Annotated in this window: 55 protein-coding genes; 25 read left to right on the forward strand and 30 right to left on the reverse strand. The window is 61.5% G+C overall.

Annotation, left to right across the window (positions count from 1 at the left end; translation table 11 throughout):
• The 6 genes from LAN64_03795 to LAN64_03820 form a co-directional block, all read right to left on the reverse strand.
• Positions 1-2,505 (reverse strand): type II and III secretion system protein, encoded by a 2,505-nt coding sequence (locus LAN64_03795; protein MBZ5566954.1) that lies wholly within the window; start codon positions 2,503-2,505, stop codon positions 1-3.
• A gap of 81 nt (positions 2,506-2,586) precedes the next feature.
• On the reverse strand, positions 2,587-3,351 hold the full coding sequence (locus tag LAN64_03800; protein ID MBZ5566955.1) for a response regulator transcription factor: 765 nt from the start codon (positions 3,349-3,351) through the stop codon (positions 2,587-2,589).
• A gap of 857 nt (positions 3,352-4,208) precedes the next feature.
• Positions 4,209-5,555 (reverse strand): dihydroorotase, encoded by a 1,347-nt coding sequence (locus LAN64_03805; GenBank protein ID MBZ5566956.1) that lies wholly within the window; start codon positions 5,553-5,555, stop codon positions 4,209-4,211.
• A gap of 212 nt (positions 5,556-5,767) precedes the next feature.
• Positions 5,768-6,712, reverse strand: coding sequence for an aspartate carbamoyltransferase catalytic subunit (locus LAN64_03810; GenBank protein ID MBZ5566957.1), 945 nt, complete (start codon positions 6,710-6,712; stop codon positions 5,768-5,770).
• A complete protein-coding gene (gene pyrR, locus LAN64_03815) occupies positions 6,712-7,233 on the reverse strand; it encodes a bifunctional pyr operon transcriptional regulator/uracil phosphoribosyltransferase PyrR (GenBank protein MBZ5566958.1) in 522 nt (173 codons plus the stop codon). Before pyrR ends, LAN64_03810 begins: the two co-directional genes overlap by 1 nt.
• Positions 7,234-7,480: 247 nt before the next feature.
• Positions 7,481-8,077, reverse strand: a complete 597-nt coding sequence (locus LAN64_03820; GenBank protein ID MBZ5566959.1) for a hypothetical protein — start codon at positions 8,075-8,077, stop codon at positions 7,481-7,483.
• Positions 8,078-8,416: 339 nt separating this feature from the next.
• Between LAN64_03820 and LAN64_03825 the strand changes: the two genes are divergently transcribed.
• Positions 8,417-9,535: a TRAM domain-containing protein gene (locus LAN64_03825; GenBank protein MBZ5566960.1), complete on the forward strand. Its 1,119-nt coding sequence runs from the start codon at positions 8,417-8,419 to the stop codon at positions 9,533-9,535.
• A gap of 171 nt (positions 9,536-9,706) precedes the next feature.
• On the opposite strand, the gene LAN64_03830 is transcribed toward LAN64_03825, so the two are convergent.
• The 3 genes from LAN64_03830 to LAN64_03840 form a co-directional block, all read right to left on the reverse strand.
• The gene (locus LAN64_03830; GenBank protein MBZ5566961.1) at positions 9,707-10,072 is read right to left on the reverse strand and encodes a hypothetical protein; all 366 of its coding nucleotides are present in this window, start codon (positions 10,070-10,072) and stop codon (positions 9,707-9,709) included.
• Positions 10,073-10,091: 19 nt separating this feature from the next.
• Entirely contained in the window at positions 10,092-12,044 is a 1,953-nt protein-coding gene (locus LAN64_03835) for an HD domain-containing protein (GenBank protein ID MBZ5566962.1), read from the reverse strand.
• 182 nt (positions 12,045-12,226) lie between these two features.
• Complete coding sequence (locus LAN64_03840; GenBank protein MBZ5566963.1) at positions 12,227-12,733, reverse strand: prepilin-type N-terminal cleavage/methylation domain-containing protein; 507 nt, start codon at positions 12,731-12,733, stop codon at positions 12,227-12,229.
• A gap of 380 nt (positions 12,734-13,113) precedes the next feature.
• On the opposite strand from LAN64_03840, the gene ispD reads away from it, so the two are divergent.
• Both ispD and ispF read left to right on the forward strand, forming a co-directional pair.
• On the forward strand, positions 13,114-13,836 hold the full coding sequence (ispD, locus tag LAN64_03845) for a 2-C-methyl-D-erythritol 4-phosphate cytidylyltransferase (protein MBZ5566964.1): 723 nt from the start codon (positions 13,114-13,116) through the stop codon (positions 13,834-13,836).
• Positions 13,837-13,907: 71 nt separating this feature from the next.
• A complete protein-coding gene (gene ispF / locus LAN64_03850) occupies positions 13,908-14,486 on the forward strand; it encodes a 2-C-methyl-D-erythritol 2,4-cyclodiphosphate synthase (protein ID MBZ5566965.1) in 579 nt (192 codons plus the stop codon).
• Between the two features lie 57 nt (positions 14,487-14,543).
• On the opposite strand, the gene LAN64_03855 is transcribed toward ispF, so the two are convergent.
• The 9 genes from LAN64_03855 to LAN64_03895 all read right to left on the reverse strand — a co-directional run bounded on the left by LAN64_03855 (position 14,544) and on the right by LAN64_03895 (position 25,821).
• Positions 14,544-17,927: a diguanylate cyclase gene (locus LAN64_03855; protein ID MBZ5566966.1), complete on the reverse strand. Its 3,384-nt coding sequence runs from the start codon at positions 17,925-17,927 to the stop codon at positions 14,544-14,546.
• A gap of 286 nt (positions 17,928-18,213) precedes the next feature.
• On the reverse strand, positions 18,214-19,941 hold the full coding sequence (locus LAN64_03860) for a glutamine--tRNA ligase/YqeY domain fusion protein (GenBank protein MBZ5566967.1): 1,728 nt from the start codon (positions 19,939-19,941) through the stop codon (positions 18,214-18,216).
• A gap of 15 nt (positions 19,942-19,956) precedes the next feature.
• On the reverse strand, positions 19,957-20,847 hold the full coding sequence (locus LAN64_03865) for a hypothetical protein (GenBank protein MBZ5566968.1): 891 nt from the start codon (positions 20,845-20,847) through the stop codon (positions 19,957-19,959).
• Entirely contained in the window at positions 20,844-21,779 is a 936-nt protein-coding gene (locus tag LAN64_03870; GenBank protein MBZ5566969.1) for a site-specific DNA-methyltransferase, read from the reverse strand. Before LAN64_03870 ends, LAN64_03865 begins: the two co-directional genes overlap by 4 nt.
• A gap of 182 nt (positions 21,780-21,961) precedes the next feature.
• Positions 21,962-22,033 carry a hypothetical protein gene (locus LAN64_03875; protein ID MBZ5566970.1) on the reverse strand — a complete coding sequence of 24 codons (72 nt, stop codon included), beginning with the start codon at positions 22,031-22,033 and terminating at the stop codon, positions 21,962-21,964.
• 272 nt (positions 22,034-22,305) lie between these two features.
• Positions 22,306-22,521: a hypothetical protein gene (locus LAN64_03880; GenBank protein MBZ5566971.1), complete on the reverse strand. Its 216-nt coding sequence runs from the start codon at positions 22,519-22,521 to the stop codon at positions 22,306-22,308.
• Positions 22,496-22,942 carry an IS200/IS605 family transposase gene (tnpA, locus tag LAN64_03885; protein MBZ5566972.1) on the reverse strand — a complete coding sequence of 149 codons (447 nt, stop codon included), beginning with the start codon at positions 22,940-22,942 and terminating at the stop codon, positions 22,496-22,498. Before tnpA ends, LAN64_03880 begins: the two co-directional genes overlap by 26 nt.
• A 111-nt stretch (positions 22,943-23,053) precedes the next feature.
• Positions 23,054-24,574: a glutamate--tRNA ligase gene (gene gltX, locus LAN64_03890; GenBank protein MBZ5566973.1), complete on the reverse strand. Its 1,521-nt coding sequence runs from the start codon at positions 24,572-24,574 to the stop codon at positions 23,054-23,056.
• Between the two features lie 125 nt (positions 24,575-24,699).
• Positions 24,700-25,821, reverse strand: coding sequence for an aldo/keto reductase (locus LAN64_03895; GenBank protein ID MBZ5566974.1), 1,122 nt, complete (start codon positions 25,819-25,821; stop codon positions 24,700-24,702).
• Positions 25,822-25,959: 138 nt separating this feature from the next.
• Here LAN64_03895 and LAN64_03900 point away from each other — a divergent pair, with 138 nt between their 5' ends.
• From LAN64_03900 to plsX, 5 genes are all read left to right on the forward strand, one after another.
• On the forward strand, positions 25,960-26,181 hold the full coding sequence (locus tag LAN64_03900) for a YtxH domain-containing protein (GenBank protein ID MBZ5566975.1): 222 nt from the start codon (positions 25,960-25,962) through the stop codon (positions 26,179-26,181).
• 173 nt (positions 26,182-26,354) lie between these two features.
• The gene (locus tag LAN64_03905) at positions 26,355-26,837 is read left to right on the forward strand and encodes a type II secretion system GspH family protein (protein MBZ5566976.1); all 483 of its coding nucleotides are present in this window, start codon (positions 26,355-26,357) and stop codon (positions 26,835-26,837) included.
• A gap of 365 nt (positions 26,838-27,202) precedes the next feature.
• Positions 27,203-27,754, forward strand: coding sequence for a DUF177 domain-containing protein (locus LAN64_03910; protein ID MBZ5566977.1), 552 nt, complete (start codon positions 27,203-27,205; stop codon positions 27,752-27,754).
• Positions 27,755-27,837: 83 nt separating this feature from the next.
• Positions 27,838-28,023: a 50S ribosomal protein L32 gene (gene rpmF / locus LAN64_03915; GenBank protein ID MBZ5566978.1), complete on the forward strand. Its 186-nt coding sequence runs from the start codon at positions 27,838-27,840 to the stop codon at positions 28,021-28,023.
• A gap of 57 nt (positions 28,024-28,080) precedes the next feature.
• Positions 28,081-29,112, forward strand: a complete 1,032-nt coding sequence (gene plsX / locus LAN64_03920) for a phosphate acyltransferase PlsX (GenBank protein ID MBZ5566979.1) — start codon at positions 28,081-28,083, stop codon at positions 29,110-29,112.
• Positions 29,113-29,146: 34 nt separating this feature from the next.
• Here the strand turns inward: plsX and LAN64_03925 are convergent, their stop codons facing one another.
• The 3 genes from LAN64_03925 to LAN64_03935 all read right to left on the reverse strand — a co-directional run bounded on the left by LAN64_03925 (position 29,147) and on the right by LAN64_03935 (position 32,830).
• Positions 29,147-29,977 (reverse strand): polysaccharide deacetylase family protein, encoded by an 831-nt coding sequence (locus tag LAN64_03925; GenBank protein ID MBZ5566980.1) that lies wholly within the window; start codon positions 29,975-29,977, stop codon positions 29,147-29,149.
• A gap of 199 nt (positions 29,978-30,176) precedes the next feature.
• On the reverse strand, positions 30,177-31,496 hold the full coding sequence (locus LAN64_03930; protein ID MBZ5566981.1) for an amidohydrolase family protein: 1,320 nt from the start codon (positions 31,494-31,496) through the stop codon (positions 30,177-30,179).
• The gene (locus tag LAN64_03935) at positions 31,496-32,830 is read right to left on the reverse strand and encodes an amidohydrolase (GenBank protein ID MBZ5566982.1); all 1,335 of its coding nucleotides are present in this window, start codon (positions 32,828-32,830) and stop codon (positions 31,496-31,498) included. Before LAN64_03935 ends, LAN64_03930 begins: the two co-directional genes overlap by 1 nt.
• A 320-nt stretch (positions 32,831-33,150) precedes the next feature.
• Between LAN64_03935 and dtd the strand changes: the two genes are divergently transcribed.
• Positions 33,151-33,600 (forward strand): D-tyrosyl-tRNA(Tyr) deacylase, encoded by a 450-nt coding sequence (gene dtd, locus LAN64_03940; GenBank protein ID MBZ5566983.1) that lies wholly within the window; start codon positions 33,151-33,153, stop codon positions 33,598-33,600.
• A 169-nt stretch (positions 33,601-33,769) separates the two neighbouring features.
• Here the strand turns inward: dtd and folP are convergent, their stop codons facing one another.
• A complete protein-coding gene (folP, locus tag LAN64_03945) occupies positions 33,770-34,576 on the reverse strand; it encodes a dihydropteroate synthase (protein MBZ5566984.1) in 807 nt (268 codons plus the stop codon).
• A 237-nt stretch (positions 34,577-34,813) separates the two neighbouring features.
• Between folP and dacB the strand changes: the two genes are divergently transcribed.
• Positions 34,814-36,370: a D-alanyl-D-alanine carboxypeptidase/D-alanyl-D-alanine-endopeptidase gene (gene dacB, locus LAN64_03950; protein MBZ5566985.1), complete on the forward strand. Its 1,557-nt coding sequence runs from the start codon at positions 34,814-34,816 to the stop codon at positions 36,368-36,370.
• Between the two features lie 194 nt (positions 36,371-36,564).
• Here the strand turns inward: dacB and LAN64_03955 are convergent, their stop codons facing one another.
• The 3 genes from LAN64_03955 to LAN64_03965 form a co-directional block, all read right to left on the reverse strand.
• On the reverse strand, positions 36,565-36,936 hold the full coding sequence (locus LAN64_03955; protein MBZ5566986.1) for a hypothetical protein: 372 nt from the start codon (positions 36,934-36,936) through the stop codon (positions 36,565-36,567).
• An 80-nt stretch (positions 36,937-37,016) separates the two neighbouring features.
• Entirely contained in the window at positions 37,017-37,820 is an 804-nt protein-coding gene (locus LAN64_03960) for a DUF3891 family protein (protein ID MBZ5566987.1), read from the reverse strand.
• Position 37,821: 1 nt separating this feature from the next.
• Positions 37,822-38,250 (reverse strand): DUF488 family protein, encoded by a 429-nt coding sequence (locus LAN64_03965; protein ID MBZ5566988.1) that lies wholly within the window; start codon positions 38,248-38,250, stop codon positions 37,822-37,824.
• A 75-nt stretch (positions 38,251-38,325) separates the two neighbouring features.
• Between LAN64_03965 and LAN64_03970 the strand changes: the two genes are divergently transcribed.
• The 15 genes from LAN64_03970 to galE all read left to right on the forward strand — a co-directional run bounded on the left by LAN64_03970 (position 38,326) and on the right by galE (position 49,855).
• Positions 38,326-38,682: a cytochrome c gene (locus LAN64_03970; GenBank protein MBZ5566989.1), complete on the forward strand. Its 357-nt coding sequence runs from the start codon at positions 38,326-38,328 to the stop codon at positions 38,680-38,682.
• A 189-nt stretch (positions 38,683-38,871) separates the two neighbouring features.
• The gene (locus LAN64_03975) at positions 38,872-39,072 is read left to right on the forward strand and encodes a cold shock domain-containing protein (protein ID MBZ5566990.1); all 201 of its coding nucleotides are present in this window, start codon (positions 38,872-38,874) and stop codon (positions 39,070-39,072) included.
• 129 nt (positions 39,073-39,201) lie between these two features.
• Positions 39,202-40,104 (forward strand): lipoyl synthase, encoded by a 903-nt coding sequence (lipA, locus tag LAN64_03980; protein MBZ5566991.1) that lies wholly within the window; start codon positions 39,202-39,204, stop codon positions 40,102-40,104.
• A gap of 68 nt (positions 40,105-40,172) precedes the next feature.
• A complete protein-coding gene (locus tag LAN64_03985) occupies positions 40,173-41,114 on the forward strand; it encodes a site-specific DNA-methyltransferase (protein MBZ5566992.1) in 942 nt (313 codons plus the stop codon).
• A 125-nt stretch (positions 41,115-41,239) separates the two neighbouring features.
• Positions 41,240-41,827 carry a hypothetical protein gene (locus tag LAN64_03990; GenBank protein ID MBZ5566993.1) on the forward strand — a complete coding sequence of 196 codons (588 nt, stop codon included), beginning with the start codon at positions 41,240-41,242 and terminating at the stop codon, positions 41,825-41,827.
• A gap of 11 nt (positions 41,828-41,838) precedes the next feature.
• Positions 41,839-42,918, forward strand: a complete 1,080-nt coding sequence (locus tag LAN64_03995) for a DUF262 domain-containing protein (GenBank protein ID MBZ5566994.1) — start codon at positions 41,839-41,841, stop codon at positions 42,916-42,918.
• A gap of 11 nt (positions 42,919-42,929) precedes the next feature.
• A complete protein-coding gene (locus tag LAN64_04000) occupies positions 42,930-44,081 on the forward strand; it encodes an HD domain-containing protein (GenBank protein MBZ5566995.1) in 1,152 nt (383 codons plus the stop codon).
• Positions 44,078-44,443 (forward strand): BlaI/MecI/CopY family transcriptional regulator, encoded by a 366-nt coding sequence (locus LAN64_04005; GenBank protein MBZ5566996.1) that lies wholly within the window; start codon positions 44,078-44,080, stop codon positions 44,441-44,443. The genes LAN64_04000 and LAN64_04005 overlap by 4 nt, the downstream gene beginning before the upstream one ends.
• A gap of 337 nt (positions 44,444-44,780) precedes the next feature.
• Entirely contained in the window at positions 44,781-45,341 is a 561-nt protein-coding gene (locus LAN64_04010) for a hypothetical protein (protein MBZ5566997.1), read from the forward strand.
• A 96-nt stretch (positions 45,342-45,437) separates the two neighbouring features.
• Entirely contained in the window at positions 45,438-46,136 is a 699-nt protein-coding gene (locus LAN64_04015; protein MBZ5566998.1) for a haloacid dehalogenase type II, read from the forward strand.
• 50 nt (positions 46,137-46,186) lie between these two features.
• Positions 46,187-46,351, forward strand: a complete 165-nt coding sequence (locus LAN64_04020) for a Trm112 family protein (GenBank protein MBZ5566999.1) — start codon at positions 46,187-46,189, stop codon at positions 46,349-46,351.
• A 287-nt stretch (positions 46,352-46,638) separates the two neighbouring features.
• Positions 46,639-46,869, forward strand: coding sequence for a hypothetical protein (locus LAN64_04025; protein MBZ5567000.1), 231 nt, complete (start codon positions 46,639-46,641; stop codon positions 46,867-46,869).
• Between the two features lie 327 nt (positions 46,870-47,196).
• Positions 47,197-48,174: an EXORDIUM family protein gene (locus LAN64_04030; protein ID MBZ5567001.1), complete on the forward strand. Its 978-nt coding sequence runs from the start codon at positions 47,197-47,199 to the stop codon at positions 48,172-48,174.
• Positions 48,175-48,262: 88 nt separating this feature from the next.
• Positions 48,263-48,772: a nuclear transport factor 2 family protein gene (locus LAN64_04035; GenBank protein ID MBZ5567002.1), complete on the forward strand. Its 510-nt coding sequence runs from the start codon at positions 48,263-48,265 to the stop codon at positions 48,770-48,772.
• A 93-nt stretch (positions 48,773-48,865) separates the two neighbouring features.
• Entirely contained in the window at positions 48,866-49,855 is a 990-nt protein-coding gene (gene galE, locus LAN64_04040; protein ID MBZ5567003.1) for a UDP-glucose 4-epimerase GalE, read from the forward strand.
• Positions 49,856-49,961: 106 nt separating this feature from the next.
• On the opposite strand, the gene LAN64_04045 is transcribed toward galE, so the two are convergent.
• Genes LAN64_04045 through LAN64_04065 form a run of 5 tightly spaced genes read right to left on the reverse strand, consistent with a single transcriptional unit; the run spans position 49,962 to position 56,871 of the window.
• Complete coding sequence (locus LAN64_04045) at positions 49,962-51,341, reverse strand: pyridoxal-phosphate dependent enzyme (protein MBZ5567004.1); 1,380 nt, start codon at positions 51,339-51,341, stop codon at positions 49,962-49,964.
• On the reverse strand, positions 51,341-52,669 hold the full coding sequence (ssnA, locus tag LAN64_04050) for a putative aminohydrolase SsnA (protein MBZ5567005.1): 1,329 nt from the start codon (positions 52,667-52,669) through the stop codon (positions 51,341-51,343). Before ssnA ends, LAN64_04045 begins: the two co-directional genes overlap by 1 nt.
• Complete coding sequence (gene arcC, locus LAN64_04055; GenBank protein MBZ5567006.1) at positions 52,666-53,643, reverse strand: carbamate kinase; 978 nt, start codon at positions 53,641-53,643, stop codon at positions 52,666-52,668. Before arcC ends, ssnA begins: the two co-directional genes overlap by 4 nt.
• A complete protein-coding gene (locus LAN64_04060) occupies positions 53,640-54,707 on the reverse strand; it encodes an ornithine carbamoyltransferase (protein ID MBZ5567007.1) in 1,068 nt (355 codons plus the stop codon). Before LAN64_04060 ends, arcC begins: the two co-directional genes overlap by 4 nt.
• Entirely contained in the window at positions 54,652-56,871 is a 2,220-nt protein-coding gene (locus tag LAN64_04065; protein MBZ5567008.1) for a 4Fe-4S dicluster domain-containing protein, read from the reverse strand. Before LAN64_04065 ends, LAN64_04060 begins: the two co-directional genes overlap by 56 nt.
• Between the last annotated feature and the right edge of the window lie 4 nt (positions 56,872-56,875).

Raw genomic sequence — 56,875 nt, forward strand, 5'->3', positions numbered from 1 at the left:
CTAGCGCGGCACGGCGCCTCGGTTTCCGGCCGCCGGCTTGGCGGCCGTCGACCGTGCGGGCTTCATCCCGACTGCAGGTTGCGCGCTCGAGTTGTCCACAGGCGCGGCGCTCTGATGTTTATCCTGATCCGATACGGAAGGTGGCGTGGAAGGGTTGTTCCTTTCCTCGTTCTTGGGGGGCTCATTGCTGGTGACGGTAACCAGCAGGTCGCCGCCCGTCGCCGAGGCCGCCTGCATGCCTGGATCCAACACCGAAGCTCCCGCGATGTCCATCACGGACTCCCCCACCGACTTGGCCGACAAGGTAACCACGAATACAGTCCCCGAACCAGACACGCCGCCCGAGTTAGGCGGGCGTGTGCCCGTGATCTGCAACGTGCCTTTCGCCGTGTCCGCACGATACACGAGTGCGACCGGCTGCCGATCCTGATTGAGGAATCCGCCGTTGGCAACGTCGACGACCTGCAAAAGTTGAGGGTCGTAGTTGATCTGCAGCGGGATCGAAAACACGTTCTGCGCCCCGCTGATGCTGACGTACACCTTGAAGGTGCCGCCTACAGGCTGTGAAATGGTAGTGGGCTCAAAGCTCAGGGTCGTATTGCCGGCCGACACCGCGGCCGGCGCCGCGGGGGTGGCCGCGTGATTCTGGATCGCGCTCGCGGGCAGTTTTGCGCCTGGCGGCGCGCCCGCCTCCGGTGCCGGCCTTGGTTGTGTTGCCCCAACCTTTCCCGACTGCGTCGACGACGGTTGTGGCGGCTGCCCCGGAGCCGGTTGTTGGGGCGCGGAAGGGGCTGGCGTGGCGGGCCGCGTCGCGGGCTTGGGCGGATTGCTGAAACGCAACTCGACCGTGCCGGGCGTGCCGACATCGATGGCGCGCAAGTTACGCGCCGTCACGTCCTGCGCGCGCATGATGTGCGGAGTAATCGCAAACACAATTTCGCGCTCGGTATGATTGGTGTTGTTCTGGCCGAAGAGATAGCGCAGGAGAGGAATCTTGGAAAGCCACGGATAGCCCGAGAAAGCATCGGATACCGAGTCTTCCAAAATCCCGCCCAGCAGATTCACTTCGCCTTCGCGCAGGCGGGTCTCATGTTCGATACGCCGCTGGCCGATGACAGGCTGCGTAACGCCGCCGATATTCTGTGTTCCCGTTACGGACGAAACTTCCACCGCAATCTTCAGAGTCACATCCTGCCGCGAATGGATACGCGGGGTGATATCGATGTTGACTCCGACGTCCAGGTACTGGAATTGGGTGTTCACCAGCGCGTTGATGCCGCCACCGCCGACGCCCGGCGAGAACGAGCCGGTTGCGACGGGCACGCGATCGCCGATCTTCATGGTTGCTTTTTGGTTATCCAGCACCCGCATCTGCGGGTTCTGAATGATCTTGGTGTTGCTGTCGCTCATCAGCGCCGTGAAGGAGGCGCCCGGAATGGATACCAAGAAATCGGCCGAGTTCAGATTTCCCAGGCCTTGCAGGGTCAGGGGGGTCTTCCCGATCGACGCGCTGGCGGTTGTGGGGGGAGTCGTCCCCAGGGTGCGCAAGCGATCGCGCGTGACCTCCAGAATCGCAACATCGATCATGACTTCGCCTTTGGCTTTGTCGATGTCCGACAGCAACTTTTGGGCGAGCACCAATTGGTCCGGGGTAGCGCGGACGAGCAACGCGTTTTGCGCCTGGATAGGAAGCACGCGGGTAACGTCGAGAATGGAACGGAGGGCGTTGGCGGCCTCCGTCAAGTCCGCCGGCGTACTCACGTTGGACAGATAAAACGTCTTCATCACGCTTTGTTCGACTTCTTTGTGCTTCGCCGCCGATTCGGCCGCGACATAGATGGTGTTCGCCGTGACGGGACGCCAGAATGTCTTGGAGGCCAGTGCCACGATTTCCAGCGCATCGTTCAGCGCCACGCCGTTCAACTCAATGGTGATTTTCCGCGGCGTGTACTCGGGATCGAAAATGACATTGATGCCTACCAGGCTGCCGATGGTCTTGTAGATGGCTTTGGTGTTTTCCGTCATCCGCAAGGTGATGGGAGTATTGGCGACGGGCTGCAACTGCACCGGCCCCTCGGCACGGTCGGCCAAGTCCGCCAGGGGGTCCTCCGGAGAGACGACCTGGCCTTGCGCCGCTGCGGCTTTAATCATTTCTCGAGTACGCCGGACCTCTTGCTTCGCCATCGCACTCGAGGTGTCGATTTCCGCGGCGCGGACAAACTCGGCAAGTGCCAGCGACAAGTTGCCCGCCTCCAGCAGCAGCTCACCCTTGTGGACATGCTCGGCGGCGGCGCGGAAACGCAGGCGCGTATAAGCAGCCAGGTATCTTGGGTCCCTGGGCTTGAGCTGGTAGGCGCGCTCGTAGGCTTCGTAGGCCGCATCAGTCCGATCGCGGGTTTCGGCTTCGATGCCCGCTTTATACGCACTATGTGCCTTGTCAGCAAGCGCCGGCGTGGTGAGGGCCAAGATCAGCAGCAACGCCGAAACAGCTCGCACCCGTCTCATCGTCCCGGACTGGCGAAAGGAAGAAAGGTTTTGTGGTGGGGTTGTATTTCGACTGCAGAAGTTTCCCATGACTCCTTTGCCCTAGTTACCATACTGGGGATTTCTCGAATCTCGCGGGCGACGGACGGTCGCGCCTCCGAAATCGACATTCAACGCCTTGCGATAGCTTGGCGGTCTCGATTCAACCGGAGGCGCTGGAGCCTCAATCCTGGTGGCGGTGCACTGCTCGCACCAGACAGGGGCGCCCGGTGGTTGCGTGCAGCCGTGGTTAATCGCATACAGAACAAGTTCCGCACGGTTGGAGACTCCCAGCTTGTCAAAGGTGCGAAAAATGTAATTCTTGACGGTATGCTCGCTGAGCGTCAGGTGCGACGCGATCTCCTTATTGGTCATGCCCTCGGAGACGCAGCGGACCACATCCAACTCGCGCTTGGAAAGCAAGGAGCGACCTTGACTGTCCACGATGGTTTCCGGCACCCAGCGACGCGAGAAGACCTCGAGCAGGAATCCCAACTGGGCGCTGTTGGCCCAGATCTGCCCCCCGTGCACGGCATGGATGCATTTGCGCAGGGCATCGAGGCCATCATCCCGGCAGATGACCCCGCGAGCACCAGCCCGGAAAGCATTCACCACCAAATCGTGGGTGGAGGCCTCGAGCAGCATAACAGCGTGGATATTGGCTCCACGAAGCTGCTTGCGCCAGAGCAGATCAAAGTCTGCGCGAGCGTTTCCGTTGGCGCGCACGCCGATAACCACGACGTTTGGCTTGAACTCGGAAACGTGCGTAGCGATCTCGGCAGGAGCCGCAAGCACTCCCACAGCGGTGAAACGATTGTCTTGGCGCAAGGCCTCCAGTATTAACTGAGTGCCCATACGCGTACTGTCGGCAACCAAAACACGAATTGCCGCCCCGTTGGCAAATCCACTCCCCATGCAATCACCTGCCTGAGAAAAAATTGCAAAGTATTTGTGATCGGCGGAGCCCCCGGCGAGTGCCGTTTCCCGCCCGGACAGGCTGTTGGAAGCGGCTCTTGGATCAATGGTCCCCCACTCCAACCGCTACCGTCATGAAACCTTCGGTGCCCTACACCCTGTTATGAGTCCCCCACACTTACCCTTACCCCAATTCCCTATTGTGGGATGAGTTGAGCAAGTCTTGTGCCAATTCTCCAGCGACCAGTGCGCCAAGTTGCGCTTCTCGGGCAGCGTCATCCTTCGCCTCGCGGGCTTGGCGAGGAAGCCGGCTGCGTCGCTCATCCCTTTAAAATACACCAATGATCCCGAGTATGGGATTAACGTTCGGGCCATGAATGGCGACTGAGATACTTCACTTTTTCCACAGAATGAAGCAGCAGATGCTCAAGAACGTCTTCCAATATGTGCGAACTTTTGCACATCCGAGGGAAAACCAGTTCCATCTTTGAAGCCTTTGAAACCGGTTGGATCATCACTTTAACGCCAGTAGTATGAGCCAATCATTAACTCTTCAAGTAGGGTGCTACGAAGTGTTGCCATCGCAGGTTTCGAAGACCGGGGGGGACGGTACGGCGAAAATACGAAGCAGCACGACAATAGATTTTCTGTCGACTAGGCCGGATTCAGAAATTCTGCGGGTGTCGTCTCATGTACCTCAATGGCTAACGCCGGAATCATTTGCGCAGGCGAGGGCGCGTCATGGCCACAAACGGAGCCGCTGCTTCGCGCTACTTGCTTCTATACACAAAATTGCCGCTCACGATGGTGGCCATCACTTTGCCGGTGAAGGTCCAGCCGTCGAAGGGGGTGTTGCGCGATTTAGAGAGGGACTGGGAGGCGTTGTAGGTCCAGCGCATCTTGGGATCAAAGATAACGACGTCGGCGTGTGCTCCGGGGGCGAGGGTGCCGCGGCCGCGCAGGTTCATGATGCGTGCCGGATTGGCGGAGAGCAGTTCGATGAGGCGCCGCAGAGGAATATTTTTCTCGCGATGCAGGCGCGTGATGGTCAATGCCAGCGCGGTTTCCAGCCCGATGATGCCAAAGGGAGCGCGGTCGAACTCGACCTGCTTTTCATGCTCGGCGTGGGGGGCGTGGTCGGTGGCGATGGCGTCCATGGTGCCGTCCGCCAGGGCGGCGAGCAGAGCCTCGCGGTCGGCGGCGGAGCGCAGCGGCGGGTTCATCTTGTAATTGGGGTCGTACTCACCGACGTTCTCATCGAGCAGCGTGAAATGGTGCGGCGTGACCTCGCAGGTGACGTGGACGCGGTCGCGCTTGCCGCGGCGCACGGCTTTGAGGGCAGCGGCGGTGGAGAGATGCGCGACGTGCAGATGTCCCTGGGTGGCGCGCGCCAGCTCGATATCTCGCTCCACGATACGTGATTCGGCTTCGACGGGCATGCCGCGCAGGCCGAGCCGGAAGGCCGTGGGGCCGTCGTTCATGCTGGCGCCCGCAGTCATGCGCGTGTCCTCGGCGTGTTGAATGATCGGGATCTTAAGGCGCGCGCCCAGGCTCAGCGCCTCGCGCATGAGCTTGTCGTCGAGGATGGGACGGCCATCGTCGGAGAAAGCGACGGCGCCGGCGCGCTGCAGAGCGTAGAAGTCGGAGAGTTGTTCGCCGTTGCTGCCGATGGTGGCGGCGGCGATGGGGAAAACGTTGACCACCGCGCCGCGCGCCGCCTGCTGCATCCAGGCGACGGTCTCGACCGAATCGTTGACCGGCGAGGTGTTGGGCATCGGGCAGACGGAGGTAAATCCGCCCGCGGCGGCGGCGGCGGCGCCGCTGGCGATGGATTCCTTGTGCGACTGGCCGGGTTCGCGCAGGTGAACGTGGAGGTCAATGAAACCGGGCGCGACGATGAGGCCGCGGGCATCGAGCGTCTCGGCGGCGTGGCCGATGAGCTCGGAGCGCGGGGCGAGTTCGGCGACGCTGCCATCGCGGAGAAGGAGGTCAAGTTCGGCGTCGGTGTTGGTCGCCGGGTCAATAATGCGTCCGCCGCGGATGAGCAGGGAGTTGGGCAGAGCCTTCTCGCCTGGTGAGGGTTCGCGGCGTGCCGCGGGTTGTGAGTTCTTGGCCATCAGTGCGGAGGTTTCACGTTTCGCGTTTCAAGTTTTGCATTGTTCTGCTGTCATCGGCGGCGATTCGCGAACGAGCAGAGGTCCTTCGACTCGGACGCGCAAAAGCGGCGCGTTCTCGTTCAGGATGACATCCATCAAAATTGCATGCCAATAACGTCCTTCTAAACTCCGAACTCCGAATCCCGGACTCCGAAAACCGGGAACCGAAAACCTCATACCCTGATCTCCAGCGCCCTTGCCAAGATCGCCATGCGCACAGGGACGCCGTTGGCCACCTGCTGCAGCACCACCGACTGCCGGGCATCGGCGAGTTCGCCGGTCAGTTCCATGCCGCGAATGATGGGACCAGGGTGCATGAGGATGGCGTCTCTCTTGGCGAATTTGAGGCGCTCCGGCGTCACTTGATATTGCGCGATGTACTGTTCCACGCCGATCTGCCTTCCTGCCAGACGTTCCTTCTGAATGCGCAAAACCATGACCACGTCGGCGCCGCGGAGGGCCTCACCGACATTGCGCGTTACCTGCACGCCGGGCGCAAGCGTGGCGGCGGAGTCGGGCGCGAGTTCGGGTGGACCGCAAAGCATGACTTTGGCGCCGAAGCGGCTGAGCAGGTAGACCTCGGAACGCGCGACGCGGCTGTGGTAGATGTCGCCGACGATGGCCACGCGCAGCCCGTGCAAAGTTTTCTTGTGTTGCAGGATGGTGAAAGCGTCGAGCAGCGCCTGCGAGGGGTGCTCGTGCATGCCGTCGCCGGCATTGATGACCGGAACGTCCACATGGCGGGCGAGCATGTGCGGCGCGCCCGAAGACGGATGGCGAATGATCATGACCTGCGCTCCGAGGGCGCGGATGGTCAGGCCGGTGTCCACCAGGGACTCGCCTTTTTCGACACTGGACGCGGTGGGATGCACGATGGTGGTGGTTGCGCCCAGGACCTTGGCGGCGAATTCGAAGGAAATCCGGGTGCGCGTAGAAGCCTCGTAAAAGAGCAGGGCGACGCGTTTTTCCTTGAACAGGGGACGGGGGCGGGCACGCTGAAAACGCTTCGCCAGCCGCAGAATGGCGGTGATGTCGTCGGTTTCGAGCTGTTCAATGCCCAGCAGGGAGGCGTGCGCCAGCTTGCGTCGCGCTGCCGCCGGAGCTTCGGTCTTGGCGATCAGGTTTCCTTCTCCACCAGCAGCACTTTCTCGATGCCGTCGGTTTCCTGGAGTTTGACCTCGATAATTTCGTTGCGCGTAGTCTGCACGGTGCGGCCGACGAAGCCGGCTTCGATGGGCAGCTCGCGATGGCCGCGGTCAATCAGTGCGAGCAATTGCACGCGAGCGGGACGGCCGTGATCCATCAGCGCGTCGAGCGCGGCGCGCGTGGTGCGTCCGGTATAGAGCACGTCGTCGCAGAGGACGATATACATGCCGGTGACCGGGCAGCCAATCTCCGCTTTCTGCACCACCGGCTTGGACCCAACGGTGGACAGGTCGTCACGGTAGAGCGAGATGTCGAGCGTGCCCACGGGAACGGCCATGCCTTCGATGCGTTGAATGAGTTTGGCCAGGCGCTGCGCGATGGGAACGCCGCGGCGCCTGATCCCGACTAATGCAAGGTCCTTGATGCCGTTATTTTTCTCGATGATTTCGTGTGCCAACCGCACCAGCGTGCGCTCGATTTCGGAGGCGGACATGAGTTGTGCCTTCAGGCGCAGCTTGGGGGTTGACGCGGGAGTGGAACTCATGGCGGGCAAATCATAAAGAAGCAATTGGCGATTAGCAATTGGCAATTAGCGATTAGCGCCGAGCGGGAGGGTGGTTTTCGGTTTTCAGTTGTCGGCGATCGGTCCCCGGACGGAACTCCGTAGTCCGGAGTCGGGTGTCCGGACCTGGACCGCACAGACTACCGACTACCGAGAAACACCGCCTCCGCTGGCAGGCCTAGCTTTGTCGATCATGCGGACTCTTGCCCAGCAGCCAGGCTCCGACGGCACCGCCCAGGCTGGAGAGCGCAAGGAATGCAGCCAGAAAAAACACCAGCACGATGGTGATCAACAGCGCCATGCCAGCGGGGGTCACCAACTGCTGCAGGGCCTGTTGCGCGCGGGGGTCGGCGTTGCGGGCGGCGGCCTGCTGGATGACCTGCTGCAACAACTGCCGCACGCGCCCGCTGCCGCGGCTGGCAAGCAATTCCAGGGCCAAAATGATGGCAAAAACGCCGAAACCGAGGAGTCCCGTAACCGCTCCGATGCGCGCACCCAGGCCGGGGGTGAGGGTCGCCCGGGGAACGCGGCGGCGGTACGCGACGACCCCTAGGATGCCGCCGGCAACCAGCCACAACAGGAAGCCGGCGAAGGGGATGACCCATGCTATGGCGACGAAAAACCCAGCGACGGCGGCAGCGGGCACGGCCTGGGACCAGTCCAGCCCGGCCGGAGCGGCCGCGGGAGCGCCCTCCAGCGCGACCGGTTCGGCGGGAGGCTGGACCTCGGACGGGGTTCCCGGCGGCATGGGCTGAGTGGCCGGTTCGTCGTTCATGACCCGGATTTGAGGGGCGCCGCAATGCTTGCAGAAGGCCGTTCCGTCCTCTACCGCGGCGCCGCACTGATGGCAAGGATGTTCCATGGGTCGAGTTTCAACCTAACAGGTGGATGTGATAAGAGGCAAGAACAGGAGGCCTTAGGGCGAGCTGCGCGGAGGCCGGTCCCTCCCCCAAGATTGCGGTTACGGCCCAACTTGGCGCGTGCTTGCCCGCGGCTATGATGATATAAATTATTCATTCATAATCGGTAAGCCCCGGGTGCAACGGGGTTCCCCTTCCCTGTGAGCTCGTGACGGTAGGGCATCTGGCTGGAAAATTGGCCAGGGGAGGTCCCTATGGATATAGTCTTTATACGACTTATTTTTGTTCTGACAATCGCGGCGGTCTGCGACCTGCTGCAGCCGTTCGGACTCAGTTCACGGGCCGACGCCGTGGTGGGGGCCGCCATCGGGCTGGCCATCGTTCTCTTCGAGATGCGCCTGCGGGAGATCAGCCTGAAGCGGCTGATCGGATCGGCCATCGGAAGCGTGCTCGGCATCTTCGGCGCCTACCTGTTCAGCCTGGTGATTCGCAATTCTCTCAAGCCGGGCCCCACGCAGAGCTTCCTGCAACTGATGGTCATCCTGCTGATGGCGTATGTCGGGCTGATCGTGGGAGCGAACAAAGGCGACCTGCTGAACTTGTCGGCGCTGGGCGGCATCTTCGGCGGGGAAAAGCAGGCCAAGAAGAGCCACAAAATCCTGGATACCAGCGTCATTATAGACGGGCGGATTGCCGACATCGCGGAAACCGGCTTTCTGGACGGCGTACTAGTGATCCCGCAGTTTGTGCTGCGCGAACTGCAACTGGTGGCCGACAGCGCCGACTCGCTGAAGCGCAATCGCGGCCGCCGCGGGCTGGACATCCTGCAACGCATTCAGAAGATCGCCACGCTGCAGGTGCAGATCGTGGAAAACGACTTTCCCGCCATCCGCGAAGTGGACATGAAGCTGATCGAGCTGGCCAAGTTTCTGGAGGGCAAGATCGTCACCAACGACTTCAACCTCAATAAAGTGGCACAACTGCAGGGCGTGGAAGTGCTCAACATCAATGAGCTGGCGAACTCGCTGAAGCCGATTGTGCTGCCCGGCGAGACGATGCGCGTGTTTATTCTCAAGGAGGGCAAGGAGTACAACCAGGGGGTAGCGTATCTGGACGACGGAACCATGGTCGTGGTGGACAATGCGCGCAAGATGATTGGCAAGACGATCGACATCGCGGTGACCTCGGTGCTGCAGACCACGGCGGGGAAGATGATCTTCGGGAAGTTCGACGAGCGTGCTGTGATGCGTCCCGAGCCGCCGCGCGGCGCCAACGTCCGTCCCGGGCAGCCGCAACCCAGCGCCCCGTCGCCGACGGTTGCTCCTCCGGGCGCGCCGGCGGTGGCATCGGAAAGACCAGCGGAACCGGTGTAGGGAGATTCGGATTGGGAGTCTGAAGGATCACCGCATTTCCGCTCTGACGACCAAACGTGCCCCAGGTTGTACGCGGCGCCTCAGATCAGCAGGCCGTCATTTCTACTCGCCAACGCAGCACGAAGTGGGACACCGAGTGTGCTGGCCGGACCGAGAAATGCGGTTGGGAACTCAGCCTCGATTCCTCCACACCACCTCTCTCTGATTCTTGATCCGCAGGGCTCCACCATCGGAGGGGTCAAAAAAGAAAACGAATTCGTGGGCTCCATCAGCATCCACGGAATGGACAGTGTAGACGGTCTGCTTGCCGTCCTGTCGGACATCAATGCTCAAGATCGGTTGAATCGTGGGTGAAGCGTCTTGGCCGACTCCGAAGAGGACGTAGTCCTTCTCGAATTTCAGATAGCGGCCTTGGTAGGCGGGAACGTCGGTCGTCCACACGCCGAGCAATTCCTGGGGCGGGGATTTGATCCCCCGATTGCAGGCCAGGCAACTCACCAGTAGAACTACAATGAGGGCAACTCTTCTCCGTGACATCGCGCGCTCCCGCGTGCATTCATGACCGCTGCTCAATCATTTCGGATGGCTCCGGCATACCGGATAACTCAGGGTCTTCCGCGCACAAGCGATGGAAAACCTCGATCACGCGGGGATCGAACTGCGTCCCGGAACCGCCTTCGATGATTTCAATCACCTTGGCCCGCGGCAACCCGCGGCGATAGGGACGGTTGGAAATCAACGCATCATAACAATCAGCCACGGCGAAAATGCGGGCGTGGAGGCTGATCTGCTCTCCCGCCAAGCCCTCCGGGTACCCGCTGCCATCGAACCATTCGTGATGCTGGGCCACGATCGGCAGAGCTTCCCGAAGGCCGGGAACAGGTTCGAGAATTCGCACGCCGATGCGGACGTGATCGCGCATGGTCTGCATTTCTTTTTGGTCGAGCTTTCCGGGCTTATCGAGGATTTCCGGTGGCGTGCCTATTTTGCCGATGTCGTGCAGCAACCCTCCGCGGTGCATGATCTGCAGTTCCTTCGGCGAAACCCCCATCGCCCTTGCAATCTTCCCCGCGAGGTGGGTCACGCGCTCGGAGTGCCCGGCAGTCCAAGCCGATTTCGCATCAATGGCACGCGCCAGCGCGCTCAAGGCTCCCCAGTGAAGTTGTTCCAAAGCCTCCATCAGTTGGATGTTGGACAACGCGACCGCAAGCTGGTCGGCAACCTGCCGGGTCTGCTCGAGGTCTTCCTTGGCTCCTGCGAGGACGTGCGTATGCGCGCAGATCAGTGCCCCGAAAGCCCTCCCATCCACGTGGACGGGCAGGATCAGAAACGCCGTCATGCCCTCGCCTGCCAGGGGCGCCAGGAACTCGGGGACGAGCTCACCGGGGGCAACGAGCCAAGACGTGTGATTGCGCTGAAGCTGCGCCAAATCCTGGCCGGAGAAACTCGTCTCCACGCGCCGGCAGGGGAGGCTCCGGCTCGGAATCGTAAGGCTCAAGCTGGGAAGATTCTCGAGGTGCGGATCGCTCAACAACGCCACGGCGAAGCAGCCATGGGGCAGCAGATCGGGCATATGCTGCAAAACGGCGGCGATGATTCCTTCCCGATTCAGGGAAGCCAGGATCGCCTGATCGATATCGTGGACCGTGCGGAGCGCATGAAACTGCCGGCCCAGGCGAGAGGACATGGCGTTGAAGGAACGCGCCAGGTTTTCGAACTCGTCACCGCTGCGCACGTCCACTCTGGCTTCAAAATGCTGCGCGCCGATTTGCTCGGTTCCTTCGGCCAGCTTTTCGAGGGGCACAAGGATACGGCGGATTTGGATCGAGCTGAGCAGGATAACCGCCAAAACTGCCAGTAGAACCACAAATGGGAATGTGGCTTGGAAATGCCGCATGGGGGCGAGGTTCTCGTCGCGCCTCTGGCTGAAGACAATGGTCCAATCCGGTGCCAGGAAATGAGCCTTGAGAAACAGCTTCCAGTAGGCTGAATCATAGCGAATTCCACCGCTGTTCCAACTGAACAGGCGATTCGTATCGCCCGGCTTCCGCTCCAAGCTGCCGACAGCCTTCTGCAGCGCGGCGTTTTCCTCACAGGAAAGCGCTTTGCCCGAAGTGTACACGCACAAGTTCACCCCAAAGGCCAACTTCTCCGGATCCCAGAGATAGCCCGGGTTGATCTCGGCCATCAGCGTTCCTGCTTGTGGCTGGGCGGGATCAATGAGGCGAATCATGCTGACGCAGCTAGCGGCGCGTCCGATGCAGGAGTCCACAACCAGCAGAGACTTGCCCGCCAGCAGGTGCTTCCGCTGCTCGGGGCTGAAGGCAGGTAAACGCAACGCTTTGCCGAGGGCTACGTTCTGCATTTCCCCCAGCGCGCCGAAGCTGGCAGCATTCGTGAAGCGAGCCTTGAAAGTTTCTCCCAGCCCGGGTGAACGTCCCTGGGCGAGGTGCAAAGCCACGATCTTCATCTCGCCTTCCAGGCTTCCCAACCGTTCGTACTCTCCCATTCCCTCCGCTTTACTCGCCCGCTGCAGTTGGCTACGGCTCTGTTCAGCGAGCTGCTGTGAAACCGATTGGAGAGAAATGAAGGTCAAGGCAAGAATCGGTAGCAGGGCACAACAGACAAAGAGAATAAAAATTCGTCGCGCCACTTTGCTGCGCAGAAACGTGAAGTCCACCCTCATCGCGCCTAGAAGTCCTTGCCGAGCCCAACGTATCCACCATCATTGGCCCAGATGATGTCGTCCTGGCTCTGTTTTGCCGTGAGCGGACTTACGCTCGCACCGTCTTTTCCCTTGCTGTAAAGGTCGAAGAAGCTGTTGATGGGAACCAGAAAACGGTCCTTGCGCATCTTTCCCTTGGCTTTGACGTCCTGAAGATTGAGGTATTGGTAGGGAGTACCCCAGGGATCGCGATGGGCCCCGTATCCGACCTCGTCCAGCGTATTGGGATAAGTGCCGCTGGTGAGTTGGAACGCCTGCACCTGACTTCCGATCGTACGGATGTCTCCGACGGCGCGTGCGACTTTAGCTCGATCCACGGCGGCCATCATGTTTGGAATGGCAATCGCGCACAGGGTGAGGATGACTGCCACAGTCACGAGTAGCTCCACCAGCGTGAATCCGCGGGATTTCCCGTGGCCCTGACGCGACGCACTCGCAAAGGAACGCAATGCGCTGTCCCCAGCACGGTGCATACCTCCCCCGCAGACTAGACGATCAGAAGCAGACCCGTCGCGGCGCGCCACAACCGGCGGCAGCAGTTGGCGGTTCCGCGTTGCGTCCATGAAGTGCCACACGCCAGGATGATGGCAGAGCCGATTTCCATCCTTGTGTGATATTGAGCACATTGTTACTTCTGTAATTCCCAACCTGGGCGACTGCTGCACGGCTGGCCGCTTACGGGAAAGACTTGCATCGAGTTTGCCGAAGAAAAGTTGGCGGTGTTGCGCCGATTTGCCGTAAGTACGCAAAGACGAGGCGCAACGTGTTAGCGCTTCCGCTGGTATCGGCGGGAACCGATCTTGGCAACATGGATGGATGAGTCCGCCGCGGCTGTATATACTTGTTGCCCCTTATGAACGTGATTGTCATTATTCCGGCGGCGGGACTGGGGACACGCATGGCGGCGGCCAGCGGCGCGCGCGTGGTTCCGGCAGCGTCCAAGCAGTTCACCGAACTCGACGGCGTGCCGATCCTGGTGCACACGCTGCGCAAGTTTGTCGCCGTGCTCCAGGTGAGCGAAATCTACCTTGCGCTGCGTCCCTCCGAAGCCGCCGGATACCAACCGCGGCTGGCGCAGGAGAAGCTGGGCAAGCCGGTGCGCGTGGTGGAAGGCGGCGAGCATCGGCAGCAGTCGGTGGCGCACGCGCTGGCGGCGCTGAAGGCCGCGCCCGACGACGTGATCTTGGTGCACGACGCGGTGCGCCCGTTGGTGGATCCGGAAATCATCCACAACGTGATCGAGGCAGCCGTGCGCCACGGCGCCGCCATCGCCGGCGTGCCGGCGGTGGACACCATCAAGCAAGTCGAACGGACCGCCGAGGGAGCGGTGATCCGTGCCACCATCCCGCGGGCGCAGATTGTCATGGCGCAGACGCCGCAGGCCTTCCGCTACGACGTGCTGAAAAAGGCGTTCGCCGAAGCCGAGGCCGACGGCTTCACCGGCACCGATGAGGCTTCCCTGGTGGAACGCTCCGGACATGAGGTGTTCGTGGTGATGGGCTCGCCGCGCAATATCAAGATCACCACGCCGGGAGACTTGGAGCTGGCAGAGTTCTATGTAAAACACAGCTCTTAGCCGTTAGCTCTTAGCTTTTAGCTAACGACTGGTCCGGCTAAGAGCTAACGGCTAAAAGCTAAAAGCTACTTATGAGAATTGGATACGGGTGGGATTCGCACGAGTTCAAGAGCGGCATACCGCTGAAAATCGGCGGCGTGACGATCGCGCATCCGCAGGGGCTCACCGGTCATTCCGACGGCGACGTCCTGCTGCACGCGTTGACCGACGCGTTGCTGGGGGCGATTGCTGCCGGTGATATCGGCACCTACTTCCCACCGTCGGACGCGCGCTGGCAGGGTGCGGACTCCGCCGTCTTCGTGCAGACGGCGATGGAACACGTGAGGCGCGCCGGGTACGCGGTAGCGAACGTGGATTCCACGCTGGTCCTGCAGGAGCCGAAGATCGGACCGCACGCGGCGCTGATCCAGCGGCGAGTGGCGGAGTTGTTGGGCATTGAGGCGGGCTCGGTCGGGGTGAAGGCCAAGACGCCGGAAGGCATGGGAACCGATAACGCGGCCATTGCCCACGTGATCGTGTTGTTGACCAAGGAAGCGGGGAAACGCCGGCGAACAGCCAGGGCGATGGAAGAGGTGCCGCAGCCGGTAGTGGATGCGGTGGCGGAGAGTTTGCTGGAGAGTTTGGAGCCGCAGAAGCGGGGGAAGGAGTAGCCGACCAGGCCGTGCCTTCCGCGGCAATTCCGGCAGGAGCGGCTTGGATCGACGCTTCTACTGGCTGCTGGGGATGGGCTTTTTCTTGCCCCTGACCTGCTCCAGAAACAGCCGCACCAGCATGCCGTCGAACTGCGTGCCGCTGCAGCGTTCCAGCTCCGCGATGGCTTCGCTCTGCGACATGCGGTGTGCGAACGGGCGATCGCTCATCATGGTGAGGTAGCCATCCACGACAAACAACATGCGCGAGCCGAGCGGAATTTGCTCGCCGCGCAATCCGTCGGGATAGCCGGCGCCGTCGAAGCGCTCGTGATGGTGCTTGATGATGTCCTGCAGGCGCTCGCTGTCCGGGATGCAGGACACGATCTCCGCCCCGACCAGCGGGTGCATTTTCACCAGGTAAAACTCGTCTTCGGTGAGCGGGGCGGACTTGCAGAGAATTTTTTCCGGCAGAATGAGCTTGCCGAGATCGTGAACGCGGGCGGCGTAGACCACATCCTGCAGTTCACTCTCGTTCATGCCGAGCTCGCGCCCCAATACCTCGACCTCGCGCGCCACCGCTTCCCCCAGCCCGCTGGCGTGCACCTCGCGCCCTTCGGAGGCGCGGCTGAGGGCGTACAGCGCCTCCATCAGGGACTCGCGGCTGTTGGAGGCGGCGCACATGTTCTTGAGCGTGGCCGTCAGTTCCTGGACCGATTCAGGACCGGTGTGCTCGCGCTGGAGGAAGCCCTCGATGTAGGCGGTGAGCAGTTGCCGCTGCGCCACCGCGCCGCCCGCGTTGATGAATTCCTCGGCAATTGAGACGCAATTCCCGCCCGCGCGTTTGGAAACGTACATGCCCGCGTCGGCGATGCGCAGCACTTCTTCGGCGGTCGCGCCGTGCGCGGGAAAGGTTCCCACGCCGAAGCTGCCGGTGATCTGGCGCTCGTTGAGCATGGGATCGGTGACCAGCCAGAGCCGTAGACGTTCCGACAGAATCTGCGCCTGCTCGACGCCGGTTTCCGGCATGAGGATGACAAACTCGTCTCCGCCGTAGCGCGCCACCACGTTCGATTGACGGCATTTTTGCTCCAGCAGCCGCCCGACCCGCGCCAGCACCAAATCGCCTTCCAGGTGGCCGTTGGTGTCGTTGACCGCCTTGAACTTGTCGAGGTCGATGAGCACGACGGAGAAGGAGCGTCCGGACCGCGACGCGCGCTTCCATTCTGTCTGCAGGTTCTCCAGAAAGAAGCGGCGAGTCTTGATTCCGGTCAGGCCATCGGTGATCGACTGCTGCTGCAGCTTCTGAAAGACAAACGCGTTGTGCAGCGCGGTGGCCAGCAGGTCGGCCAGGGTGCGCAGGATGAGGACTTCCTGCCCGGCGAAGGCCTTTTCGCGGCGGCTCTCCACGTTGAGCACGCCCAGCAGGCTCTCGCCATAGGTCAGCGGCAGGCAGAGCACGGAGCGCGCATCGGGCAGGATGGAGGCCAGCTTGGAATCGCCGTCCTGCACCAGCACCATCTCGTTGCTGCGGGCGCAGCGGGCCAACAGGCCGGAACCTAACGGGACGCGCTTGCCGACGCCGGAAACGGTGGCGCCAGCCTCGGCCTTGATTTCAATCTCCTTGGTCACATAATCGAGCATGCCGATGCCGATGTGATCGAAATCGAAGTTTTGCTGAATTTCAGCGACGATCTCGGCCAGCATCTGCGCTGCGTCCTGGCTGGAAATGGCCATCTTGGAGACGTTATTGAGGAAGGCAAGATAGCGCGAGCGGCGCTGCTGTTCCTTGAACAGACGCGCATTTTCGATGGCCACCGCGACCTGCCCAGCGGCGGTTTGCAGCAGCTCCAGGTCGCGCGACTCGTACACGAGCTCGCGGTCGAAGTTCATCGCCGCCAGCACGCCCACGGCGCGGTTGTTGATGTGGATGGGCACGGCGCAGTAGCTTTTGGCCGGGACTTCGGGCACGAAAGTCAGCCCTAGGCGCGCCCGCACATTCTCCATGTCGGAGCGGACCAGCAGCGGCTGGCCGCTGCGGATCACGTATTCGGTCAGCGCGTTGGCGGTCTTGCGCCGGCGCTTCGGCCGGATCTCCCCGCGCACACATTCGAACTCGAAACTCAGTTCGTCATCTTCCAGGAACGCGACGTAAAAGGTCTCGGTATCGAACAGCAGCCCCAGCTCCTTGCGAATGGAGCGCAGCACTTCATCGGGATCGAGGCGGGAGCTGATCACCTTGCCCATCTCGGTCAGCAGTTCGTATTCCCGGGTGCGCCGCTTGGCTTCGTGCATGACGACATAGTTCTCCAGCGTCATGCCGATCTGCATGGCCACCCCGAGCAGCATCCGCACCTGCGATGTGCCTGGCACCTTGCGCTCATGATGCGGCAGAATGACAACGCCGAAGTTGTGGTCGCGGGTCTGCAGGCTGACCGAGGTGACGCTGTCCACGCGGTAGCGCTCCAGCAGGGCCTTACAGCGCTCGAAACGCCGCGGCGCCCCTGCCGGCAGCGGTTCGCTCATCTGCGCCACGTTGTGGAAAGTAGCCAGCCCGCCACGGCGGAAGGCAATGTCGCTCAGGTACTCGCCGCTGCCCTCACGCTCCAGTTCCTGAACGAACTCCGGCTCGAAACCGCGCGACACCGACGGCAGCACAACGCGCCAGCGCTCGGCGATGTAGATGGCGGCGCGCTCCGCCCGGCACAGGCGCGTCAGCCGGTCCAGCAACTTGACCAGCGCGGGGGCGGCTTCGGCGGGGCTGAGCAGGCTGCTGACATCCACATCCAGGGTGGAGAAAACCAGCGAGTTTTCCTGCACCTGCCGGCGCTCGTGCTCGAACAGCACGAGGATCATGGCCACGCCCACCAGCATCTGCGGCATGGTTTCGACGAAGTGTCCGACGCGCCCGAAGGCCATGTCGAAAAACGTGTGGAACTGGCGTGCCAGCAGCAGCGGCGTCCACACCACCAGCGCAGCCGCCACCAGGCGGAAGCCCACCGAATCGCGCTGCCGGCCGATGCGATAGAAACGCGCGGCCGAAATCAGCAGCACGATAGCGATGGCGACTTCCAATTCCAGGTGCGGCCGCGCCCTGGCGGTAAACCGACCGCCATTGATATGAGCCAGGAAGTTGTAGATCGTAAGCGCCACCGCACCCAAGGCCAGCGCCGCATCGGACCAGTGCGGCCGGTAGTTTTCCCGCACCAGCCGCGTGGACACGAAGATCGCCGCCGCCACCACGCAGAACAACAGCTTGGAGGCGAAATAGGCGACCTGGGTTTCCGCCCCGAAGAAGGTCCAGGCCAGGAAGGCGTACTGCAGGCAGTAGGCGCCCCAGGCGATCTGCCAGGCGCGGAAGTAGGGTTCCTGCACCTGCCGGTAGAGATAGCTGAAAACCAGGAAAAACAGCAGGGCGAAGATGCCGGGGATGATGACGATCCCGATAAAGACATTCTCCATTCGCAGCTCTGCTGTTCCGCTGGTTCCGGGTTAACGGTTAAGGGCCTGCATTAACGAAGACGCGCGCAACTTATCACCCAGGACTGGCTTGGGATATTCCTGGGACACGACACGACCGGGCGCACCTTGAACTTTGGGGGGAGCGACGGTGTTGAACCGGTCAATGTTGGCGTGAATATATGTGAGTTGCTGTGCAGCGTCAATCAGTCATGTCATTACCAAAGCATATCTGATCACTGCCTTAGGGACCAAAACGGGCTGGCGGCACTCGCCCGGCCGATCATCACTACAAAGCGGCTTGGCGCTCGATCTTAGCCCAGGTGTTCTTCAGGGCGACGGTGCGGTTGAAGACCGGTTTTCCCGAAACCGAATCGGGATCAACGCAAAAATATCCCAGGCGCTCGAACTGGCAGCGGCTGCCGGGAACGGCATCGGCCAGCGACGGCTCCAGTTTCGCGTGGCTCACGATCTCCAGCGACTTGGGATTCAGGTTGGAGGTGAAATCCTTGCCCGCTTCGACCTGGCTGGGATCCTCTTTGCTAAACAGCGTGTCGTAAAGCCGCACTTCGGCGTCCACTGCATGATCCGCCGAAACCCAGTGAATGGTGGACTTCACTTTGCGATTGGCCGAGGCGCTGCCGCTGCGCGTTTCCGGATCGTAGGTAACGTGCACTTCCACCACCTCGCCGGTTTTCTCGTCCTTCACAACATTGGTGCACTTGACGATGTAGGCATAGCGCAGGCGGACTTCGCGTCCCGGCGACAAGCGGAAATACTTGGGCGGCGGCACCTCGCGGAAGTCGTCCTGCTCAATGTACAGCTCGCGCGAGAACGGTACCTTGCGCTTGCCCGCGCTGGGATCCTCGGGATTGTTGATGGCTTCCAGTTCTTCGGTCTGACCTTCGGGGTAATTGTCAATTACCACCTTGAGCGGACGCAGCACGGCCATAACCCGCGGCGCGCGCTTGTTCAGGTCTTCGCGGACGAAGTGCTCCAGCATGGCCAGGTCAACAATGCCGTTGGTGCGCGACACGCCTACTGCCGTAACAAAATTGCGGATCGCCTCCGGGGTGTAGCCGCGGCGACGGATGCCACAGATGGTGGGCATGCGGGGATCGTCCCAGCCGCGCACGTGGCCTTCGTTGACCAACTGCAGTAGCTTGCGCTTGCTGAGCAAGGTGTAGGTCAGGTTGAGGCGGTCGAACTCGATCTGCTGCGAGGGAAAGATGCCGAGCTGTTCGATGTACCAGCGATAGAGCGGCTGGTGGTCGGCAAACTCCAGCGTGCACATGGAGTGCGTGACTTTTTCCAGGGAATCGGACTGGCCGTGGGCGTAGTCGTACATCGGGTAGATACACCACTTGTCGCCCGTCCGGTGATGCGAGGCGTGCAGGATGCGGTACATGACCGGATCGCGCATGTTCATGTTGGGCGAGGTCATGTCGATCTTGGCGCGCAGCACGCGCGAGCCGTCGGGAAACTCGCCTTTCTCCATGCGCGTGAACAGGTCGAGATTTTCTTCCACCGGGCGATTGCGATACGGGCTCTCGCGGCCGGACTCGGTGAGGGTGCCGCGGTATTCGCGGGTTTCGTCCGCCGTCAGGTCGTCAACGTACGCCTTGCCGTCCTTGATCAGCTTGATCGCCCACTCGTAGAGCTGGTCGAAATAATCGGAGGCGTAGTAGAGGCCGTCCCACTCGAAGCCCAGCCAGCGGACGTCCGCCATGATCGAGTCCACGTACTCCTGCTCTTCTTTTTCCGGATTGGTGTCGTCGAAGCGCAGGTTGGTGCGGCCTCCGAACTCGTCCGCCAGGCCGAAGTCGAGGCAGATGGCCTTGGCGTGCCCGATGTGCAGGTAGCCGTTGGGCTCGGGAGGAAAGCGCGTCTGGACGACCGCGTCGCCGTACTTCTTCGTCTTGAGGTCCTCGATGATGATGTCGCGGATGAAATTGGAGGGCGCAGCGGCGGGCGCGGTCACGGCAGCAGCCTCGGCCTCCGGTCCTGACGGGCTCATAATCTCCCTACTCGTCTATGAAGGTGGCGTTGTTGGTGTGACATCTGTCACCGGATGAGCAAAGTTGAAGAGTGTAGCGTCGGAAATCTTTGCCTCTAGCAGCGAAACAATCTCCTCGAGTTCGACTTTTGCTTCAGCTCTCTGCCCGAGCGATTTCGCAACTCCTGCAGCGCTTGTACTGTATCGGTGGGCCAGCTCAAGCCTCCATAGCCCACGCTCAGTGGCCGAAAAGCTGTAGGCATGAAAGTGCATGGAATCGCCGAGTCGAGCATCTGTTACCTCATCGAATACAAACGTATTTCTCATGTATTCCATGAAAGGGTCTTGCAGCACCAGCACCAATTTCTTGTTGATGTCCTCGAAGGTGACGACCTTATTGTGTAGTTGGATCAGAATGGTTTTAGCATTCATCATCCAGTTCATGCCGAATGTCTTCTTGGATTCGGCATCTTTCCTAGCAGCAGGAAGCCCATTTTCCAGCAGGAATCGCTGGCGCTCAGGCCACACTGTTCCGGTTGTATCTAGAGTTTGTAATTCAACTCCTACGAAATCTCGTACCTTGCCCTTGTTGGCCGAAACGACAAAATAATCGACGCTGCCCCCCGGAATTCCCACCTCTGAGACGATATGTAGTTCGTTGCCCGGCTCATGAAGTGTCAGCAGGTGAAGGCAATCGGTGAAAAGTTGCTGTCGTTCAAGTAATCGGTGTGGGCAGATGATAATGGGGAGTGATTTGCGACTGTACGATACAGAGCAGCTGCCAATCAGAATATTCGGCTGACTCTTTCTTCCTTTCAAGCAAAGGCGTTCCAGAAATGGGCACCATCTGTTGTCGACGACTTCTTGCCACTTAACGGGCTCTTTGGAAGAAGTGGAGACGCCAAACAATTCCAGCAGCTTGCTCATAGCAAGGGGGCACACCTTTCTGTGGCCGTCCTGATGTACTCATCCGAGATCTCGATGCCGACAGACTTCCTGTTGAGCTGCTGTGCGACCACCATGGTTGTCCCCGTCCCACAAAATGGGTCTAAAACAACACCTCCTTCAGGACACGTGGCTGCAATTGGGATCCTGCACAAATCTTGCGGATAAGGCGCGAAATGTATACCCCGCTTTTGCGTATCCTCTGGGAGGATGTCCCAAACGTCGCTAGGTTTAGCTCCATTTGGGTCGTACCTAAGGAAATAGTACCCGCGTTGTTGGAGTTCGCGAGCTCGTCCTGAAACAGTGTCAGAATCCGAGTGTGTGGCGCGCTGTTGTCCCCGAATGATCATTCTGAAGTCCGAAAGTTTCCCTTCCCTTACCTCATTCAGGATGTCCTCCAGCGCGGCATATGCGGCTCTTCGCTCCGCCTCAGTCAATACAGTCGAAAGCTCGATCTGTCGTCTGTAGCGCACGCCGCTCACTCCAGTAGCAGAAATCACTGCACCGTTCACCACTTTGGCTGTCCCCGGCACTTTCCGAATAGCATCGACGTCATAGAAATAGCCATAGGCATTCTTCACAAAATGGAAAACATGCTCATGTACATTGCGTAGTTTGTCTTTGCTATTATCGGGGCCGCCTTTCACCTTGTTCCAGATTACTTCGTTACGAAGAAGCCATCCCTGCTGTTCCGTCATCGTGAACGCAACCCGCCAGGGGAGTCCCAATAACCTTTTTTCTTGGTAAGCGTCCCCAATATTCAGCCATAAAGAACCAGTCGGTTTTAATACTCGGCGAACTTCCGAGAAAACTGCCAGTAGCTTGCAAACATATTCACTATAAGTCGCCTCGAGGCCAATGCCCTCCACTGCATACTGCCTCTGCCCCCAATAGGGGGGGGAGGTCATGCACATGTCAATCGACTGGTCGGGCCATTCCTCCAGTACGGTTCGACTATCCCCGCAGAAGAACAGCGGGACAACAGAATCGTTGGCAAGATATTCCTTCAGGTCCTCTCGGGTTAGCCCTACTGCCGGTATATTCACTTGACCCGTCCCGTCGTTCGATCTCGCAGAAACCAATTACAAATTCTATTCTACCCCTCAATCGCCTGCTCAATCCTCTGAAGCGTCTTCTGTTTCCCCAGCACTTCCAGCGTCTCAAACAGCGGCGGGGCGTTCTTGCGGCCGCGGTCCCAGCGGGACGGCTGATAATAGCCCGGCGTTTCAACGCCGGGAGCAGTTCGGCAACAGACTCAAGTCCCGTAGGGACGGCTGAAAATCGCAGGTCGGAAAATTGGGCCGACATTTCAACCGTGCCTACGGCACTTACTCTATCTGCTCTCCTTACCCGCCACTGAAGTGGCGGGCTATTGTCACCGGTCCCTCCGGGACGAATTTCCTGCTGAAAGTTCCAAATTACAACTCAAGCTTCCAATTCCTATTGAACCCCCTCAATTGCGTGCACGACTCGCTCCAATACCTTCTCTTTTCCCAGCACTTCCAGGGTCTCAAACAGCGGCGGGGCGTTCTTGCGGCCGCAGTCCCAGCGGGACGGTTGACAATAGCCCGGCGTTCTAACGCCGGGAACACTCCGCCCAGAAGAACCAGTCCCGTAGGGACGGCTGAGATTATCCCCAGATGTATCGCGGATCATAGTCAATGCGGTGCTCTCTCAACAAGGCGAGGAACTCCTCTTCGAAGCTGCGCTTTTGATGATGCTCGGGCTGCTTGCGAACGTATTCGAGGGTTCTGTCCAAAGTGGAGACGCTCACCGTGAACGCGCCGTATCCGTCCTGCCAATGGAACTCGGGCCCAGGATGCTCGTTGATCCATTTCGATGAGCCGCCTTTCAACAACTGAACGGCCTTGGCAATAGCGATTGTAGCGGGCAGCGAGAGCAACACGTGGACGTGATCGTCCGTGCCGCCGACCGCAAGTGCCTTCATCTGATTTTCGCGGGCAATGCCGCCGAGATAGGCCCAGAGCTTTGGTCGCAGATCGTCGCCAATGCATTTCCGGCGGTCCCTGGTTGAAAAGACATAATGCACAAGGCTGGAGACGTACGTGTGCGCCATCTGCGACTCCGGAGTGATTTCAGCCGTGCCTACGGCACTAGCTCTATTGGTTCACCTAACCCGCCACTGAAGTGGCGGGCTACTGTAACCGGTCCCTCCGGGACCAATTTTCTACTGAACCTTCTCGATTGCCTGGTCGATTCTCGCCACCGTCGTCTCTTTCCCCAGCACTTCCAGGGTCTCGAACAGCGGCGGGGCGTTCTTGCGCCCGCAGACGGCGACCCGGATCGGCTGGAACATCTGCCCGGCTTTGAGTTTGAGTTCCTGGGCGGCGGCGCGGAGGGCGGCGTCGAGGGTGTCGTGTTTGAAGTCGGCGGCGGGCATGTTGGCCAGCACCTTGCGCGCTTTCGTCAGCGCCTTGATCGCCATCGTCGCATCGCCCTTTTGCGGGATCAACTCCGCAGGATCGTACGGCGGCAGTTGGTCCACGAAGAAGAAGTCGGCGACGGCGAGAACATCTCTCAGCAGCTTGATGCGCTCGCGGACCAGCGGCGTGATGCGCTGGATGTATTCTGGCGAAACGTCGAAGCCCGCCTCACGCACCACGGGCAGCAGGCGCTTGCATAGGTCTTCGACAGGTAAGGCGCGGATGTGCTCGGCGTTGAGCCAGAGGGCTTTCGCGTCGAACATGTCCTCGGGGGACGGTAAGCCCCCACCCTGTCCCGCCCTCTCAACTGGGCTCGGGGCAGGCTCCCCGGGGCGGGACAAGGGTGGGGCAACCAATTCTTTGAAATTCACTACCGCGTTGGCGCGATTGATGCCCTCCAGCGAAAACAGCTCAATCAACTCTTGTCGCGTCAGGAACTCGCGGTCCTGTTTTGGCGACCAGCCCAGCAGGCACAGGAAATTGACGAACGCCTCCGGCAAGAATCCCGCGTCGCGATAGGTGGTCACGCTTACTACCGGGCCGTGCTTGCGCTTGGAGAGCTTGGTGCCGTCGGGCGCCATCAGCAAAGGCAGGTGCGCGAACTGCGGCAGCGCGGCGCCGGCGGCTTCGAAGATCAGGATGTGTTTGAAGGTGTTGGTGAGGTGGTCCTGGCCGCGGATGACGTGGCTGATGCGCAGGTCGGCGTCGTCGGCGCAGGAGGCCATGTGATAGGTCGGCATGCCGTCGGAGCGCAAGAGCGCGAAGTCCTCGATGTCGGCGGTGGACTTGGCCTGCTCGCCATAGACGGCGTCGTTGAAGCGGATGGTGCGCTGCGGCTCGCGCGGCACGCGGAAACGCAGCGCAAACGGCTCGCCAGCAGCGGCCATCTGATCGCTCTGCTCTCGTGACATCTCGCGAGCGCTGGGATGATACAGAAACAGTCCTCGGTCCACTGAGTCTGCGTGAGGCGGCGAGAAGTCGCGATACGCCATGCCCTTGGCGAAGATCGCCTCCGCCATCTGCTTGTGCAGCGCCAGCCGCTCCGACTGCCGGTATTGCTCGTCCCAGGGAAGATCGAGCCAGCGCAGGCCCTCGAAAATGGAGGTGAGCGAGGCTTCGGTGTTGCGCTCCACGTCGGTGTCGTCCACGCGCAGGATCATGGCGCCGCCGTTGTGGCGGGCGTAGAGCCAGTTGAAGATGAAGGTGCGCGCGCTGCCGACGTGCAGAAAACCCGTGGGCGACGGCGCGAAGCGGACTCGCAGCATGAATTCTCAGTATAGCAATGGGGGTGACGGTAGATGGGAGCTGGTAGCTCGTAGCTGGGGTCTGGTAGTCCGTAGTCGGCAGGCCGGGCTTTCGCATCCGATGTCAATCCCGAACCAAGGACGAGTTAACTGCGAAACAGCGCGCGCCACTGCTCCAGATCGGCCAACGGATGGGACGCCACAGCCAGGTTTGCCTTGACGTGCTCCGGCCTGCCCATACCCACCAGCGCGGTGACGATCCCCGGAGCGGAGCGGCCAAACTGGATGGCGTTTTCCGCCGAATTGCTCATGCCCAGGCGCTTGGAAATGAACTCCGGCAGCTCACCGGCGAGTTGTCCCTGGGCGAGGGTGGCGCTGCCCACCGCCGCGATGCCCATGCGATGCGCGAATTCCAGTGGCGCCACCGCCTCATTTTCGAGCTGCTGGTTACTGGCTGCCCAAGCCTCGGGCATGGCGAGATTGAACGGCAACTGGATAAAGCGAAAGTGGTGGTCGTCGCCGGCTGCGTCGTAGGCGCACTGCAGGACGGCTTCCAGCGGCATGTAGCCCTTCTGCCCCGGCGGCACGCGGAATGCATCCCAGGAGGCCACGCCATACCAGCGAATCTTGCCCGCCCTGGCTGCGTCTTCCAGCTCGCCAAAGGCAGCCAGCAGGCGCTCGACGAACTGCTTGGGCGGAATTTCGCCGAGCTGGGTCTCGGGATTGTGCAGGTAGAAGACGTCGATCGTATCCAGCCCGAGGTTGTGGCGCGAACGGTCGATCTGGTCGGCAAGGAACTTCGGCGCCATGCAATGCGATCCAGCCGCAATCTCGGCCGGATCCAGGATCCCAGGCTCTAGGTATTCCCGGGTGAAGTAGGCGCGCGGGTCGGCGGGCATATCGCCGTCGAAGGTCAGGAACCCCGCCTTGGTGCAGACCAGCACCTCGTCACGGCGCAGCGTTCCGTTTCCGATCAGCTCGGCCAAGGCGGCGCCGATGTTCTTCTCCGAGCGCTGGTGGCGATAGTTGATCGCCGTGTCCACAATGTTGATGCCCGAGCGCAGCGCTTCGGCGACGGCGGCGGTGTAGGCGCGGTCGGCGGCGGCATCGGTCTCGCCCAGGTAGGTCCCGAGGCCGATGGAGGAGAGCGAGAGTTCGCCCACATCCTTCACCCAGTCGGCGCGGCGGAAGTGTCCGGCATCGCGCACCTGTGGAAAACGCCCGGCGTAGCGCGCGGTGCCTTCGGCGGAAGCAAATCCAGAGATCATCGCCGCCTAGTGTATCAGCGCCTTGGCCGCACCTCCGTTCTTAGGGGCCCTTCGCACAGTTGCACCACATCCGCGGCGGCAACTTCAACCGCATTCTGGCATCTGTCTGTATAGTGGTGAGAAGCGCAGGAGGAGAGCATGAAAGCATTTCTGTTTGGTTTGGGACTGGGAATCGGCCTAGGCGTGCTGTTTGCGCCGATGAGCGGAGAGGAAGCCCGCAACAACCTGCAGGAGCGCGCCCAGGACCTGACCAACTCGGCGCGCAAAACCTACGAAAAGGGCCGCGAACGAGTCCAGCGCAGGGTCAGCAGCATCTGCAGCGAAGGGGGCAGTGCCACGGGCACCGAGGCCGGCGCCTAACAACGTCTTTGGAGCTGAATCCCACAGATGGCAGCCACCAAGGGCTACCTCTGTCTGTTTGCGCCTTCCGTCTCGCGGCGCTTTTCCACCGCGGGAAAAGCCTGCCACCGGGAAAACCTTTGATTTGCAATCGGCAGTGCGTTTGATAATGTAGCCCGCAGTAGGGGGAGGACATGCGCCGCCAACGCGGGTTTTCGCTGATCGAGTTGCTGATTGTGGTGGCCATCATCCTGGCCTTGGCGGCCATGGCCATCCCCAATCTGCTGCGCTCGAAGATGTCAGCTAACGAGGCCTCGGCGGTTTCGTCGCTGCACGCCATCGCCAATGCCCAGACGACGTACCAGATCACCTATCCCGACCTCGGTTACGCCGATCTACTCACCAAGCTGGCCTACCCGCCGCCGGGTCAGCCGATTGACGGCAACCACGCCGGCATCATTGACTGGGTGCTGGGTTGTGTTTCGCAACCCTGCCCGAAGTCCGGCTACCAGTTCTCCATCGGCAGCACCGTGGGTACGCCGGTCAGCGCCTACGTCGCCGTCGGCACGCCGCTGCTGGTGGGGCAAACCGGACGGCGGGGATTCTGCAGCAACCAGGCAGCGCAGGTCAGTTATGATCCCAATGGCGGAGCGAGCTGCACGATGCCGCTACAATGAACCATGCAATTTCCATGCTGGATTGCTGCTAATCAATGAGACAATCGAGAAGTGACTTACTACAGAGTTGAATTTCTGCAGACTTCCGACGCTACCCTTGCGTCAAAACTGTTTCGCACCCCGCAGCAAGGACGGAACTACGCTAAGCGAATCCTGGGATTTGCCGAGGACTGCGACTTGCAGTCGAAGGTCAATATCGTCCCGGTAAACAGGAAGGCCAAAGCATAGTTTTCAAACGGAGGGGGGCCTGCATTGACACTACCGCGACCCGCCCTTTATCCTTAAGTTTCGCCCCGGGGAGAATTCTGCCGTGTGTGCCAGGCCGGGTAATTGTCTGACGGCCTTGCGCTTACGTCAGTGCCGAGATGTTCATCAGCCTGCAAGTTCTGGAGCAGAAAGAGATCAATTTTGGGGAAGAATTCCCCCCCGAAACAATTGACCTCGGTCCACACATGCGCCAGTGCGGGCCTTTACGTTGCACCGGGCGGGCCATACTGATCGAGGAACGTCACGGGCACAAGGGAGTGATTCAGGACATCCGCGTGCTGGGCGAGTTGGCGACTTCGGTGGAAAGCGCCTGCGCCCGCTGCCTGGAGACGGTCACCCGCCCTGTGACCCGGACGTTCGAGCTGCTCTACCGGCCACTGGGCATTGATGCCGGCCGCGAGGAGATCTCGGTGACGCAGGCGGAGGCGGAGATCGGTTATTACCAAGGAGAGGGCATCGAGCTGAAGGACATTCTGAGCGAGCAGATCCTACTGGCGGTGCCCATGAGGGTGGTGTGCGCCGAGGACTGCAGGGGTCTGTGCCCGCTGTGCGGACAAAACCTCAACCAGGGCGCCTGCCAGTGCCCGGAGCCGCTCGCCGAACCGCGCTGGGAGGCCCTGAAAGGCCTGCGGGAGAAGCTGGAACGCTGACACAGTGGGGAATTTAGAATTTGAGATTTTTCAGGGTGCTGCGAAGCACGTATCGAAGATCATGAAACGCAAACGGGAACAGCATGGCAAATCCTAAACGCAGACATTCCAAGGCGCGGACGGCGACCCGGCGCGCACACGATTTCCTGACGGCGCGCTCGCTTTCCGAGTGCCCGAACTGCCACGAGCAGAAATTGCCTCATCGCGCCTGCCCGAAATGCGGCTACTATAAGGGCCGCGAAGTGCTGGCCATCAAGGAAAAGGAATAGGCCGCCGGCTTCCGCGCTGCGCTGTTGCCCGAAGCCCTGAAGCCTGAAGCCTGATTCATGCCCACGGTCATAGCCGTCGACGCGATGGGCTCGGATCGCGCCCCCAAGCCCGAAGTCGAAGGCGCGATCCTGGCCGCGCGTCAACACGACATTCACGTCTTGCTGATCGGGCCGGAAGAAGAGGTCCGCGCCGAACTGCGTCTTCATCCTTCCGCGCCCTTCGAGCAGCTCCAAGTCGTGCATGCCAGCGAGGTCATCGGCATGAACGAGAAGGCGGCGCACGCGGTGCGCGCCAAGCGCGATTCCACGCTGCGCGTCGGGTTGCGCCTGGTGCGGGACGGCAAGGCCGCCGGCTTCATCACCGCCGGCAACACCGGCGCCGCCATGGCGACCGCGAAGATGGTGCTGGGCGCGCTGCCGGGTGTGGACCGTCCCGCGCTGGCCGCCGTTTTTCCCACCGCGCAGGGGACCGCCAGCATCATGCTCGACGTCGGCGCCAACGTGGATTCCAAGCCGCACAACCTGGAGCAATGGGCGGTGATGGGCGACATCTACGCCCGCGCCATCTTTGGCGTCGAGCGTCCGCGCGTTGGACTGCTCTCCATCGGGGAGGAAGAGGCCAAGGGCAACGAGCTGACGCGCGCCACGCACCAGTTGCTGAAACAACTGCCGCTGCAGTTTGTCGGCAACGTCGAGGGGCGCGACCTCTACAACGGCAACGTGGACGTCATCGTTTGCGACGGGTTCATCGGAAACGTCGCACTGAAGGTTTCCGAGGGGCTAGTGGAAACGGTGGGCTACATTTTGAAGGAAACGCTGCGCGCCACCATCACGCGCCAGGTCGGGTTCCTGCTCTCCCGCCGCGCCTTCGACGAGTTCAAGAAGCGCCTCGACTACTCGGAATACGGCGGCGCGCCGTTGCTCGGCCTCAAGGGCGTTTGCATCGTCAGCCACGGCTCCTCGAACGCGCATGCCCTCAAGAACGCCATCCGCACCGCCGCCGAGTTCGCCAACGCGCACATCAACGCCGCGATCGCGCGCGGGCTGAGCTCGGCGCGCAGCCAAAGCGCAGGCGGCGGCAGTCACTGACCCGTTCGCGCGATACGGCAATTCCGAAACTGCTTTAGCCGCCACTCTTCGATGCGGCGCGCTGCACCGGCGCCGGCGGCCCGATGCGCCGCACATACTCCTGCATGGTCACGAAGCGATAGCCGCGCGCCTTCAGCTCCGGAATCAGCGTCTGTAGCGCAACCACCGTGGTCGAGAGTTCGTGGAACGCCAAGATGTGCGCCGCCACGCCTTGCTTCTCGCGCCGCTCGATCTGCTGCAGCACGAAAGCATTCAGCGAAGGCTTGGGGCAATTTACCGGACGCGCCCCGGCGCAGAGATAGTCGGCAGAGTTAACGTCGCGCATCGACAGCGGCACATCCGACGAGATGCTGAGCACACGGTAGCCGCGGCCTTCGAGTTGACGATTGAGCGCGTCCCAGGTAATCCAATCGGGCGGACGCACGAAGACGGCGCGGTGGCCGGTCACGCCCGTGATCAACTCCGACGCTCGGTCCACGTCGGCGACCACGCTGCCCGGCCCGTGCTGCTTCTCGAACAGTTTGAACTGCACGTGGCTGAAGGAATGGTCTTCGATCTCGTACCCGCGGCGGAAGAGATCGCGCGCCGCGTCGAGGCAAGTCTTATCGGTGCGAAACTCGCGCGGGTCGCCGTAGGCGCCGGGCGTCAGGCGCCATCCCATTACGAAAAATGTGGCTTTGACATGCTCGCGGTCGAGCAGGTCGAGCAGCCCCGGCGTCGGTTTCTGCCCCGGCTGCGTGTAGCCGTAGAGAATGTAGGGGCGCGGGCCGTCGTCGAAGGTGAGCGCAATCAGCTTCTGGCCGGCCGCGCCGGCCGTCGCTGCCAAACCCAAGAAAGACAAAAGCAGAACGATACACCGCTTCATCGGGGCCTCGAGGTTCGTGAAACTCTGGTTCTGATGTTACTGCGGAATGGTGGTGGCAGTAAGCACGATCAAGGCCTGACACTCGTTACTCTGGTCGTGCCTCGCCGACGGCACACGGCCAATGGCGAATCCCCACCCTGTCGCTCCAAACCCGGCAGCGACAAGGGTGGGGCAACCGCATCTCAACTCAAAACTGAAACTACTTTGAATACTGATCGCGCAGCTCCATCTGCCGATCCCACAGCGGAATTTCCTGGCCGTTGATGAAGACGTGCTTGACGTCGGTTTTGACGTCCAGCGGATCGCCATTGGCCACCACCACGTTGGCCATCTTGCCGGGGTCGAGCGACCCGAGTTGATCCGCCAAACCCCAGATTTCGGCGGCGTTGATGGTCAGCGCCTTCATCGCCTCGTCGTAGGGCAGACCGTAGGCAACCGCGTAGCCCGCCGCGTACGGCAGGTTGCGCACCTGGTGCGAATCGTAGGATGCGAATGCGATCTTCACACCGCGTTTGAACAGCTCGCCCGGCAGCCGGTACACGGCATCGTAACGCTCGTTCTCCTTGGGGAAGTCGTAAATCGGGCCGACGATCACCGGCGCCTTGAGCTGCGCAATGTAGTCCAGCAGCGATTGCGAGTGGGTGACGTGGTTGAGAATGAGTTTCAGGTGAAACTCGTTGGCGAGCGCGACCGCGGTCTGCAGGTCGCTGGGCTCGCTGGCGGCGAGCACGATCGGCTTCTTGCCTTGCAGATACGGCAGCAGCGCCTCCAGCTTGAGATCGCGCTTCACCGGCTGGACGCCCTTCTCGCCCTTGCGCTTCTCGTAGTCGGCGAGCTTTTGCTGGTAATCGAGCGCGTCAAGAAAAGCCTGCCGAAGCTGTGCGGCCATGCCCATGCGCGTGGTGGGATAGGTGCCGTGGCCGGTCTGCCAGTCCATGCGGCGGCGTTGTCTGCCAGTGAAATTCAGTGGCATGGCGATATCGCGCACCATCAGCATTTCGTCGGCCGACGGTCCCGCGAGCTGGATGAAAGAATCCTGCCCGGGCAGCGTGTCCTGCGTGCCGGGCGCGACGATGGCGTTGGTGATCCCGTTGACGCGGGTGGTGGGGATGAGGTCGCTCTCCGCGTGGAAAGCGTCGGCGACGTGCATGTGTGGCATGATCTCGTCGCTCGGTTCCGACAGGTCATTGGTGCTCGGTTCGGCGGAGATTTCCGTCAGGCCGAGCCGCGTCTCGGAATCAATCAGGCCGGGATAGACGGTCATGCCCGTGGCGTCAATGACGCGCGCATTCGCCGGAACGTTGGTAGAGGCGGCCGGGCCAACGGCGGTGATCCTACCGTTCTCCATGACCACCACGCCGTTCTCGATGACGCCGTGCGTGATGGTCAGCAGCTTGCCGCCCTTGATCGCGACGGCGGCGCTCGTTGCCTTCCTACTCGAAGGTTGCTGGGCGAGCGCGGACGAGAAACAAAACAGCACAAACGCAAAGGACGCAAAGGGGCGCAAAGGAATTTTCATTAGCGCACCTCCGACGATTCCGGATGGTCGCCGGATTTTGGCGGCGCCGGCAAGCTCTCGGGCGCGCCCGCGAAATGCGTCAGGCCGTAGCCGGGAAGGGTACGATCGAAGAACAGCTCGCCGTCGATGTAAACCTTCTCGGGGATACCGTAGCTGGAAAGCGGATAGCCATCCCAGATGACGAGGTCGGCGTCCTTGCCGACGTCAATCGAGCCGACGCGGTCGTCCACACCGATGATCCATGCCGCGTTCAGGGTAATCATCTGCAGCGCTTCTTCTTCGGTGGCGCCACCGTAGCGCATGGTTTTGGCGGCCTCCTGGTTGAGGCGGCGGATCTGGTCGTCGGAATCGCTCTTGATGGCAACGCGCACGCCCTTGCGCATGAGGATTACGGCGTTCCACGGCGTGGCGTCCCAGGCCTCCTGCTTGAAGCCCCACCAGTCGGCCCAGGTGGCGACGCCGACGTTGTTGGCCGCGATCTTGTCTGCGACCTTGTAGGCCTCCAGCGCGTGATGGAACGCGCGCAGCTTGTACCCGAATTCTTTCGCCATCGCCATTTCGGTGAGGAATTCGTCGGCCCGATAACAGTGGATCTGCACGTAGAGCCTGCCTTTGAGCACGTCCACCAGTGCGTCGAGCTTCAGATCGCGCTTGGGCGGCTTTGCATCCTTGTCGCCCTTCTGCTTCTTCGCCTCGTACTCGTCCCACTGGCGCATGTAGTCCTGCGCGTCAATCAGGGCCTGGCGCTGCACGGCGAAGTTTCCCATGCGGGTCGAGGGAAGTTGATGGCGCATGCCGAAGACGCGCTTGGGATTTTCTCCGCTGGCGAACTTGATGGAGCGCGGCGCGTTGGGGAAGAGCAACTGGTCGCGCCCAAGCCCGTACTTGGTCTTCATGATCACGGCCTGGCCGCCAATCATGTCGGCCGATCCGTGCAGCAACATGGCCGAGGTCACGCCCGCCGCCAGCGCGCGGTAGATTTCCTTGCTGGTGTACTCGAAAGCGTCCACCATCATCATCTGCGGGACGATGGGGCTGGTGGCTTCGTTGACGTCGTCGTCCAGCGCCATGTGCGAGTGCGCGTCAATCAGTCCAGGCGTGACGTATTTGCCGCCGGCGTCGATCACCGTGGCGCCCGCAGGGACGCTGAGGTTGGCGCCGAAGGCGGCGATCTTGCCGTCGTGCACGAGCACGCTGCCCCTGGGAATGCGGCCGTGAGTAGCGGTCAGCAGGGTGGCATTCTGGATCACGAGATCGCGCGGCGGCGTCTGCGCGGACGCAGCGACAGCGGTCAGCAGTGCGGCCAGCAGGAGAAAAGTCGGAAGGCGCAACATCCTCACGCTCCAATTTGAGTTGGGCAAAGCCGCGATTCTAGGCTGCGCGTAAGAGTAGCGTCAAATGAGAGTAGAGATTCCACCACGGAAGCACGGAGACAGGGAGAAATTTGGTGATTGGGTAATTTTGTAATTTGGTAATTGAGTAATCTTGTCTTGGGCGTTTTGTCATTCCGAGCGCAGCGAGGAATGTGCTTTTCTGCGATCAACAACAGATTCCTCCCGTTCGACTCGCTGCGCTCGCTCATGGTCGGAATGGCAAACAGAAATTACCCTACGAAATTACCAATTACCAATTTGTCTCCGTGGTAGCTTGAGCCATGCGGGCGGTGGTGCAGCGCGTAACGCGTGCGTCAGTGAAGGTCGCGGGCGCAACGGTCGGCGAGATTGGACTCGGACTGCTGGTGCTGGTTGGGGTCGCGCAGGACGACACCGAAACCGACGCCGAGTACCTGGCGGACAAAATCGCCGGTCTGCGCATCTTTGAAGACGCTGGCGGGAGGATGAACCTGGCCGCGGCCGACGTAGGCGGAGCGGTGCTCGCGGTTTCGCAGTTCACGCTGTTCGGCGACGTCCGACGCGGCAAGCGGCCGTCGTTTGATGCTGCGGCCCGCCCTGAGCAAGCGGTGCGGCTGTATGAATACTTCGTCGGCAAGATTCGCGCGGCGGGGCTGCGGTGCGAGACGGGAAAGTTCCAAGAGATGATGGAAGTCGGGCTGGTCAATGACGGCCCGGTGACGATCCTGCTCGACTCACGAAAATCCTTCTAGCATCGGACCGCCACCGCACCGCCGTGGACATGTGTTTCGGCGGGTACTGTGGCTAAAATCCCGCGATGACGTGTCGCAGGTGCTGCCATGATCAGGAACATGAGGTTGATGCAAAACATCAAGGTGCTGATGTCGCCCTAGGGCGCAGGCGCTTGTCCTCCTGTTTCGTTCACCTGGCGCTGAGCACGGCATCGGCCATAGCCGCTGCTTCCACGGTTTCGCGGACATCATGCACGCGCACAATATGCACGCCCTTCAGGATGCAGATCACGGCGGCGGCCAGGCTGCCCACGACGCGCTCCCTGGCAGGCAGCGTGACGCCGGCGCGCGCTGTCGCGCGTCCGACGAACGATTTTCGCGACGGCCCGGCCGCCAGCGGAAACCCGAGCGCGTGGAATTCTTCAAAGCGCCGGAGCAGCGGAAAATTTTCTTGCAAGCGCTTGCCGAAACCGAATCCCGGGTCGAGCACCAGTCGCTCGCCCGCGATGCCGGCGCTCAGCGCCTTTTGCACGGACTGCCGCAGCTCACAGATTACGAGCGCGATCATGTCGTCCACCGGAGGCAGGGAGGCCCATTCGTCGGGCCGTCCGCGGGTGTGCATGAGCACGGCGCCGCAGCTCAGTTGGGCAAGGGTCGGGGGCATCGAGGGATCCCAGGTGAAGCCGCTGACGTCGTTGACGATCTCGGCGCCGGCCTCGACCGCGGCCCGCGCCACGCCGGACTTCCATGTGTCAATCGAGATGACCGCATCGGGGCGGCGGCGCTTGAGCTCGCGCACGACAGGCAGCACGCGGCGCGACTCTTCTTCTTCCGAAACCGATTGCGCGCTGGATCCGGGACGGGTGGACTCGCCGCCGATGTCCACGATGTCGGCGCCGTGATCGAGCAGGCGCATGCCGTGTTCGACGGCGGTGAAAGTGTCGAAGTAGGCCCCGCCGTCGGAGAAGGAGTCCGGCGTCACGTTGAGTACCCCCATGACCAGGGTGCGTCCGCCGAGCGGCAGCCGGCGCGAGCCGATGTCCCATCCGTAACGAAGCCGCATGCAGTTGCTGATTAAACAGGCTGCGGGCTGGACACGCAAGAAGTAACCGAATGGGGAAATTCACGCGTCCAGCAGCATTTCTTCGGTCTTCCGCCGGTCGGCAAATGCTACACTCGACCCGGTATTGCCATGGTTGGTGCTCGCCACGCTGTCGCTCGCCTTTGCATCCTCTTGCTGCTGGTTCAAGCAGCATTCGCCGCGCCGAAACAGAAGGCGGCGAAGCACGCGCGCGAGTCGAAATCACTCGCCGCCCGGATCGAGAAAATCCTTTCGCAGCCCGACGTAGCGCGCGCCTTCTGGGGCATCGAGGCGGTCAACCTGGAGACGGGCGAAACGCTGTACACCTTGAACGCCGACAAGCTGTTCACGCCGGCGTCCAATACCAAGCTGTTCACCACCTCGGCGGCGCTGGCGCTGGTCGGTCCCGACTATCGCTTCCGCACCACGGTTGAAACCACCGGGACGCTGGACCGCTACGGACGCCTGAGCGGCGACGTGATCATCGTCGGGCGGGGCGATCCCGGCCTTTCCGGCGGCGCGCTCGCCTACAACCCGCGCTCCGACCGCGCCGGCGTGCGCTCGCGCGTGCTGGAGCAGTTGGCCGACCAACTGGTGCAGCGCGGCGTGAAGTTCGTGGACGGCGACGTGGTCGGCGACGATTCCTACTTCGCTTTCGAGCGTTACGGCGACGGCTGGTCGCAGGAGGACATGCGCTACGAGTGGGGCGCGCCGGTCTCCGCGCTGACCATCAACGATAACGTCATCTACTTGAGCGTGCTTCCCGGCGATCATACGGGCGAGAAGGCGTTCATCAATGTCACGCCGCTGCCCGACTATTACCGGCTCGACAACCGCATCATGACCACGCCGGCGGGCACCGGCCCGCGCACCGTGACCATCGGACGTGAGCCCGGGTCGAACACGCTGACCCTGTGGGGCAACATGCCGCTGGACGATCCCGGCTTCCACGAGACGCTGGCCATCGAAGATCCGGCGGAATTCGCCGCGCAATTGTTCCGCTCGCTCCTGGAGCAGCGTGGCATCGTGGTGTACGGACGCACGCGCATCAAGCACCTGGAGCTGGCAAACCTTTCCACGTTCAGCGTGACCGCGACCGCATCGGCGGGTGGCGGCGATATTCCGCGCAGTTTCCGGCCCGCCATCACGGGACTGGTGCTGGCCGATTACCAGTCGCAGCCGCTGATGAGCGATCTGCGCGTGATCAACAAGGTGAGCCAGAACCTGCACGCCGAGCTGCTGCTGCGCCTGCTGGGCCGCGAGAAGGGCACGGCGGGCACGATCCAGGCGGGTTCGGAAGTGGTGCGCGGCTTCCTGTCGCAGGCCGACATCCGCTCCGACGAATACGTGTTTTACGATGGCTCCGGCATGTCGCGCCAGAACCTGGTGACGCCGCACGCCATTGTCAAGCTGCTGGTCTACGACCACAAGCAGCCTTGGGGCCGGCAGCTGGAAGACACGCTGCCGGTGGCGGGCGTGGACGGTTCCCTCGCTGAGCGTTTCAAGGGCGCCGCCGCGCAAGGCCGGATCCACGCCAAAACCGGGTCGTTGCGCAATGTCAACGCGCTTTCCGGCTACGCGACGGCTCTGAGCGGCGAGCGCATCGCTCTCTCCATCATGGTCAACAACCACAACCTGAGCAGCCGGGTGGCGCTGCAGACGATCGACCAGATCGCGAACCTGCTGGTGGAAGAAGCGAAGAGGAAGTAGCTGGCAGCTCTCAGCTCTCAGCTTTCAGCTTTCAAACCGTAGTTGATCGGGTACCCCGGCGGCGTGGTGTGCCTGATCTGGGGATGATCTTCGGTCGTGTGCTTGATGTTCATGCCCGTGAGCGTGCATGCCCAATGAGGCAGTAACGCTGTCCTTGGAGCCTGCAGACTGAAAGCTGAGAGCTGAAGGCTTGTTCACGTTGTGTAGGTCCGGAAGTTGCGGATTTGGGGTTCGACGAGGTTGGCGGTGTATTCCAGGCAGGCGTTGCCGACGGTAAGTGAGAGGCGATCGGAAACCACGCGTTCGCCTTCCAGGCAGCGGGTGCACAGGCAGCGATACTCAGCGATGGTGCCGTCGTTGTGCTCGGCCTTCACCGGCAGGACGTGGCGCACCGAGGCGCGGCACATGGAACAGCGTCCGCCGCCATGCAGTTGATATTGCAATTCGGCGTAGGAGGTCAGCGCCTTTTGCTGGCGCGCGGTAGGGCCCAGATCCATGCCGTCGGCCAGCGCCTGCAGGTATTCCTGCAGGATGTTGTAGGGCGCCGGCCTATGGTGCTGCGTCATCTCGGGCGCATATTGCACCAAAGAAGGGGCCCGCGCAACCCGCTTCGTGCATGACGCCAGCCGGCGGTCACCGGCGCCGATTACCACAACAGGAAAGCCAAAGTGGCCGTTCTGGGCGGCGTCGCGGGATAACGGCGCGCTTCCACTCCCAAACTGATCATGGCGTCAGATTCGTTGCCCGAGCGGAACGGCGACGGCTGCAAGATGTAGGCGTAATTTTCGCGTCGGATGCTGACTCGGCCAGGCGCGAAGGCCTGTGGGAACTCCACCGCGTCGGTCGCGCCGGAACACAGGTAGAGCGACAGCAGATCGCAGAACTGCAGGACCAGCAGAAGGTCTGCGAGTTCGGCGGCGCTCCGGCCCGATTGCGCTGGCAGACGGCGTTGCCGCTCCGTCTCGTGCTGCAGGAACGCGCGCAGGCGGGCCGAATCTTCGGCGCCGTCGACGGCCGCGGCCAGGCGTCCCTCCGCGAGCGCGTAGAAATGTCTTGACACGATGTACCCGCCGGCCGGACACACGGCCTCGGAGCGGTCAATGGAACCGGCCCAGGCGCGCAGAAAATCCGGCGGCGCGATTTCCAGAAACGACAGCGGCTTGCCACGGCTGTCCAGGCGCGGAGCGGCCTCGACGCCCGCCTCGGGAGCGAACATGGCCCAGCCGGAATCGTGCACCTCGATGGCACGCACGATCAGCGGGTCGACGCGCGGAAATTCGGGCGAAACGAAACTGGCAGCGAGCGCGCCGGCCAGCGCGGCGTGGTCCGATTGCGACACCAGCCAGTACTCCGGCGCCAGTGTTCTCTGCGCCCGTTCGATCGCCGGCCAGGCGGGCGCGGAACCCTTCGCAGGCGGCGGAGAAGCGGGCACCACGGGGCGGAGGACCACGTTATTTCGCGCTGCGGCGCAGGCGCACGGCGCCGGAGACGGCCTTTTCCGGACCGGAACTGTGCGGCGGTTTGCGCATGCCGTCCAGCAGTTCCTTGAGCACGACGGCGTTGTTGTGCTCCTGGTTCTTGGAAGCGAACACCAGCGTCAGCCTCTTACTGCTGCGGGCGAAATCGTAAAGTTGAGCGAGGGCGGGCGCGGCTTCGGGCTGGCCGAGCTCCTCGAGATATTTTGTGCGGAACCGCGGCCACAGCGCCGGACGCGCGTGGAACCAGCGCCGCAACTCGTTAGATGGCGCCAGGTTGCGCAGCCAGGCGTCCAGGCACGCGGTTTCTTTTTTCAGGCCGCGCGGCCACAGCCGATCCACCAGGATGCGGGCGCCGTCGCTGGGCGAGGGCTTCTCGTAGGCGCGCTTGAGGATGACCGGCATGGGTCTCTGGTATTGTAGCTCCGAGGGGATCATCGCTCGGAAGTCAGCTTTCAGCCTCACAGGGCAGATATTTCTTTGTTGAAGCAGGGATTTATTCTTGGGCTCCTGGGCGCGGCGTTGCTGCTGGCGAGCTGCGATACGCAGCTCCGCAAGAGCGACGCGGAGCTGGGGCTGAACCCGCAGCAGGCGAGCGGGCGGCGCGTATTCGACCGCTACTGCGCCACCTGCCACGAGGCGTACAGCGCGAAGGCGTGGCGCGGGCCGAGCCTGGAGGGCGTATTCAAAAAGCAGTTCATGCCCAGCGGCACCCCCGCCAACGACGACCGGGTTCGCGAGGTGATAACTTTGGGGCGGAGCAAGATGCCGGCGTTCGGGCGAGTGCTCGACCAGCAGCAGTTGGACGACTTGCTGGCCTACCTCCACACGCTTTAAGTACTAATCTATTAGGTGTTCAACCAAAAGAGTCCTCACCAGTTTCACCGCGTCTAATGTAGAATATAGAAGCGAGTGGATTTGAATTGATCTAAGCACGTTCTGCCGAAGCTCTGCTGAAGCACTACCTGCCTTTAGTTTCCGATTTACTTCACCGCACAATTCAACACAGAAAAGAGCAACACGAAAATGGAACAAGGAACAGTGAAGTGGTTCAACGACGCCAAGGGTTTCGGTTTTATCAGCCGCCAGAACGGTGAGGACGTATTCGTCCACCACACCGCCATTCAGGCGCAGGGATTCCGCAGCCTCCAGGAAGGCCAGGCGGTCCAATTTGACGTCAAGAAGGGTCCCAAGGGCTGGCAGGCTGAGAACGTACAGATTCTGTAGTTCCGGCGTTCGCCGAATCATTTCGGGGTGGCTTCGGCCACCCCGATTTTATTGGCTCGGCACGCGATACAGCACCACAGGCCCTGATCCGCCGCGGTTTGGCGGAGCATCGTACAATGTGAGGTTCCCATGTCCACGACTTTGGTCCAGATCGAAGTAGCGCGGCGCCGGCCGGGGCCCAAGCCGGAGTGGCTAAAGGCGCGCGCGCCCATTGGGGAGAACTATCACTCGCTGAAAAAGCTGGCGCGCGGGCTGGAACTGCACACCGTGTGCGAGTCCGCGCAATGTCCCAACATCGGCGAGTGCTGGAACCATCGCACGGCAACCTTCATGCTGCTGGGCAATCTCTGCACTCGGCGCTGCGGATTCTGCGCCGTGCCCAAGGGACATCCGCGGCCGATCGATTACGACGAGCCGCGGCGCGTCGCGGAAGCGGTGGCGCGCCTGGAGCTGAAGTACGCGGTGGTGACCAGCGTCAACCGCGACGACGACAACCTGGGCGGCGCGCGCGTGTTCGCCATGACCATCGAGGAGATCCGCCGGGTGGCGCCCGACTGCCGCGTCGAAGTGCTCATCCCCGACTTCCAGGGACACGACGACTGCCTGGAGGTCGTGCTCGCCGCCCGGCCCGACATCCTCAATCACAACACCGAGACGGTGCCGCGGCTGTACCGCGTGGCGCGATCCGGAGCGCGCTACGAGCGCACCTTGCGCCTGCTGCAGCGCGCGAAAGAAACCGCGCCGCAGACGGTGAGTAAATCAGGGCTGATGGTCGGACTGGGCGAAACCACCGAAGAACTGCTGCAGGTGTTTCGCGATCTTGCCGAACGAAACGTGGACATTCTCACCGTGGGGCAGTACCTGCGGCCCTCGCGCGACCACCTGCCGATGGCGCGTCTGGCGCCGCCGGAGGAATTCCGTTTCCTGAAGCAAGAGGCGCTGAAGATGGGATTCCGGCATGTGGAGAGCGGGCCGCTGGTGCGGTCGTCGTATCACGCGCACGAGCAGGCGGAGTCCACGGGGATCTCGTAAGCCTTCGCCGCCGTCAGAAAACTCTGCTAAGATGGCGGAAATCCAAAGTTGGAATTGAATCGAAGCACATGGGAATCGCGACGCGCACCTTGGTTTCGTCGCACCGACCGAACCTCTTTGCCGAGGACGCTCACTACAAACTTTTCCAGGATGATGCTTTTGAGTGGCTCGCGGCCGCCCAACCCAATTCCATCCACGCTGTCGTAACCGATCCTCCTTACGGCCTTGTCGAATACACATCCCGTGAGTTGAACAAGATGAAAAACGGCAAGGGTGGAGTCTGGCGGATCCCACCGTCTTTCGACGGATGCCAGCGGCGTCCCTTACCACGGTTCACGGTATTAAAGCAGGGGGACCATCAAGCTCTGAGAAAGTTTTTTACGCGATTGGCATCCTCATTGATGCGGGTTCTGGTGCCGGGCGGACACGTGTTTATTGCCACCAACCCCTTGGTTTCATATCTCGTATACGAACCGTTTGTGGCGGCGGGATTCGAAAAACGGGGCGAGATCATTCGCGTCGTACACACCTTGCGCGGCGGAGACCGTCCCAAGAATGCCCACAGCGAATTCCCAGATGTTTCAGTCATGCCGAAGTCATGCTGGGAGCCGTGGGGATTGTTCCGGAAGCCGTGCCAAGGGCGCGTACAAGATAATCTGCGCAAGTGGAAGACCGGAGGTCTGCGGCGAATTTCGGCGGAAGAACCATTCAAGGACCTCATCTATTCGTCCCCTGCTCGAGGAGTTGAGCGTGAAATCGCTCCGCATCCATCTTTGAAGCCGCAGGGTTTTTTGCGCCAGATTGTGCGAGCGGCGTTGCCGATGGAACAAGGGACGATATTGGACCCGTTCATGGGATCGGGGTCAACCATTGCTGCTGCCGCGGCATGCGGTTATTCCAGCATTGGAATTGAAAGCAACCCCGAATACTTTCTGCTCGCCGTCAAGGCCATTCCACTCCTGGCCAAATTTGAGCCCGGCGAGTGTAACGGCAATGGCAAGAAAGCGTGAACGAGAAGATTGGTTTGATGCAACAGTCAATCTCTCGACACGAAGAGAAAAGACCCCGTGTGTTTGCAGTTGCCTCTACTACAATTAGCGGTTTCCTCGCAACGATGTAGGGTTGATGGAACGGCATGCCGTATCCGACTAAGGATGAGTTCTCGAAGCTGCTTGATTCCAGAGACCATGGCACAATCGTCGAAGAATTCTTGATTGCCGGGCTGCCGTATGCCTTCAAGGATTCTCCGACTGATTACGATGCGTTGCGTTCGGCTATCGGGTCCGCGTTAGCCCTCGCTGTCGACACGATGACAGCAATCGGCAGCGGGCGCATTGGGTACAGTTTGAGTCCGGAAAAATATGGAGTTCCATTTTCTACGGAATCTGACCTTGATGTTGCGGTCGTCAGTGCCGAGCTGTTCGACACGGCTTGGTTCGAGCTTCTGCGCCTCGGTCGAAAATATTTCAGTCTCGAAAAACAGGTTCAATCTTGGATTGCTGCCCACAGGGAAAACCACATCTTCTGGGGGTTTATGATTCCTGACCGTCTTCCGGGCGCGGTAAAGCTTTCACCAAATTGGTTTAGAACATTCAAGGGGCTCGCTAGAAATCCGACGCTGGCGGGTCGACCTGTGAATGGACGATTGTACAGGACGTGGGAGCATGTGAAGATTCAGCAACTCAACAGTTTGAGAAAAGTCCAACAAGCATTGCGTACTTGATAGGAATGACTATGGACTACAACTCCAGCGAGCAGACTATTGGGTGGTTCAAAGACCGCTATCTTGAAGGGAACTTGGAGATAAAGCCACCCTATCAAAGAAGGCCAGTGTGGGCAGCACGCCAGAAATCGAACCTTGCCGAATCCATTCTGCTGGGTCTTCCTGTGCCCGAAATATACATCCATTCCACTACAAGTGCCGAAGGTAAGACGCACTACGCAGTGGTCGACGGGCAGCAGCGTATCAGGTCGATTCTTCAGTTTGTGGGAATAGACGAGGAAGACAGCGAAAAGCAATTCAACGGATTCGCGCTGGAGGGTCTCGAAGAAGATTCTTTGTGGCGCAATACTACCTTTGAAGACCTTACCCCCAAGCAACGAGAAAAGTTCTACGGCTACAAGCTTTCCGTACGTTTCTTGTCGGATGCATCCGAAGCTGATGTTAGGGACATGTTCAGACGATTGAACAAGTTTCTCACAAAACTCAGTGACCAGGAGTTGCGCAATGCTATTTACTCTGGCCCGTTTATCCAACTCTCCAACACGCTTGCTGACGACGATTACTGGGCGGAAAATCGAATCGTGTCCCCCGGGATAATTCGACGGATGAAGGACATCGAGTTCATAAGCGAACTCTTGATTGGGTTGATGGACGGCCCACAAGGCGGGAGCGGCCAAATCATTGATGATTATTACCTGCAGATGGAAGAGTATGAGGATGAGATTCCTGACCAGAAAACGGTTAAGCGCCTTCACGAGCGCACGCTGACTGCCGTTCAGGTCATTTTCCCGGATATCAAGAAGACTCGGTGGCGCAATCGGACCGATTTTTATTCCCTTTTCGTAGCACTTGGAGCCATTTTGAGTGGAGGGGCCAAGAAATATAAGCCTGAGGACGTCCGCAATGTTCTTTTGGAGTTTGCGGAACAAGTCAACGCGAGAATCTCTGACGAAGAGGCCGAGGTTTCGGATGGGGCAGCCGCCTACACCGAGGCCGTGAAACGGGGCAGTTCTGATAAGTCACGCCGCGCAATCCGGCATCAGGCACTGTTAGGATTGTTGGCTCCGCTGTTCAGGAAGAAACAGAATTGAGCTGGGTTCCCATGAAAGATTTCTACGTCCGCGACGCCGCGCAGTTCGACAACAAAGTCATCACCACCAGCCTGGTGGTAGCCGCCAAGCAAGTGAAGCCGAAAAAAACCGGCGAGCCGTACCTGGCGCTCACCCTGGCCGATCGCACCGGGCACATTGACGCCAAGGTGTGGGACAACGTTGCCGAGATCATGGGGACGTTCGAGCAGGACGACTTCGTCAAGGTGCGCGGCCTGATCAACAAGTACAACGGCCGCCTGCAATTGACCGTGCACAAGCTGAAGCGGCTGGAGGAGTCGGAGATCGATTACTCCGACTATCTGCCCAAAACCACCAAGGACGTGGACGAGTTGTGGCGCACGCTGGGCGAGTTTGTGGCCGGATTCAAGAATCCGCACCTGAAGGCGCTGGTGGAAAATTTCATGAGCGATCCCGAGATCGCCGCCGCCTACCGCAATGCGCCCGCGGCCAAAACGCTGCATCACGCGTATATCGGCGGGCTGCTCGACCACGTGGTGTCGCTGTGCAAGCTGTGCGACCTGGCCTGCCGCAACTACCCGCAGGTTGACCGCGACCTGCTATTGACGGGCGTGTTCCTGCACGACATCGGGAAGGTGCACGAGCTTTCGTACGCGCGCTCGTTCGCCTACACCACGCGCGGGCAACTGCTGGGGCACATGATTATCGAGCTGGAGATGCTGCAAGCCAAGCTGCCGGCGGATTTTCCGCCGCAACTCAAGACGCTGCTGGAGCACCTGATCATCAGCCATCACGGGCATTACGAGTTCGGCTCGCCCAAGCTGCCGATGTTTCCCGAAGCGCTCATGCTGCACTACCTCGACGACCTCGATTCCAAGATGGAGGCCATGCGCGCGCACTTTGAGCGCGAAGCGGAAGTGGACAGCCCGTGGACAAGTTACAACCCTTCCCTGGCGCGTCCGCTGCTCGACACCGCGAAGTTCCTGCGTCCGAAGGCGGCGGCCGCTCCGCCGGAACCAGCCGCGGGTGAAATGGCGGAACCGGAGGAACCGCCAAAACCGGCGGAGGAGCCGGCGGCGGCGGCGGTGGCGCCATCGTCCGAGACCGTCCCTCTGGAGAGGCAGGTCGAGGCACTGCAAAACAAGTTCAAGCCTGCGGGTAACCATAAGGGAGAAGCGAAGTGAGATCGGGCGCGCCGGCGTCGCTGGAGATGGAGTGCCTCAAGGTGCTCTGGGTCCAGGCCGAAGCGAGTGTCGCCCAGGTGCGCGCCGGACTGCCGCGCCCGCTGGCCTACACCACGGTGATGACCGTGCTCGACCGCATGTGCGCCAAGGGATTGGTGCAGCGCCGCAAACGCGGGCGGGCGTGGTCCTATTCCGCCGGGCTCGACCTGGAAACCGCGCGCGCCGAGGCGGTGCGCCGCCTGCTGGCTAACCTGTTCGAATCCGATAGCCGCGCGCTGGTGAGATATCTGCAGGGTGAGGGGACAGCGCGTCCACGGCGGCGCGCGGCGGCAACCTCGCGCATTGACGATGAGCTGCTGTAATTTCGTAAAATTGCCCAATTGCCCAATCCTTTCTTTCCTGCCTAGCACATTGCTATCGGACAGCCATTCTGATAGAAAGCTGCCGACGGTGGAGGTACTTATGCGGCGAACATTACTGTTGAGCGTTCTTTCGGTGTGCATGATTTCCGTATTGCTTGCATGCAGCAAAAAGGAACCACAACCAGTAAGCGGCGAAGGCGGGCCGTCATCAACCTCGACCACGGCCGGCGGCACAGGCACAACTACTGCTAATCCGCCGGGCGCAACGGCTGTGACCGAGTCCAAGCCGTCTGGCGCAGCGGTTGCGAAAGGGAACGAGGCTAAGCCGCCGACTGCCATGGCTGCCAAGCCAACCGCAAAAGCCACCGAACCTGCCACGAAGCCGGCCGAGGCAAAGGTAATTCCCGCCGGCCAACATATCGTGGTACGACTTGGTCAATCGGTGGGATCGAAGATCAGCGCGCCGGGGCAGGCCTTTGCAGCGACCGTGTCGCAGGCAGTCGAAGTTGGCGGAAAAGTGCTGATTCCGGCGGGCGTGGAAGCGAGCGGAACGGTGGCCGAAGCGGTCCCACTGGGACGCTTCAAGGGTGGCGCGCGCCTGCGGCTGACGCTGAACTCGGTGACGGTCGGCGGCAACAGCTACAAGGTTGAAGCCGCGGCGGTCAGTCAATCGGCAAAGGGCAAGGGCAAGCGCACCGCCGTGGCCGTGGGCGGAGGCGCCGGGCTGGGCGCGATCATCGGCGGACTGGCCGGCGGCGGCAAGGGTGCGGCCATCGGCGTGCTAGCTGGTGCGGGCGCCGGCACCGCGGGCGCTGCCTTCACCGGCAACAAGGACATTGTGCTGCCGGCGGAGACCGCGTTGAGCTTCAAGCTGCTGCAGCCGCTGGAACTGAAATAAGACCAGGCTTCCGGCTTCAGGCTTCAGAAAAGCGGCCTGGAGTCTGCCTGTTGGATCTGATGACGGAAGCCTTGCGCCTGACGCCTGAGCCTCCTTATGTCTGATCTCGACTTCTCCCAGTTTTCCTGGCTCACCTTCGACTGCTACGGCACCCTGATCGATTGGGACCGGGGAATTCTGTCCACGGTTCGTCCGATCCTGGCCGCGCACGGTCGCGACTTGAGCGACGCCGGAATTCTGGAACTGTTTGCCGCCATCGAGCGCGTCGAGGAAGTCGGCGAATACCGCACCTACCGGCAAATCCTGGAATCGGTGATGACGAAGATGGCGGCGCGCCTGGTGTTTCGCATCAGCCGCGACGAGATGCGGTCGCTGCCCGACGCGCTCGGTGACTGGGCGCCGTTTCCCGACACGGTCGCTGCGCTCTGGCAGTTGAAGGAGCGCTACCAGTTGGCGGTGATCTCCAACACCGATGACGACCTGTTCGCGCGCACGGCAACGCATCTCGAGGCGCCCTTCGACGCCGTCATCACGGCGCAGCAAGCGCGCAGCTACAAGCCGGCGCTGAACAATTTCCGTCTCGCGCTGGAACGCCTGGCGGCGCCGCGGGAAAAAGTGCTGCACGTGGCGCAAAGCCTGTATCACGACATCGCGCCCGCCAACGAGCTGGGAATTGCCAGCGTGTGGGTGAACCGGAGCGAACGCGCGGGAGCCTCGGGCAGCGCGGCGGGTGCGGCCCAACCCGATCTCATCGTGCCGGATATGGCAACGCTGGCGGCGATGGCGACGCGCTAAGCGCCGGCGGTTATCGAACGCACGGCTCACGGCGTAAAATTGGCCCCGATATGATCAGCAAGGAACTGCTCGATATCCTCGCCTGCCCAGTGTGCAAGGCGCCCCTCAGCTTGGGGACCGACACGCTGAAGTGTTCCGCTTGCCGCCGGGTTTACCCGATTCGAGACGGCATCCCGATCTTGCTGGAGGACGAAGGCCGGATCGAGAACGAGTAATCTGTGTGCCAATCTGTCCGAGTCTGAGCCGCAGTTCCTCAGCTTTTCCCCCAAAGGAAACAACAGTTGCCACGTCTGGGGCGAGGCGTGAGCCGTCGGGTAGCCTCAGCGGACGAAAATTTACTGCATCAAGTTATTGTCGCTCAGTCACTTAGCATAGAAATGAGGTAGCGCGGCCGGCAGCGGAACGGTTTGGGCAGGAAATTGCAAGCAACTATTGTGAGAAAGGGGAGTCTAATCTGATAGGCAGGGGTGAGGAACCTGGCCTTCGGGATCGGAGGTGGTCCATGATGGCTGAAAAGTTTTCGAATGTTGAATTGGCCGCCTTGCGTAGCGAGTTGCTGCAGAGCGGACTGGATTCCTGGGACGCCGCCCGTGTGCTGCAAATTTTTCTCGCGGGGCGGGGCTACGGAGTTTCGCCCGAGGCTGCGCTCGACGCGGCCAGCCGCGTGGAAGGCGCCGGTTGCGCCTTGGATGTGATTCAGAAAGAGTTGGAGGGAATTGCCTTGGTGATGTGAATGGCGCGGAAGGTGACGCCGCGCTGCACAATGAACTTCGTCGGAACTCAGACGAAAATAGAAAGATGAGCCGGGCCAACCAGCCCGGCTTTTCTGTTCTCCGCGCGCGGCGAAAAACTGACAGGGTCCACTTACCTCAACTCCCTCCCGCTTCGCAGCAACCGACAACTGCTAACTTACGGACATTGACCCGCATCCCATTCGGGAATAACATCTGCGAACCCGTGGGGCGTTTCCGCAGTGGGGTGGGAATGGCAGTTGGCGCGGCACTGCCTTTTGTCTCGGGTTCCCAACACCGTCGCAAATCTCAGACTGGAGGAGGAGCCCATGATGGCTCGGAGGAAGGGTTTGCCTTGGAAGGTATTGGTATTTGTTGTGCTCGTGGCCAGCGCTGCCTTGGTTGGCGCGCAACAGACGCGGGATTCGAAAGACCTGGCACCCACCGGCAAGGGGTGGGGCGAAGCTTCGCAGCAAGCTCCTGATCGCGTGGACCACGCTGGGGTGAATGGCAACGCCGGATTGGCCAGAATCACCTGCCCCAACGGCATCTGTTACCACGGCGGGCCGGTGATGGGAAGCAGTCCCACCATTTATTACATCTGGTACGGCAACTGGAGCGGGAGCGGAACCAGCCATCCCATCTCGGATAGCGCCATCACACAGGGTCTGCTGAATACCCTCCTCGACGGGCTGACGGGCTCGCCGTACGAGCATATCAACACCACCTACAGCATCTCGGGAACCGCGGTTACCGGCAACGTGACCAATGGCGGGGACGTGTCGGACAACTACTCGCACGGCACGGCGCTGTCGGACGCCGCTATCAAAGCCGTTGTCTCGGCAAAAATCACCAGCGGGGCATTGCCGTCGGATAGCAACGGCGTCTACTTCGTGCTGACCTCATCGGATGTCAATGAAACATCCGGCTTCTGCACCCAGTACTGCGGGTGGCACACGCACGGCACCATTGCGGGGAAGGACATCAAGCACGCCTTCGTCGGCAATCCGGATCGCTGCCCGTCGGCCTGCGAGTGGCAGACCACCAGCCCGAACAACGACAGCGGGGCCGACGGCATGGCGAGCATCATCGCGCACGAGCAGGAGGAGGCGATTTCCGATCCCGATCTCAACGCTTGGTACGATCGCCGGGGCGCCGAAAATGCCGACAAATGCGCCTGGACCTTCGGCACTACGCACACCGCGTCGAACGGATCGCTGTACAACGTCACGCTGGCAAGCTCCAACTTCCTGATCCAGCGGAACTGGGTCAATGCCGGCGGCGGATCCTGTGCCATGAGCTACTGACTGGGAGCGAATTTTCGTAAGCGGGCGGCCTGAATAAGCGCCGCCCGTTTTGTTTGTGGGATCATCTTCCCTATCGGAGGAAGCGGTGATGAAGAGAATAATCACGACAGTCCTGCTCGTCCTGGCGCAGGTTTCGATCAGCTCGGCACAACAGACCAAGCCGGGTGCGCCGGCGGGCAGTCGCATCCCCACAGCAACGCGGCTGGTGGTTACCTTCCACGACCTGGAGCGACAATTGACGATTGCCCTGCGGAAGAACGACGCGGCCACGCTGGACCGCTTGCTTGCCGGCGAGTTCGAAGTGTGGACACCGCAGCCGCCCGGCGAGCCGGTCCCACGCGCCGATTGGCTGCAGCAGCGCCGGTCAGTTGGCGTGCCGGAGGCGTTCAGCATCCGCCAAATGGCGGTGCGGGGGTTAGATGACCACGCCGTGGCCAGCTTCGTTCTGATCGAAGGCGCCGGCGCACGACAGACTGCTCAATTCGTCGTTGACCTCTGGGCGCGCAGCGGCGGCGAGTGGAAACTGACCGATCGCTATGCTTCCCAGGTGCCACCCGCGCCATACTCGGGGGAGAGAAAGCCAACAGGCAAAGACTAGAGTGGTCCTGCCTCGCGCTGGCGGGCGTTCCAGCAGTACTATAGCAACTCCGAGCTGCCGTTTTTGCCGGTGGTAAAGAATCGAGGTCGGAGAATGCGCGTTCTAGTGACGGGCGGCGCTGGATACATCGGCTGCCACGGCGCGCGTGCCCTGAAGCGGCGTGGGCACGAGGTCGTGATCTATGACAATTTCAACACCGGCCACCGCGAGCTGGCCAAGGGATTCGAACTGATCGAAGGCGATGTAGGCGATGCCTTCACCCTCGCCCGCGCTCTCCGCGACATTGACGCCGTGATGCACTTTGCCGCCCACTCGCTGGTGGGCGAGTCGGTGCAGAATCCGCGCAAGTATTTCGAGAACAACGTTTGCGACGGCCTGGTGCTGCTCAACACCTGCCTCGAAGCCGGCGTCCACAAATTCATTTTCTCCTCGAGTGCCGCCGTGTACGGCAATCCCCGCGAAGTGCCCATTGCGGAAGACGCGCCCAAGCAGCCCGTCAACCCCTACGGCTTCTCCAAGCTTTCCTTCGAATACGCCATGCAGTCCTACGATCCCGCCTACGGCCTGCGGTTCGTGAGCCTGCGCTACTTCAACGCCGCCGGCTGTGATGAAAGCGGCGAAATCGGCGAGTTGCACCATCCCGAAACCCACTTGATTCCGGCCGCGCTGCAATCGGCCACCGGCGCGCGCAATCAACTCCAGATCTTCGGCGAAGACTACGACACCCCCGACGGCACCTGCATCCGCGACTACATCCACGTGGACGACCTGGCCGAAGCCCACGTGCTCGCCCTGGAGCATCTGGCCGCCGGCGGCGCTTCCAACATTCTCAATCTCGGCACCGGAAAAGGTCACACCGTCAAGGAAGTCATCACCACCATCGAGTGCGTTATCGAGCGGGAACTGCCGAAGCGTATCGTCGGCCGCCGTCCGGGCGATCCCCCGGTCCTGCTGGCTGATCCCTCGCGCGCCGAAAAGCTGCTCGGCTGGAAGGCCACCCGCTCCTTGGAGCAAATGGTCGCAAGCGCATGGAAATTCCACCAGCTCTATGCCCAGCGCACCCGCGCCGTTTCCGAAAATTGATCTGAACACGCGATTCAGCCGCGTAGCGGCGAATGACAGTAGCCCGGCACCCCAGTGCTGGGACCGAACCTTGATCAACACGAAGTCCCGCAGGGACGGCTTGAACTCAGCCCTTGCGCGCTCTGAGCAACGCTGAGTCGAACTCTCCGACCTTCGCCGCTTCCGCTTCCCAAAACGCTTGCGACTTCATGCTCTCCAGATACGAATCGGAATACCCAAACTTGCTCCAGGTCTCCTGCTTGTAGCGGAACAGCCGCTCTTTCTGCTGGCGCGGACGAACATCGAGAATGTCCGCCGGAGACCCGCCGCGGAGAATCGCGTCAAACGAATCACGCAACGCTGCTTCGGTGGCGAGCGGTTTGCGCTTCTCCAGGTCGGCGAGAACGGAAGGATAGCGGTCGAAGCCATCGGTCGCGATCGTCACCACGTTGTCCTGCGGGCCCAGCTTGAGGAACTTTGCCAAACGGATCGCGCCGATGATGTTGCACACGCCCGAAATGCCGAACACGCCCTCGAATGCGTGCAGCGAGCCTTCGCGTAGCCGCAGCAGCTTCTCCACGAACGCTTGCCGCCGTTGCAGCAACTCCAATCCGACCACGCAGTCATCATCATGGATCAGCATGACGTAATCGGTGGTCAGCACGTTGTGGATGAGCGTGACCATCTTGTCCCCAATGCCCTCGATGCGATGCGTTCCGCGCCCGTTGTTAGACAGGGTCGAGCACTCGCGCGGCTCTGGCGCGCAGATCACCGCTTCGGGAAATTGTGCTTTGATCTCGTCCCCCGCGGCCAGCGTTCCCGCCGAACCGGGCGCTGCGACGAAGGCTGCGACGCGTCCGTTGCCGTGCGCGCGCGCCGCTTCCACCGCGCTTGCGCCCGTGACATGACGATGGAAACGGTAATTCGGCAGCAGCTCGAATTGCGCCAGCACCTTGTTACGCGCGTCCTTCTTGTATTCCTCGGTGCGCTCCAGAACCAGGATGACGTCGCTCTCCGACCCCGGCGTGAGATCGAGTTTGCCTCCGTATTGCCGGATTCGCTGGTAACGCTCGGCGCTCATCTGCTCCGGCATGATGACGATGGCGGGATAACCTTTGAGCTTGGAGATGTACGCCACGCCGATGCCGAAGTTTCCGGTGGAAGGCCCGATGATGGTGTTCTCGCCCTGATGAATCTCGCCCGCGAGTTCACCTTCCATCAGCGTCGCGTAGGCAGGCCCGACTTTGTGACTGCCCGAGGGAAACTCGCGTCCCACGAGCACGACGATGTTGGCTTCCACGCCCGTCAGTTCCTTCGGAAGCACAATGTGGCGGATGGAATTGTCCGGCGCGCGCCAGGTGATGTTGTACAGGTTGATCGGGTCGAGTTCGTTGGCGCGCGCGGCCAGCGCCCTCTGCCGTATGGATTGCGGCAGCGTTTCCGGATGCAGCATTTCGCTGTACGTGGGACCGAACCCGACTTCCGATTGCAGGCGAGGAGCTGGCATCAGAATCTTCTCCATAATTCGCGCGCGCACGACGCGGCTTTTTCGGCCACGGCGCGCTCGTCCACGTTGACGAACTCGCGAGTGCGCATGACGAAACGTCCGTTGACGATCAGGGAATCCACCGGCGCGTGCGCAATGCCGAACAGCGCGTGGCCGAAGATGTTGTCGCCGGTGAGCGGCGTGGGTGGAAAATAGTCGTAAAGCGCCAAGTCGGCGCGCGCGCCTTCTTCGATGCGACCGATCTCCATGCCGCAGATTTTCTTCGCAATCGTGCGGTTGTTCAGCAGCGCCAGCGCGTAGGCCTCGGCGTAGGCGACGCGGGGATCGCCGGCGCGCAGCTTCTGCACGTGGAACGCGGTCTTGAACTCGTCCCACATGCGGGGGCTGTAACCGTCGGAGCCCAGCCCGACCAGCACGCCGGCCTCGACCATCTCCAGCACGCGCGCGGCACCCACGGCGTTGTTGCAGTTGGACTGCGGATTGTGCACGACGTTGATCTTGCGGCGCGCCAGCGCGGCGATGTCGGCGCCGCTGACATGAATACAATGCGCGGCCAGAGCGCGGTCGTCGAGCACGCCCGCGTCGTGCAGGCGGCGAACCGGCGATTTGCCGTACTTGCGCCGCGCGTCTTCGTTGTCGCTGCGGTCTTCCGAGACGTGCACGTGGAATCCCGTTTGCAGCGAGTCGTTGGCTTCAACGCAGCGCCGCAGCGTGCGCTCGCTCAAGGTGAACGAGGCATGCAGCCCGAAGCTGGCATTCACCAGCCCGTCCGATTTCCGCGCGCGCTCAATGAAGCGGATATTTTCGTCGAGACCTTCCTGGGCGTTCTTCGGGCCGTTGCGGTCGGTGGTCTCGTAGCAGAGCACGCCGCGCAATCCGACCTCGCGAAAGGCGCGCTCGATCACGTCGAGGCTGCCCGAAACTGCCGATGGGCTGGAATGATGGTCCACCAGCGTGCCGACGCCGCAGCGCGCCGAATCCATCACGCCCACCAGCGCGCCGGAATAAACATCCTGCTCGTTCAGCGCGCGGTCCAGACGCCACCAGAGCCGCTTCAGTATCTCGGGAAAGTTCTTCGGCGGCGTTCCGGGCAGCGCGATGCCGCGCGCCAGCGTGCTGTAGAGGTGGGTGTGGCAGTTGATGAGCGCGGGCATGAGCAGCCGCCCGCGAGCATCGAAGCGGCTGTTCTTGTCGGACGGTCCGCGGCCGAGGGCGGCCGCGCCACAGACTTCGCCAATGCTCCCGTCATCGCGCACCTCGACCGAGCCGCAGTCCAGCACGCGGTTGCGCGAATCGAAAGTGAGGATGCGGGCGTTTTCGATGATCATGTCGCGTTAAAGGCGAGCGCGCGGTTTCCCCAAGCCGCAACGATGCGCGTTCCGGCGTTGCCCTCCACTGCTTCGGCAACTTTCTCCGTCGAGGTAATGATGCACTCTTCGCCGCCGTTCTCGATGAAATCAATCGCTGCCTCGATCTTCGGCCCCATCGAGCCGGCAGGAAATTCACCGGCTTCCAGATAGCGCCGCGCGCACTCGATGGTGATGTTGGAAAGCCATTGCTGCTGCGGCTGGTGATAGGCGATGGCGACCTGGTCCACCGAGGTGACGATGATGAGCTTGTGCGCGCGCACCTGCTTGGCGAGCAGGCAGGAGGCAAAATCCTTGTCAATGACGCCTTCCACGCCCACCAGCTTGGGGCCGTCCCAGGCGACCGGAATGCCTCCACCGCCGCAGGCGATGACCACCACTTCGGCTGCCAGCATCGCGGCGATGGAATCTTTTTCCAGGATGTCGAGCGGGCGCGGCGAAGGCACGACGCGCCGCCAGCGTCCCGGCTCGATCTCCTTCATGCGCCAGTGCGGCTTCTCGCGTTTCAGCTTCTCCAGGTCTTCGCTGGAATAGAAAGACCCAACCGGCTTTGACGGATGCTCGAAATCCGGATCGTTGCGGTCCACCACAACCTGCGTGATCACCGTGGCGCACTCGCGTCGAACGCCCTCGCGCCTGAACATTTCATCGGCCACGCGCTGGATCATGTAGCCCATGCCGCCCTGCGAGTCCGACACGCAGGTGTCCAGCGGCAGCGGCGGCACGCGGCGCTCGCCTTCCTCGGAGCGAATCAGTATGTTGCCGATCTGCGGGCCGTTCCCGTGCGTGATGACGATGCGGCGGTCGCTGCGGAACAGCGGCACCAGGTGTTCCAGCGTTTCCGCGGTGTGCGCGAACTGCTGGGGAATGGTACCGCGCTCACCAGGACGCGTGATGGCATTGCCTCCGAGCGCGATAACGAGTGTCTCGATCATGCGCGTGCGGCCCCGGCCGGCTCCTCTTCATACTCGATTTCCTGCTCCGCCATGGTGAGCGCCATGATCGCCTTGCAGGTGTGCAGGCGGTTTTCGGCCTCGTCATAGACAACCGACTGCGGCCCATCAATCACTTCGTCGGTGACCTCGTTGCCGCGATCGGCGGGCAATGGGTGCATATAGAGCGCATCGGGCTTGGCGAGCCGGAGCCGGTTGGCGTCGCAGATCCAGTGCTTGTACTGCGTCGCGATGCGCAGCGATTCCTGCGGATTCTGGCCCATGGTGTCGAGGCAGCCCCAACTTTTGGGGATGACGACGTCGGCGTGGCGGAAAGCGTCATCCATGCTGTTGACGACTTCGAACCTGGCGCCGCAGCGCTGCGCGTTGTCGCGCGCCGCTTTCATCGTCTCCGGCATAAGGAAATATACCGGCGGATGGGCGAGCGTGACGTCAATTCCGAAGCGCGGCAACAGCATGATCAGGCCTTGCGGAACCGACAGCGGCTTGGCGTAGCTGGGCGCGTACGCCCACGAGACCGCGACCTTCAGCCCGCGCAGGCTGCGTCCGCGTTTTTCGCGCATGGTCATCAGGTCCGCCAAGGTTTGGCAGGGATGATCGACGTCGCATTGCATGTTGATGACGGGCACGCCTGCCCAGCGCGCGACTTCTCGCATGTAGGCGTTGCCTTCGCCGGGAATGAGGTCGTGACGGATGGCGATGCCATGGCCGTAGCGCGAGAGAATGATGCCCGTGTCTTTGGGACTTTCGCCGTGCGAGACCTGCATGACGTCGGCGGTGAGGAAGTGCGCGTGCCCGCCGAGCTGCGTGATACCGGCTTCAAACGAGTTGCGCGTGCGCGTGGACTTGTCGAAGAACATCAGAAAGATGGTCTGATCGGGCAGATAGCGGTGCGGAATGCGGCTCTTGAACTTGCGCTTGAGATCGGAGGAGACGGCAAGCAGGGTCTCGATTTGCGCGTCCGACCATTCTTCGGTGGTGATGTAGTCCTTACCCTTGAACAGCGCCTTCTTGAGCAAGCGTGGCTCCCCTGAGTGCCGCAGCATTCGCGTAATGCGCGCGGCCTGGATTGGAAACTGCGTCCATCAAGAACTTGAGCTGGAAATACGCCAGCATGTCCACGGTATGCGGCGCGGCAACCCCCGGTTTCAGCGACCAAGTCACAACCGTGTGGTCGGTGGTTTTGATTTGCATTTCGGCGCTGCCGTTGTCGAAGCGCGCGTTCACCTGGTCCGGCCCGCAGGTCAGCTTGTATGACTTGCCGGCGATCGTGCCGTGGATGGTGGTGCCGGCGGCGCCGAACTCGAGCCAGAAGCCGTTGCGCCCGGCGTATTTTTCGTACGACTCGGCGCTGCCGAAGAAACGCGGCTTCTCGATCTGCGGGCCGCCGTCTTCGGGGCAGAAGACGTCGCAGTTGCCGCAGTCATTGCAGGCGTCGGCGTAGTTGGCGAGCTGGTGCACGCGCGCGACTTTGAAAACGCCGCCGGCAATCGGGCGCGCTTCACCGGTCGGCAGCAGCTCGTAATTGTGGTAGGCGATTTCCGCCGCTTCGTTTTCGTAAACAAAGTTGGCGTCATTGGGGCAGACGGGCACGCATTTATCGCAACTGATGCAGTCGTAGAGCCAGAGCTTGGAGCCGATCTTGCGTGGCGCCGCCTTGTTTTTCTCCCAGCGATAGCGCGGGTCGGCGGTAGTGGCGTCCACGATCCCCGGCGTGTTGAGCACGCCCGCGGCCTCGACCAGCGCGCCCTCCAGCACGGTCAACTCGTCCTGCAGCGCATCGGCGAGCGCGGGCGACGGAATGCGCCCGGACCTGAGTTCGCGCTGCAAGCCGGCACAGGCTTCATGCAACGCCGCGCCGGGGGTTGCGAGCCAGGCCTTCATCCGCGAGGCGACGATTTCGGTGATCGCGGACGCAGGAAAGCGCTGCGCAAGTGCCGCGACGACGGAGTCGATTGCAGCTTCGCCCTGTCCGGCATAGCGGACGACGAAGTCGTGAATCCGTGGCGCGCCGAGCTCTCGCATCCTGGCGCCGAGGTTCTCCAGATACTTGGGCAGGCGCGCGTAGCCTCCCGGACGCAGCAGGTCGGTGCAGGTGGTGACGGGCACGAAGTTCATCGCCACGGCATTGCAGACGTTGTGCTGGTCGAGCCCGGCGGAAAACGAGATGGGAAACGCGCCGCCCATGTGCTCGCGAAATTTCTTCACCAGGTTCAGGGTGATCACGTGCAGCGGCGGGCCCGACATGTACATGACTTCGTCGCTGAACATGCGCCGATGGTTTTTTACCACCAGCGTGTTGCTAAATTTGACGGCCAGGCGCTTGCCGCGGGAGCGCGCCACGCCGGCCAGGCGCGGCAGCATGGTGAGTGCGTCGCAGAATTGCAGGTCGTGCTCGAAGGCGTCGGCGGCAACCTGGATATCGCCATAGCCGAGCACGTCATGCAGCAGGTATCGCACCTGCTCGAAGCCAAGCAGCGTCGGGTTGAGCTTGACGCAGACGTGCACGTCCATCTCGGTGAGCAGGAAGGTGACGATGCCCTCGATCTCGTGCGCCGGGCAGCCGTGGAAGGTGGAGAGCGTGATGGTATCGCTGACGCGCGTGGGAAAGTCGAGGTCGCGGTATCGCGCCCACGGGCCGGTGAGCGTGGCGCGCAGCTCGTCAATGATGGCGCGCGCATCCTTCATGCTCTCGATCCACTGGCGCACGCGCGGCGAGCGGATGCCCTCCAGGCTGTAGCCCACGCTCATGTCGTAAATCGTATCGGTGAACGGCCCGGCAAATTCGTCGCCCAGCAGCCGCGAGGCTTTCAGAATCTCGATGAACATCATTGCCGCGACGTACTCGCGCAGCGACTGCTCCAGCTTCAGCTCCTGCGACCACTCGACGTTGTACCCGACGTTGGTGGCGTCAATGCAGGGACGCGGGATCTTGAGCTCGTCCATGATCTGCACCGTCTTGAGCTCGATAATGCGCGAGCCGGCAAGCCAGGAGAGAACGATGTTCTGCACGAGTTGGTCGTGCGGCCCGGCGGCGGGACCGACGGGATTGGCGGCGCACCGGCCGTGGAAGGTGACCGAGGTGTCCACGCCGGCAACGCCGCGATAGAACTTTGCTTTCGGCAGGTCGAAGATTTTCCCCTCGCGCGCATATTCCAGAAAGGCGCGCGTGAGCTGCAGCGGAAGCGGGATGGGGATCAACTCGGACATTTGC

The sequence above is a fragment of the Terriglobia bacterium genome, from assembly GCA_020073185.1.
In the GTDB taxonomy this organism is placed as follows: domain Bacteria; phylum Acidobacteriota; class Terriglobia; order Terriglobales; family Acidobacteriaceae; genus JAIQGF01.

Bases quoted from the DNA above. Each gene is read 5' to 3' on its own strand.
- LAN64_03795 (MBZ5566954.1), bottom strand. From the start codon at position 2,505: ATGAGACGGGTGCGAGCTGTTTCGGCGTTGCTGCTGATCTTGGCCCTC.
- LAN64_03805 (MBZ5566956.1), bottom strand. From the start codon at position 5,555: ATGGCCAAGAACTCACAACCCGCGGCACGCCGCGAACCCTCACCAGGC.
- pyrR (MBZ5566958.1), bottom strand. From the start codon at position 7,233: ATGTCCGCCTCCGAAATCGAGCGCACGCTGGTGCGGTTGGCACACGAA.
- LAN64_03820 (MBZ5566959.1), bottom strand. From the start codon at position 8,077: ATGAACGACGAACCGGCCACTCAGCCCATGCCGCCGGGAACCCCGTCC.
- LAN64_03825 (MBZ5566960.1), top strand. From the start codon at position 8,417: ATGGATATAGTCTTTATACGACTTATTTTTGTTCTGACAATCGCGGCG.
- LAN64_03830 (MBZ5566961.1), bottom strand. From the start codon at position 10,072: ATGTCACGGAGAAGAGTTGCCCTCATTGTAGTTCTACTGGTGAGTTGC.
- LAN64_03835 (MBZ5566962.1), bottom strand. From the start codon at position 12,044: ATGGGAGAGTACGAACGGTTGGGAAGCCTGGAAGGCGAGATGAAGATC.
- LAN64_03840 (MBZ5566963.1), bottom strand. From the start codon at position 12,733: ATGCACCGTGCTGGGGACAGCGCATTGCGTTCCTTTGCGAGTGCGTCG.
- ispD (MBZ5566964.1), top strand. From the start codon at position 13,114: ATGAACGTGATTGTCATTATTCCGGCGGCGGGACTGGGGACACGCATG.
- ispF (MBZ5566965.1), top strand. From the start codon at position 13,908: ATGAGAATTGGATACGGGTGGGATTCGCACGAGTTCAAGAGCGGCATA.
- LAN64_03855 (MBZ5566966.1), bottom strand. From the start codon at position 17,927: ATGGAGAATGTCTTTATCGGGATCGTCATCATCCCCGGCATCTTCGCC.
- LAN64_03860 (MBZ5566967.1), bottom strand. From the start codon at position 19,941: ATGAGCCCGTCAGGACCGGAGGCCGAGGCTGCTGCCGTGACCGCGCCC.
- LAN64_03865 (MBZ5566968.1), bottom strand. From the start codon at position 20,847: ATGAGCAAGCTGCTGGAATTGTTTGGCGTCTCCACTTCTTCCAAAGAG.
- LAN64_03870 (MBZ5566969.1), bottom strand. From the start codon at position 21,779: ATGTGCATGACCTCCCCCCCCTATTGGGGGCAGAGGCAGTATGCAGTG.
- LAN64_03880 (MBZ5566971.1), bottom strand. From the start codon at position 22,521: ATGATCCGCGATACATCTGGGGATAATCTCAGCCGTCCCTACGGGACT.
- tnpA (MBZ5566972.1), bottom strand. From the start codon at position 22,942: ATGGCGCACACGTACGTCTCCAGCCTTGTGCATTATGTCTTTTCAACC.
- gltX (MBZ5566973.1), bottom strand. From the start codon at position 24,574: ATGCTGCGAGTCCGCTTCGCGCCGTCGCCCACGGGTTTTCTGCACGTC.
- LAN64_03895 (MBZ5566974.1), bottom strand. From the start codon at position 25,821: ATGATCTCTGGATTTGCTTCCGCCGAAGGCACCGCGCGCTACGCCGGG.
- LAN64_03900 (MBZ5566975.1), top strand. From the start codon at position 25,960: ATGAAAGCATTTCTGTTTGGTTTGGGACTGGGAATCGGCCTAGGCGTG.
- LAN64_03905 (MBZ5566976.1), top strand. From the start codon at position 26,355: ATGCGCCGCCAACGCGGGTTTTCGCTGATCGAGTTGCTGATTGTGGTG.
- LAN64_03910 (MBZ5566977.1), top strand. From the start codon at position 27,203: ATGTTCATCAGCCTGCAAGTTCTGGAGCAGAAAGAGATCAATTTTGGG.
- rpmF (MBZ5566978.1), top strand. From the start codon at position 27,838: ATGGCAAATCCTAAACGCAGACATTCCAAGGCGCGGACGGCGACCCGG.
- plsX (MBZ5566979.1), top strand. From the start codon at position 28,081: ATGCCCACGGTCATAGCCGTCGACGCGATGGGCTCGGATCGCGCCCCC.
- LAN64_03925 (MBZ5566980.1), bottom strand. From the start codon at position 29,977: ATGAAGCGGTGTATCGTTCTGCTTTTGTCTTTCTTGGGTTTGGCAGCG.
- LAN64_03930 (MBZ5566981.1), bottom strand. From the start codon at position 31,496: ATGAAAATTCCTTTGCGCCCCTTTGCGTCCTTTGCGTTTGTGCTGTTT.
- LAN64_03935 (MBZ5566982.1), bottom strand. From the start codon at position 32,830: ATGTTGCGCCTTCCGACTTTTCTCCTGCTGGCCGCACTGCTGACCGCT.
- dtd (MBZ5566983.1), top strand. From the start codon at position 33,151: ATGCGGGCGGTGGTGCAGCGCGTAACGCGTGCGTCAGTGAAGGTCGCG.
- folP (MBZ5566984.1), bottom strand. From the start codon at position 34,576: ATGGGGGTACTCAACGTGACGCCGGACTCCTTCTCCGACGGCGGGGCC.
- LAN64_03955 (MBZ5566986.1), bottom strand. From the start codon at position 36,936: ATGACGCAGCACCATAGGCCGGCGCCCTACAACATCCTGCAGGAATAC.
- LAN64_03965 (MBZ5566988.1), bottom strand. From the start codon at position 38,250: ATGCCGGTCATCCTCAAGCGCGCCTACGAGAAGCCCTCGCCCAGCGAC.
- LAN64_03975 (MBZ5566990.1), top strand. From the start codon at position 38,872: ATGGAACAAGGAACAGTGAAGTGGTTCAACGACGCCAAGGGTTTCGGT.
- lipA (MBZ5566991.1), top strand. From the start codon at position 39,202: ATGTCCACGACTTTGGTCCAGATCGAAGTAGCGCGGCGCCGGCCGGGG.
- LAN64_03985 (MBZ5566992.1), top strand. From the start codon at position 40,173: ATGGGAATCGCGACGCGCACCTTGGTTTCGTCGCACCGACCGAACCTC.
- LAN64_03990 (MBZ5566993.1), top strand. From the start codon at position 41,240: ATGCCGTATCCGACTAAGGATGAGTTCTCGAAGCTGCTTGATTCCAGA.
- LAN64_03995 (MBZ5566994.1), top strand. From the start codon at position 41,839: ATGGACTACAACTCCAGCGAGCAGACTATTGGGTGGTTCAAAGACCGC.
- LAN64_04000 (MBZ5566995.1), top strand. From the start codon at position 42,930: ATGAAAGATTTCTACGTCCGCGACGCCGCGCAGTTCGACAACAAAGTC.
- LAN64_04010 (MBZ5566997.1), top strand. From the start codon at position 44,781: ATGGCTGCCAAGCCAACCGCAAAAGCCACCGAACCTGCCACGAAGCCG.
- LAN64_04015 (MBZ5566998.1), top strand. From the start codon at position 45,438: ATGTCTGATCTCGACTTCTCCCAGTTTTCCTGGCTCACCTTCGACTGC.
- LAN64_04020 (MBZ5566999.1), top strand. From the start codon at position 46,187: ATGATCAGCAAGGAACTGCTCGATATCCTCGCCTGCCCAGTGTGCAAG.
- LAN64_04025 (MBZ5567000.1), top strand. From the start codon at position 46,639: ATGATGGCTGAAAAGTTTTCGAATGTTGAATTGGCCGCCTTGCGTAGC.
- LAN64_04030 (MBZ5567001.1), top strand. From the start codon at position 47,197: ATGATGGCTCGGAGGAAGGGTTTGCCTTGGAAGGTATTGGTATTTGTT.
- LAN64_04035 (MBZ5567002.1), top strand. From the start codon at position 48,263: ATGAAGAGAATAATCACGACAGTCCTGCTCGTCCTGGCGCAGGTTTCG.
- galE (MBZ5567003.1), top strand. From the start codon at position 48,866: ATGCGCGTTCTAGTGACGGGCGGCGCTGGATACATCGGCTGCCACGGC.
- LAN64_04045 (MBZ5567004.1), bottom strand. From the start codon at position 51,341: ATGCCAGCTCCTCGCCTGCAATCGGAAGTCGGGTTCGGTCCCACGTAC.
- ssnA (MBZ5567005.1), bottom strand. From the start codon at position 52,669: ATGATCATCGAAAACGCCCGCATCCTCACTTTCGATTCGCGCAACCGC.
- arcC (MBZ5567006.1), bottom strand. From the start codon at position 53,643: ATGATCGAGACACTCGTTATCGCGCTCGGAGGCAATGCCATCACGCGT.
- LAN64_04060 (MBZ5567007.1), bottom strand. From the start codon at position 54,707: ATGCTGCGGCACTCAGGGGAGCCACGCTTGCTCAAGAAGGCGCTGTTC.
- LAN64_04065 (MBZ5567008.1), bottom strand. From the start codon at position 56,871: ATGTCCGAGTTGATCCCCATCCCGCTTCCGCTGCAGCTCACGCGCGCC.